This is a genomic window from Streptomyces sp. NPDC054872 (assembly GCF_053610705.1).
Window position 1 is genome coordinate 1 of the sequence record NZ_JBSGYY010000057.1, and the last position, 54,043, is coordinate 54,043.

Consider the following 54,043-nt stretch of genomic DNA (forward strand, 5'->3'; position numbering starts at 1 on the left):
CTCTCGGGCTTTCCTCCGGGCGCTTCCTTTCGGTGTTTCATTTTGTCTTGCTGTCTTGCGTTTCCGACTCTATCAGACTCTTTCGTGTCCGATTTTCCTCGGCGCCTTTCCGGTTCCCGCTCCGGCCTTTCGGCTTTCGCGTTTCCCTTTCCGGCGAGTCCAAACACTATCAGGACTTTCTCGACTCCCTGACCACTCATCTGCGAGCACGCAGAAGCTGACCCAGGGATTAGGATCCGACTTGATAGATGCCGCCGAGTCCGGACGCTGACCGCGTCGCTCGCCTCAGGCAGATGTCCGACTGTACATCGGCCGTTGGGGCGGGCGCAAATCGTTTGTGCAGTACCCCTAGTCAGTCATCCGGTACCTCTCGCGCGGAACCGGGACTTTTTATGACTTACCCTTCTGAACAGTGCGTCGTCCAGGACAGGTAGTGACGGCGGCTACGTATCTCCACCCCCTGGGAGGCTTGCCATGACCAGCGTGACGTCCCCGCTTGCCGGACGCGCCATTGGGCTGTCTGCAGTACCGGACCCCGTCTTCTCCGGCGCGATGGTCGGGCCCGGCACGGCCATCGATCCCGTGCGCGAGCCCTCCGAGGCTGTCGCGCCCGTCGACGGCATCGTCGTCTCGCTCCACCCCCACGCCTTCGTCGTCGTGGACGACCAAGGACACGGTGTGCTCACTCACCTGGGCATCGACACCGTCCAGCTGAACGGCGAGGGCTTCGAGCTGCTCGTCAACAAGGGTGACACCGTGCAGCGCGGTCAGTCCATCGTGCGCTGGGACCCCGCGGCCGTCGAGGCGGCCGGCAAGTCTCCGATCTGCCCGATCGTGGCGCTCGAGGCCACTGCAGAGTCCCTCTCCGGTCTCATGGAGGATGGCGACGTAAAGCCTGGGGACGTTCTCTTCAGCTGGAAGTGACGTCATCGCCGTCCCCGACGGCGGGCACGACATACACCGCGGCGGCTGGGCCCGTCGCTCTATCGGAGACGGTGAAATGGAGACAACGCTGCGAGGCGTCGGCGTGAGCCACGGTGTGGCGATCGGCGAGGTTCGGCACATGGGGACGGCGGTCCTTGAGCCGCCGGCCAAGCAGATTCCCGCGGAGGAAGCCGAGCGCGAACAGGGGCGCGCTCGCCAGGCGGTGGAAGCTGTGGCGGCCGACCTGAATGCGCGCGGCAACCTGGCCGGTGGTGAGGCGCAGGCGGTTCTCGAAGCGCAGGCCATGATCGCTCAGGACCCCGAGCTCATGGCGGACGTCGACCGGCGGGTGACCGTCGGCAGCTCTGCGGAGCGCGCCATCTACGACGCGTTCTCCCACTACCGTGAGCTGCTCGCGGGCGCCGGCGAGTACATGGCCGGTCGCGTCGCCGACCTCGACGATGTGCGGAATCGTATCGTCGCCCGTCTGCTGGGCGTTCCGATGCCCGGTGTCCCGGACAGCGACGAGCCCTACATCCTGATCGCGCGCGATCTCGCGCCGGCGGACACGGCGTTGCTCGACCCCACGCTGGTGCTCGGTTTCGTGACCGAGGAGGGCGGGCCGACCAGTCACAGCGCGATTCTGGCGCGTGCGCTCGGTGTGCCCGCGATCGTCGCGCTGCCGGGTGCGGGTGAGCTGGCCGAGGGCACGGTTGTGGCCGTGGACGGCAGCACCGGTGAGATCTTCGTCGAGCCGAGTGCGGAGAAGAGGGGGCAGCTCGAGGCTTCGGCCGCCGAGCGCAAGGCCGCTCTTGCCGCGTCGACCGGTCCCGGTGCGACGTCCGACGGGCACAAGGTTCCGCTGCTCGCCAACGTCGGCGGTCCCGCGGATGTGCCCGCGGCGGTGGAGGCAGGGGCCGAGGGTGTCGGTCTCTTCCGTACCGAGTTCCTCTTCCTCGACGACAGCACCAAGGCGCCGTCGGAGGAGAAGCAGGTCGAGGCGTACCGCAAGGTGCTCGAGGCCTTCCCCGAGGGTCGTGTCGTCGTGCGTGTGCTCGACGCCGGGGCCGACAAGCCGCTGGACTTCCTGACGCCCGCCGACGAGCCGAACCCGGCGCTGGGTGTGCGCGGGCTGCGGTCGCTGCTCGACCACCCGGACGTGCTGCGTACGCAGCTGACCGCGCTGGCCAAGGCCGTGGAGGGACTGCCGGTCTACCTCGAGGTCATGGCGCCGATGGTCGCCGACCGCATCGACGCCAAGGCGTTCGCCGACGCGTGCCGTGAGGCGGGGCTGCAGGCCAAGTTCGGTGCCATGGTGGAGATTCCGTCGGCCGCTCTGCGGGCGCGCTCGATTCTCCAGGAGGTCGAGTTCCTCTCCCTGGGCACCAACGACCTCGCGCAGTACGCCTTTGCCGCCGACCGTCAGGTGGGTGCCGTGTCCCGGCTCCAGGACCCGTGGCAGCCCGCGCTGCTCGACCTGGTCGCGCTGTCCGCCGAGGCGGCCAGGGCCGAGGGCAAGAGCTGTGGCGTGTGTGGCGAGGCGGCTTCCGACCCGCTGCTCGCGTGTGTGCTGACGGGTCTCGGTGTCACCTCCCTGTCGATGGGTGCGGCGTCGATTCCTTACGTGCGGGCGACGCTGGCCAAGTACACGCTGGCTCAGTGCGAGCGTGCGGCGGCTGCCGCGCGTGCCGCTGACAGTGCCGAGGACGCCCGGAAGGCCGTGCAGGCCGTACTGTCCGGGGAGTAGCCGGAACCAGGTGTGTGAGGGGCGCTCCATCCGTCATGGGTGGGGCGCCCCTCGGCGTTCAGTGGCGGTGTCTCCCGTCGGGCTCGGCGTCCCCGATGGTCGGTGCGGCGCAGTAGTCGACGCCGGATTCCGGGGCGACCAGGTCTCCTGACACCGCGTCGGTGCAGTAGGCGTCGAAGACTTCGGCGGCGGTGAGGGGTAGCAGTCGTTCCCCGTGCAGGCGCCAGCCCTGGACGCGGTCGCGTTCGCCGTCCGCGATGGTGCGCATCACCAGGCCCGCGGCGCTGTGGGTGGCGATGCCGACGGCGAGGACCGTGGTGAACTCCAGGGCTTCGGTCTCGTCCAGGTGCGTGCCGCCGTCGGTGTCCTCTGCCGTGTGCAGGGCGGCCAGGAGTGTTTCCGAGGCGGCGGGCACGCTGCAGACGAGGTGACGGATGCCGGGGCCGGGGGTCTCGAGCAGTTGGACGACGAGGTCCGATGCCCGGTTGAAGGCTTCGCGGCCGATGTCCTCGCGGCAGACCGTGCAGGCACCGAGGCGGGCCAGGAGCATCGTCGCGTACTCCCAGGTGGCCTTGCGGATCGCTTCGTCGACCAGGTCGGGGAGGAGATCGGCGAGGGGGCGGCCGTCGTACGGCACGGTGGGCCCTGCGGCGGCGAGTTCGGCGGTGAAGCGGGTGCGGCTGGCCGGGGCGTCGGGGTCGAGGCCGGTCTCGGCGCAGTACTCCGCGTACTCCTCGGGGTCGAAGAGCGCGATGGCTGTGTGTCCGCCGTCGGAGGCCAGTGATCTGAGGAGGCCTTCGGCCTGCCTGAGGTAGGTCGTGTGGTCGTCGAAGGTGAAGGTGCGGTAGCGGCGCATCGCCGCGAAGTCGTCCTCGTCGGCCAACAGGCCGATGGTGCCGGCGACTTCGCGGCGTAGCGCCCGCCGCATCGTGGTGTGCTGGGTGCGCGTCATGATTCCCCCTGGCGTTACGTCGATCAATGCTCACTCAGAGTAATTGCGGGCACTGACAACGGCGGCCTGGCGGGAGGTTCAGGAGCGCTTGCGGGCCAGTTGCTCGTAGAAGCGGAGCAGGTCGAGGTTGTCCACCGAGCCGGGGTTGACCGCCTTGTCCAGCGCGGTGCCCTGGAGCAGTCGCTTGACCGGGACCTCGATGCGCTTGCCGGTGAGGGTGTGGGGGATGCCGGGGACCTCGATGACCTCGTCCGGGACGTGGCGCGGGGAGAGCTGGGCGCGGATCGTCTGCTTGATGCGGTCGCGCAGTCCGTCGTCGAGGGTGGCGCCGGGGGCGAGGTGGATGAAGAGGGGCATCCAGTAGCCGCCGTCGGGCTGTTCGACGCCGATGACGAGGGATTCGCGGATCTCCGGCAGGCGTTCGACGGCTTCGTAGATGTCGGCCGATCCCATGCGTACGCCCTGGCGGTTGAGTGTGGAGTCGGAGCGGCCGTGGATGACGACCGAGCCGTGCGAGGTCACGGTGATCCAGTCGCCGTGGCGCCAGACGCCGGGATAGGTGTCGAAGTAGCTGTCGTGGTAGCGGCTGCCGTCCGGGTCGTTCCAGAAGTGGATCGGCATGGAGGGCATCGGGTTGGTGACCACGAGTTCGCCGACCTCGTCCACGAGGGGCTTGCCCTGGGGGTCCCAGGCCTGCAGGTCGGTGCCGAGGCCGGGGGCCTGGAGCTCGCCGATGTGGACGGGCAGGGTGGGGACGGCTCCGGCGAAGCAGGAGCAGACGTCCGTGCCGCCGCTGACCGAGGCCATCCACAGGCCGCCGGGGGTGTCCTCGAACTCGTCGTGCAGCCAGCGGAATCCGTCGGGCGGGAGCGGGGATCCGGTGGTGGCGACGCACTTGACGGTGGAGAGGTCGAAGTCGCGGGCGGGGTGCACGTCCGCCTTGCGGCAGGCCATGACGTACGCCGCCGATGTGCCGAAGAGCGTGGCCTTGGTGCGTTCGGCGATGCGCCACTGGGCGCCGGTGTCGGGATAGCCGGGGCTGCCGTCGTAGAGGACGATCGTGGTGCCGGTGAGGAGGCCGGAGACGAGGAAGTTCCACATCATCCATCCGGTGGACGTGTACCAGAAGAAGCGGTCGTCGGGGCCCAGGTCGCAGTGCAGGCCGAGCTGCTTGAGGTGTTCGACGAGGATGCCGCCCTGGGACTGGACGATGGCCTTGGGCAGGCCCGTGGTGCCGGAGGAGTAGAGCACCCACAGGGGGTGGTCGAACGGGACCGGTTCGAAGACGGGGGCGGTGTCCGACGCGGTGAGGGCGGCCCATTCCAGGGCGCCTTCGGGGGCCTCGGTGCCGAGCAGCGGGATGTGGACGACGGCGCGCAGGGTGGGAAGTTCGCGGCGCAGTTCGGCGACGGCGTCGCGGCGGTCGTGCTCCTTGCCGCCGTAGCGGTAGCCGTCGACGGTGAACAGGACGACCGGTTCGACCTGCTGGAAGCGGTCGAGGACGCTGCGTGCGCCGAAGTCCGGGGCGCAGGAGGTCCAGACGGCGCCGACGGCCGCGGTGGCCAGGAGGGCGACGACGGCCTGCGGGATGTTCGGGACGTATCCGCTGACGCGGTCTCCGGGGCGTACGCCGAGTGTGCGCAGTTCTGCCGCCAGGGAGCCGACCTGGCGGCGCAGCTCGCCCCAGGTGATGGCGGTCGGCTCGTGCGTCTCGTCCACATGGAGGAGAGCCGGGTCGCCCGCGCGCGCAGGATTCTCTGCGGCGCGCAGTGCGTGTTCGGCGTAGTTGAGCGTAGCTTCGGGGAACCATGTCGCGCCCGGCATCGAGCGGTCTCCGAGTACGCGCGCGTAGGGCGTCGAGAACCGCACGTCGAACCAGTCGGTGACCGCTTTCCAGAACGTGTCCAGTTCGTCCACGGACCAGCGGTGCAGGGCCGCGTAGCCGCCGTCGGCGGGTGCTCCGTGGCGTTCGGCGGCCCATGCCTGGAATCGCGTGATCTGCGCGGCGGCGATCCGTTCCTGGTCGGGCTGCCAGAGCGGTGAGGGGTTCGCTGAGGACATGGGTCGGCTCCCGGGCTCTACGCGTCGTATGCGTGTGTGGTGCGCGCGTGCTGGTTGTGCGCGCGACACGGCTGACAGGGACGATGCCACGTGATCGATTTCGACACCAGGGTGTGCCGCACACAGTCGGCGAGGCGACTATGTGCCGTCACCCCAGGTGAACGGCAGTTGAACGATCCACACGGGCGGCTTCTTCGGTGGCAGGGTGAGCAGCATGAACGGTCGTGACCTGGTGCGTTCGATGAAGACGGTCGGCTTGATCGGTACGGCGCAGGGGTTGCGTGCGGTGCGGTCCGCGTGGCGCAGGCAGCGGGCGGACGCCGCCGCGCTCGCCCCCCGGGGTGTCGAGCGCGCGCGGGTGCCCGGTCCGGTGACGGGGGTGGAGCCGGGGCCGGGGGGCGGGGTGGTGCGGTTCGCCCGTTCGGAGCTGCGAGTGCGGGTCACGACGGGCGGGGCGATCTTCTGGGGCTGGGACGGTGCGGAGCCCGACCCCTCGTACGCACTCGTCAGCGGGAGCCCCGACGCGGACCCGCGGGCCGTCCTCGAGCCGGACAAGGAGGGCGGCTGGCGGGTGGTGTCGGAGCGGGCGACCGTGATCGTCTCGCGGCTGGGCGCCGTGGAGCTGCGGACGCCCGGCGGTCTGATGCTGCGTCGTGATCTGCCGCCCCGCTGGTGGGAGTCGGACGGCGGTGCCACGCGCTGGCTGCAGCGCTCGCAGGTGGCGGCGGACGCGCGGTTCTTCGGTCTTGGGGGCCGGGCGCGGGGGCCGCGGCTGCGGAACGGGTCGTACCGGCTGTGGAACACCGATCCCGGGGGTTCGTTCGGGCCTGGCGACGGCCCTTTGTACATCACCATGCCCGTGCAGTTCGTCGTGGCCGACGCCGGCTGTCATCTGATGTTCCACGACAACACCTGGGACGGCACCGTGGCGGTGCGCGAGGGCGAGGAGGGTGCGGGGTCGGGACATGACAGGGCGGGTTCGACCGAGGTGCGCATGGACGGCGGTCCGCTGCGGTGCTGGGTCATGGTGGGCACCCCCGCGCGCGTGCTGCACGCCTGGGCCTCGCTCACCGGGCCGCCCGCGCTGCCTCCCGCGTGGGCGCTCGGGCACCATCACGCGCGGTGGGGCTTCGGCAGTGAGCGTGAGGTGCGGCGGATCGTCGCCGGTTACCGGGATCGGGGGCTGCCGCTGGATGCCGTACATCTGGACATCGATCACTACGAAGCGCATCAGGTGTTCACCGTCGACAAGGAGACGTATCCCCATTTGCCGCAGTTGGCCGATGACTTGCTCGAGGACGGCGTGCGGCTGGTGTCGATCGTCGATCCGGCGGTGAAGGCCGAGCCGAGCAACGAGGTCTACGACAGCGGCAGCGCGACCGACGCCTTTGTGCGGGATGCCGCGGGGCGGACGGTGCACGGGGTGGTCTGGCCGGGCCAGGCGGTGTATCCCGACTTCACGGACGCACGGGTGCGGGCGTGGTGGGGCGGTCTCTACAAGGAGCGGCTCGCCCAGGGCTTCGCGGGTTTCTGGCACGACATGAACGAGCCGGTGTCCTTCGCCGCCTTCGGGGAGCCGACGCTGCCCCGTTCGGCCCGGCACGCGCTGGAGGGCCGCGGCGGCGACCACCGTGAGGCGCACAACGTGTACGCCCTCGGCATGGCGCGCGCCGGGTACGAGGGGCTGTGCGAACTGCACCCCGAGGAGCGGCCGTTCTTGTTCTCGCGCTCCGGGTGGGCGGGGATGCAGCGCTACGGAGGGACGTGGTCCGGGGATGTGGCCACGGGGTGGCCAGGGCTGCGGGCGTCCTTGTCGCTGGTGCTCGGCCTGGGGTTGTGCGGTGTGCCGTACTCGGGCCCTGATGTGGGCGGGTTCGACGGCAGTCCGTCACCCGAGCTGTATCTGCGGTGGTTCCAGCTCGGCTCGTATCTGCCGCTGTTCCGTACGCATGCCGCGTTGCGGGCCGGGCGCAGGGAGCCCTGGGAGTTCGGTCCGGAGGTCCTTGAGCACGCGCGCGTGGCGCTCGGTGAACGCCGGCGGCTGCTGCCGTACTTCGTGACGCTGGCGCATCTGGCCCGGCGTACGGGTACGCCGTATGTGCGGCCCCTGTGGTGGGGCAGTCCGGAGGACCGGGGGCTGCGTGACTGCGAGGACGCGTTTTTGCTCGGGGACTGTCTGTTGGTGGCGCCGGTGTTCGAGCCGGGGGCCGTCCGCCGCGCGGTCCGGCTGCCGCCGGGCCGTTGGTACGACACGGCGACCGGCCAGGCATACGAGGGCCCGGCCCGGGTGATCCTGGAGGCTCCGCTGTCCCGTGTCCCCGTGCTCGCGCGGGCGGGCGCGGTGCTTCCGGTGCGGGGCGCCGACGGTGGACTCGAGCTGGAGGTGTGGGCTCCGGCGCCGGGGCGTACGGGAGGCGGCCTCGTGGTCAGGGACGCGGGTGACGGGTGGGAGGAGCCGGAGATCGAGCGGTTCGCCGCGCGGTGGGCGGGAGAGCAGGTGGTGGTCGAGCGGGACGGCGCGGAGGCGGGCGACGTGGGGCTCCCGGTGACGGTGCGGGGAGGCTCGCGGCGTCAGATGTAGCGGCCCGTGAACCAGGCGCGCACCGCCAGCGTGTGCAGGGGGAAGGCGAGTTCGGCCGGGCGGTGCAGCAGGTGCCAGCCTTCGGTCTCGGCCGTCGGTACGGGATCCGGCAGCTCGGCCGCCGGGCGCTCGGGCAGGAGGCCGAAGAGCAGCAGGTAGCCGTCGGGTGCGCTGAGGGCGTCCGCGAGGCGGACGTCACGGCTCCGCGCGTCGATGCCGGTCTCTTCCCGGAGTTCACGGACGACGGCGTCCCGCCAGTCCTCCCGGTCGTCGATGAACCCTCCGGGCAGGGCCACTCCCCCGCGCGCGGGGGCGATGGTGCGGGTCACGACGACGAGGGCGGTGCCTTTGGTGTCGTACACGGGCTGCAGGGCCACCGCTACGGGCAGCGGGTTGCGGTAGGCGGCCGTGCCGCAGGCGGCGCAGGTGCGGGGCCAGGCGGAACGCCGCTCCCCGTACGGGGCCCCGCAGCTCGAACAGTGGGAGCCCGGTGCGGGTGCGGCACGGTGCTGGGATGCGGACACGCCGCGGACTGTATCCGATCTCCCGTCCGATACTCCGGTGACGGTCTTTCGCTCCGGGACCGGATCCTGATAGATGCAGGGTTCATGACAGGAATCGCCCCCGCACTGCGGAAACTCGCCGTCACCGCCACCGCTCTCGTCGCCGTGGCCGCCGTCTCCGCGCCCGCCCATGCCAAGCCCGAACCCAAGGCGCCCGACGAGTTCGTGGCGTTGCGGGACGTCGATCCGACGATCATCCAGGAGATGCGGTACCTCACGCCGCACAACTTCGTGGGCGAGCCCATCGACGGCTACAGGAAGCCGATGTGCATCCTCACCGAGCCCGCGGCGAAGGCGCTGCACAAAGCCCAGCGCACGCTGCTGCGCAAGGGCTACTCCCTGAAGGTGTACGACTGTTACCGGCCGCAGCGGGCCGTCGACCAGTTCGTGCGGTGGGCCGAGGATCTCGGGGACGTACGCATGAAGGCGGAGTTCTATCCCCATGTCGACAAGTCGCGGTTGTTCGAGGACGGTTACATCGCGGCGAAGTCCGGGCACAGCCGTGGCTCGACGCTCGATCTGACCGTCGTGAAGCTGCCCGCCCCGCCCACGCGGCCGTACGTCCCCGGAGAGCCCCTCACGCCCTGCTTCGGGCCCAAGGACGAACGGTTCCCCGACAATTCCCTGGACATGGGGACGGGCTTCGACTGCTTCGACACCCTCTCCCACACGGACGATCCCCGGATCACCGGCAAGCAGCGCGCCAACCGCGATCTGCTGCGGGGCGCGCTGGCCAAGGTCGGTTTCGTGAACCTCCCCGAGGAGTGGTGGCACTTCACGTACAAGCCCGAGCTCTTCCCTGACACCTACTTCGACTTCCCCGTGGCGCGTCGTTCGCTGCAGGGGAAGTAGCGGGTGCCGCGCTACTGACGCGATCCGGTTGCCCGTGGCACACTTCTGACGTTCCGTCAGATCCAGTGTCGTGGAGGAGCCTTGACGCGTACGCGCACTCCCGTGGTGACCGGCTGGTTCGCCGGGGAGGGAGACAACTTCCGCCTTCTGGGCACGCGCTGCTCGGCCTGCGCCAGTGTCTTCTTCCCCCGCGAGGACGGCTTCTGCCGCAATCCCGGATGCCCGGGCGGCGACCTCGAAGAGGTGCCGCTCTCCCGCCGCGGGCGCGTCTGGTCGTACACGGACAGCCGCTACCGACCGCCCGCGCCCTATGTCTCCGACCCGGAACTTCCCTGGCAGCCCTACACGTTGATAGCTGTGGAACTGGAAGCGGAACGGATGGTGGTACTCGGCCAGGCGACTGTGGGAATCACCGTCGCCGATCTGGAGGTCGGCATGGAGGTGGAGGTCGTCCCCGGCGTGCTCGACGACGAGGCCGGGGCGGGCGACACCGACGAGGGCCCGGCGACGACGTGGCACTGGCGGCCGGTGGGGGTGGGCGCATGACCAGCGAGGTGGCGGTTCTCGGTGCGGGCATGCACCCGTGGGGCAAATGGGGCCGGAGCTTCGTCGAGTACGGCACGGCGGCGGCCCGCGCCGCGCTCGCCGACGCCGGAGTGGACTGGCGCGACGTGGGGTCCGTCGTCGGGGCCGACACGGTCCGCGGCGGCTATCCCGGGTATGTGGCGGGGGCGACGTTCGCGAAGGCGCTCGGCTGGCAGGGCGCGCGGGTCGCCAGCGTGTACGCGGCATGCGCGTCCGGGGCCCAGGCGATCAACACGGCGCGTGCGCAGATCCTCGCGGGCCTCGCCGACGTCGTCCTCGTGGTCGGGGCGGACGCCGCGCCCAAGGGGTTCTTCCGGCCCGCCGGAGGGGACCGGCAGGACGACCCGGACTGGCTGCGGTTCCGCCTCCTCGGTGCCACCAACCCCACCTACTTCGGCCTCTACGCACGCCGGAGGATGGCGGTGCACGGTGACACGCTGGAGGACTTCGCCCAGGTCAAGGTGAAGAACGCGGCGGCGGGGGCGCTCAACCCGAAAGCGCGCTACCGCAAGACCGTCACCGCCGACGAGGTGGCCGCCTCGGCCGTCGTCGCCGACCCCTTGCGGCTGCTCGACATCTGCGCGACCTCCGACGGAGCGGCGGCGCTCGTGCTCTCCAGCATGGAGTTCGCCCGGCGGCACGGCGCGACCAGCCCCGTGCGCATCCGGGCCGTGTCCACGGTGACGCCGACGTACCCGACCACCGTCCTGGACCTGCCGGACATCGCGACGGACTCCGCGGCCGCCGTGGCACCGGCCGACGGATCGTTCCGCGCCTCCATCGCGCACGCCGCGTACGAGGAGGCGGGCATCGGGCCCGACGAACTCTCCTTGGCGGAGGTCTACGACCTCTCCACGGCCCTCGAACTGCAGTGGTACGAGGACCTGGGGCTGTGCGGCGAGGGAGAGGGGGCCAAGCTGCTGCGGGAGGGGGCGACCGCTCCGGGCGGGCGCATACCGGTCAACCCCAGCGGTGGACTCGCTTCCTTCGGAGAGGCCGTTCCGGCGCAGGCCATCGCCCAAGTGTGCGAACTGACATGGCAGTTGAGGGGGACTGCGGGGGCGCGGCAGGTCGAGGGGGCGCGGGCGGGGATCACCGCGAATCAAGGGCTGTTCGGGCATGGCTCCGCGGTGGTCGCGGTGCACTGACCGCTGTCACCGGCCCTCCCGCACGCGTCGCGGGAAAGCTCACGGACGCCTCACAGAGGAAGGGCGTACGCCGGTTAACCGTTGCCGTCCGCGACCTTGACGCTCCATCACCACCGGTGAACACTTCCGGTGTCAGTCGGCATCGCCGCACTTCGGCTCCGCGCCATTCAGGGCCCCTGTACGCGTGAAAGGTCTGCCCGAAGGGCCTGTTCAGCGGGTCATCCCCCTCTGGGCGATTCGACTGCGACGGCACGCTCGCCATGGAAGCCGGGCGGGGCGCGGGACACCCCTGCCTTCGGCTGAAGTCACCGGGCAAAGCCAGGCAGTAGTCGTGGAACGCACCCAGCACGGAGTACCGGGGCCACCGCCCCGGGCGAGGGCCTAGGAGCCGCCATGTACTCGAATGGGGACATCTTCGTCGGTGAGATCATCGGCACCGCGATCCTGATTCTTTTGGGCGCCGGCGTATGTGCCGCCGTCACCTTGACCCACTCGAAGGCGAAAGCCTCCGGATGGGTCGTCATCGCCTTCGGATGGGGCTTCGGTGTGCTCGCGGGCGCGTACACCGCGGGGCCCCTCTCCGGTGGGCATCTCAACCCCGCTGTCACGCTCGGCATCGCGATCGACACCGAGGAGTGGGGAAAGGTCTGGATCTATCTGCTCGGGCAGATGGTCGGCGCGATGCTCGGCGCCGTTCTCGCGTATCTCGTGTACTACGCGCAGTTCAACGCCAACGTCTCCGGGAGCGTCAAGGACAAGGTGACGAGCGCGCACGAGCCGACGCCGACCCTCGGCATCTTCTCGACGATTCCGGAGATCCGGAACCCGGTCGCCAACCTCGTCACGGAGATCATCGCGACCATCGCCCTGGTGCTGCCCATCCTCGCGTTCGGTCTCACCAAGGGGCTCGGCGAATCCGGCACGCAGACGCTGATCGTGGCGTTCCTCGTCGTCGGCATCGGCCTCTCGCTCGGCGGGCCCACCGGCTACGCCATCAACCCGGCCCGTGACCTGGGCCCACGCATCGTGCACACGTTCCTGCCGATCCCGAACAAGGGCACGTCCGACTGGAGTTACGCCTGGGTCCCCGTGGCCGGGCCGCTGATCGGCGGAGCGCTCGCAGGTCTCATCTACAACGTAGCCTTCTGACGCTAGGGGTAGCCATGCCGGACAACTCCGAGAAGTTCGTCGCCGCCATCGACCAGGGCACCACCTCCAGCCGCTGCATCATCTTCAACCACGCGGGCGAGATCGTCGCCGTCGACCAGCGTGAACACCGCCAGATCTTTCCGAAGCCGGGGTGGGTCGAGCACGACGCCACCGAGATCTGGTCCAAGGTGCAGGCCGTGGTCGCGGGAGCGATCGCCAAGGCCGGGCTCCGTACCGACCAGATCAGCGCCCTCGGCATCACCAACCAGCGCGAGACGACGGTCCTGTGGGACCGCGCGACCGGGAAGCCCGTGCACAACGCGATCGTCTGGCAGGACACCCGGACGTCGGCCCTCTGCAACGAGCTGGGCGGCGCGGACGGCCAGGACCGGTTCCGGGAGCAGACAGGTCTGCCCCTCGCGAGCTATTTCTCCGGGCCAAAGGCCGCCTGGCTGCTCGACAACGTGCCGGGACTGCGGGCCCGCGCCGAGCGCGGCGAGATAGCGTTCGGCACCATCGATTCCTGGCTGATCTGGAATCTCACCGGCGGCACGGACGGCGGCGTGCACGTCACGGACGTCACCAACGCCGGGCGCACCATGCTGATGAACCTGGCCACCCTGCAGTGGGACCAGTCGATCCTGGCCGCGATGAACGTCCCCGAGGCGGTCCTGCCGGAGATCAGGTCATCGGCGGAGGTCTACGGCACGGCGGTCGGGCAGCTCTCCGGTGTGCCGGTCGCCTCCGCGCTCGGCGATCAGCAGGCGGCCATCTTCGGGCAGGCGTGCTACGACATGGGAACGGCGAAGAACACGTACGGGACCGGGAGCTTCCTGCTGCTCAACACCGGTAACCGGCCCGTCCCCTCGAAGAACGGGCTGCTCACCACGATGGGCTACAAGATCGGCTCCGACGCGCCCGTCTACTGCCTCGAAGGGGCGATCGCGATCACCGGCGCGCTGGTGCAGTGGTTCCGCGACCAACTCGGCATCATCCGCAGCGCGGACGAGATCGAGACGCTGGCCGCGAGCGTGGAGGACAACGGCGGCGCGTACATCGTGCCCGCGTTCTCCGGCCTCTTCGCGCCCTACTGGCGCTCCGACGCACGCGGTGTCGTCACCGGACTCACCCGTTACGTGACCAAGGCGCATCTGGCGCGCGCCGTCCTGGAGGCGACCAGCTGGCAGACCCGTGAGGTCGTCGATGCCATGTACCAGGACTCCGGGGTGCAGCTGCGGTCCCTGAAGGTGGACGGCGGCATGACCAAGAACAATCTGCTGATGCAGCACCAGGCGGACGTGCTCGGGGTGCCGGTGATCCGGCCGAAGGTCTCCGAGACGACGTGTCTGGGCGCCGCGTACGCCGCCGGTCTCGCGACCGGGGTGTGGAACGACCTCGACGAGCTGAAGGCGCACTGGCAGCAGGACGTGGAGTGGACGCCGGTCATGGACGCGGAGGCCCGCGAGCGCGAGTACCACAACTGGCACAAGGCGGTGGAGCGGAGCTTCGGCTGGCAGGACGACGGCGCGAGCTGAGCCGAGTGCCGAGCCGAGGGTGACCGCGGCCCGTACCCCGTTTCCATGGGGGTACGGGCCGCGGTTGTGCACGCACGCACACCGTCACGCGCTCAGGTAGTCACGCGCTCGGGTGGTCTCACACTCGGGTGGTCTCACGCTCACGTCGTCGCGGGCTCCCTGGCCGCGGCGGCGACCGCCATCGCGTGCTGGACCACTCCGATCAGGACTTCCTTGACGGACTGCCGCTCGCGCGCGTCGCACATCAGCACGGGAACACCCGGGTCGAGGTCGAGCGCCTGCCGTACGGCTTCGGCGGGGTAACGCGACGCGCCCTCGAAGCAGTTGACGCCCACCACGAAGGGTATGGAGCGGCGCTCGAAGTAGTCGACGGCCGCGAAGCAGTCCTCCAGGCGGCGGGTGTCCGCGAGGACCACGGCGCCAAGGGCACCGGTGGCCAGCTCGTCCCAGAGGAACCAGAAGCGGTCCTGGCCGGGGGTCCCGAAGACGTAGAGCACCAGGTCCTCGCGGAGCGTGATGCGCCCGAAGTCCATGGCGACGGTGGTGGTGTGCTTGTCCGAGACACCGCTGGTGTCGTCGACCGGGCGGCCCGCCTCGCTGAGCAGCTCCTCAGTGCGCAGCGGTTTGATCTCGCTTACGGCGCCGACGAGGGTCGTCTTGCCGACGCCGAAGCCGCCCGCCACCAGGATCTTCAGCGTCACCGGCTCGACGGGGGCCTTGCCGCGCTCAGCACGCTTGAAGATCATCGCTCGCTTCTCCTGGATCAGTGGTGTCGCGCGGGGCTGGTCCGTATCCGCCGCCGCCTGGGGTTTCGATCACGAGTACGTCGCCGGGGCCGGCGTCCGCGAAGTCGCTGCCTTCCAGCTCCTGGACGCCGCCGTCGGCCCGTTCCACACGGCCCGCGCCGAGCGCCCCGGGGTTGCCGCCCGCCATGCCGTACGGCGCCACCCTGCGGTGCTGCGAGAGCGTGGAGACCGTCATCGGTTCGCGGAAGCGGATGCGGCGCACGGCTCCGTCCCCGCCGTGCCACCTGCCGGTGCCGCCGCTCCCCCGGCGTACGGCGAACTCCTCCAGGAGCACGGGCAGGCGCCACTCAAGGACCTCGGGGTCGGTGAGCCGGGAGTTGGTCATGTGGGTCTGGACGACGGACGCCCCGTGGAAGCCGTCGCCCGCACCGGAACCTGAGGCCACCGTCTCGTAGTACTGGTGACGGTCGTTCCCGAAGGTGACGTTGTTCATCGTCCCGGAGCCCTCGGCCTGGACGCGCAGGGCTCCGTAGAGGGCGCCGGTGATCGCCTGTGACGTCTCGACGTTTCCGGCGACAACGGCCGCCGGCGGCTCGGGCGCGAGGAGGGACCCCGGCGGCACGACGATGCGCAGGGGGCGCAGACAGCCGTCGTTGAGCGGGATGTCCTCGGCCACCAGGGTGCGGAAGACGTACAGGACCGCCGCGTTGACCACCGCGAAGGGCGCGTTGAAGTTCGTCGCGAGCCGGCCGGACGTACCGGTGAAGTCGATGGTCGCCGAGCGGGCCTCGCGGTTCACGGAGACACGGACCTGGATGACGGCACCCGAGTCGGTGGGGTAGGCGAACTCGCCCTCTTCCAGTGTGTCGATGACCCGGCGTACCGCTTCCTCGGCGTTGTCCTGTACGTGCCGCATGTACGCCTGGACGACGTCGAGCCCGAAGTTCTCGATCATGCGTCCGACTTCGTCGACGCCCTTCTGGTTGGCGGCGATCTGGGCGCGCAGGTCGGCGAGGTTGGTGGCCGGGTTGCGGGAGGGGTACGGGGCCTCGGTGAGCAGGCTCAGGGTCTCGGCCTCGCGGAGGCGGCCGCCCTCCACGAGGAGCCAGTTGTCGAAGAGGATGCCCTCCTCCTCGATGGTGCGGCTGTTGGCCGGCATGGAACCGGGGGCGATGCCGCCGATCTCCGCGTGGTGCCCGCGCGACGCAACGTAGAAGAGGACCCGCTCCCTTGGGGTCTCCGGCTCTCCCGGGGTATCCGGCTCCCCCGGGGTGTCGAAGACGGGCGTGATGACGGTGACGTCGGGGAGGTGGGTGCCGCCGTGGTAGGGGTCGTTGACCGCGTAGGTGTCCCCGGGGCGCATGCCGCTGCCGCGGCGCTGGATCACCTCCTTCACGCTGGTGCCCATCGAACCCAGGTGGACCGGGATGTGCGGGGCGTTGGCGACCAGGTTGCCGTCCGGGTCGAAGAGCGCACAGGAGAAGTCGAGCCGCTCCTTGATGTTGACCGACTGGGCCGTGGACTCCAGGCGGGCGCCCATCTGTTCGGCGATCGACATGAAGAGGTTGTTGAAGACTTCCAGGAGGACGGGGTCGGCCTCGGTGCTCGTGGCGGAACCCTCGGGCACCGCCACACGTTCCATGACCAGGTGTCCCTCGCGTGACATGGCCGCCTGCCAGCCGTCGTCCACGACCGTCGTGGAGCCGGCCTCGGTGATGATCGCGGGGCCGTCGACGGTCTCGCCGGACGGCAGTTCCTCGCGGCGGTGCAGGGGTACGTCGCGCCAGATGCCGCCCGTGTGCAGGCTGACGGTCCGCGTAGCGCCTGGGCGCGTGTCCCCGGCGAGCACCGAGAGGTCGGGCTGCTCGGTCAGACCGGTGGCCTCCACGGAGAGCGCCTCGACGACGACGGGGCGATCAAGGGTGAAGGAATAGGTGGTGCGGTGGCGGTCCTCGAAGACACGGATCATGCTGTCCGGCTCGGCGAGCTCCACGGTGAGGGTGGTGTCGGTGCCGTCGTAGCGCAGTTGGGCGCGGCGGGTGACGCGGATGCGGTCCTCCGGCACGTCCTCGGCGAGGAGTTCGGCGCGGGCCGCTTCCTCCAGGTCGTCGGCGGTCTTCAGGACGCGCGGCATCGCCGACGGTTCGAGGCGGGCCTCCACGGACTGCTCGCGCATCGCGGTGGTGTCGGCGAGACCGATGCCGAGCGCGGAGAGCACTCCCGCCATGGGGGGTACGAGGACGGTGCGGATGCCCAGCGAGTCGGCGACCATGCAGGCGTGCTGGCCGCCCGCGCCACCGAATGTCGTCAGGGCGTAGCGGGTGACGTCGTGGCCCTTCTGGACCGAGATGCGCTTGACGGCGGCCGCGATGTTGGCGACGGCGATCTGCAGATATCCCTCGGCGACCTGCTCCGGAGTGCGGTCGTCACCGGTGTGTTCCCTGATGTCGCGGGCCAGCGCGGTGAAGCGGTCGCGCACGAGCGCCTCGTCGAGCGGCTGGTCGCCGCCTGGCCCGAACACCCGGGGGAAGTGGGCGGGTTGGACGCGCCCGAGGGCGACGTTGGCGTCGGTGACGGTGAGCGGACCGCCGTTCCGGTAGCTCGCCGGGCCCGGAGCCGCGCCCGCCGAGTCGGGGCCCACGCGGTAGCGGCTGCCGTCGAAGTGCAGCACGGAGCCGCCGCCCGCCGCGACGGTATGGATGTCCAGCATCGGCGCGCGCAGTCGTACGCCCGCGATCTGCGTGGTGAAGACCCGCTCGTACTCGCCCGCGTAGTGCGATACGTCGGTGGACGTGCCACCCATGTCGAAGCCGATGACGCGGTCGAAGCCCGCGCGGTGCGACATGCGGGCCATGCCCACGATGCCGCCCGCGGGCCCGGACAGGATCGCGTCCTTGCCTCGGAACTGGCCCGCTTCGGTGAGGCCGCCGTTCGACTGCATGAACATCAGCCGTACGCCGTCGAGTTCGCCGGCCACGTGCTGGACGTAGCGGTCGAGTACGGGGGACAGATAGGCGTCGACGACCGCCGTGTCACCGCGCGGGACCAGCTTCATCAGCGGGCTGACCTCGCTGGAGAGTGAGACCTGCGCGAAGCCCGTGCGGACGGCCAGTTCGGCGATGGCCCGCTCGTGGGCGGGGTACAGGTGGCTGTGCATGCAGACCACCGCGACGGCCCGGATGCCGTCCTCGTGGGCCTGGCGCAGCGGCCCGGCGAGCTGCTCCAGGTCGGGCGCCCGCAGCACCTCTCCCTCGGCGGTGACCCGCTCGTCGGCCTCGATGACCCGGGCGTACGGCAGTTCCGGGAGGACGATCTCGCGGGCGAAGATGTGGGGGCGGTTCTGGTAGGCGATGCGCAGGGCGTCGCCGAAGCCGCGGGTGATCACCAGGGCGGTGGGCTCGCCCTTGCGCTCCAGGAGTGCGTTGGTGGCGACGGTGGTGCCCATCCGGACGGCGTCGATGCGCACGTCCGCCGTTTCGGCGGGGACATCGGGGGCGGAAGCCAGTAACGCACGGATGCCGGCGACGGCCGCGTCGGCATAGCGGGACGGGTTGTCCGACAGGAGTTTGTGCGTGAGCAGCCGCCCGTCGGGCCTCCGCGCGACGATGTCCGTGAAGGTACCGCCCCTGTCGACCCAGAACTGCCAGCCAGTCACGTCCCACTCCCGCTTCCGCGCTGTTCAGAGCGCCCGGAGGCCGTTGATCACGTCGCGCAGAATACTCTCGTCCGGCAGTTCCGCCGGGGGTACGGGACGTGTCACGTGCACCAGTTCGTCATCGACGAGATCGCCGATGAGGACGCGGATCACGCCGATGGGAAGGTCCAGTTCGGCCGCCAGTTCGGCGACCGACTGAGGGCTGTCACGGCAGAGCCCGACGATGTCCACGTGCTCCGGAGACAGCCTCCTGTCCGCCTCCGGGTCACCGGCACGGGCCTCCGCGATGACGACCGCGATCAGATCGAGGCGATGCTGGGCCGGACTCGTGGTCCGGCCGCGCGTCATGGCGTACGGCCGCACCACGGGCCCGGCGTCGTCGTCGAACCAGCGAGGCGTCCCCTGTGTCCCTGTGCCGTCTTCGCTCATACCCTCCCGCTACCCTCCCGTGGGCAGGTCGGTGCGCGGCGCCGTACCCAGATGCACACCCACCCTCTTGACCAGCAGCGTCATCTCGTACGCCACCAGACCTACGTCGGAGTCCGCGTCCGCGAGGACGGCGAGGCAGCTGCCGTCGCCCGCGGCCGTGACGAAGAGGAACGCGTCGTCGAGCTCGACCACGGTCTGGCGTACCCGGCCCGCCTCGAAGTGGCGTCCGACGCCCTTGGCGAGGCTGTGGAAGCCGGAGGCGACAGCGGCGAGGTGCTCGCTGTCCTCCCTGGTCAGGTCCTGCGATACGCCGGTGGGCAGGCCGTCGCCGGAGAGCACGAGCGCCTTGCGGATGCTGGCGACCCGCTGCACCAGGTCGTCGAGGAGCCAATTCAGCTCCCTCGCCGCTCCGGGATTGGCGATGCGTGCGTCGGCCTTCGGTGCGGTCATCGACCGTCCCCCTCAGATGTCGTTCCTGGTGCTGTGCCGTCGGAGGCGTCTTCGCCCGCGGCGTTCTCTTCACGACCACGCTGCCAGCCGCGCTGGAGCGAAGCCATCCGGCTGCGAACCTCGTCGGCGTCGCGCTCCTCCGGCCTGGTCGTGGCCGGGGCCGGGTCGCGTTCCGTGCGGTGGTCCGGTCCGTCCTTCAATTGTGGGGCGAGGTTGGCCTGGCGCACGCGCCGGGGCAGTCCGCCGGGTGCGGTGGTGGGTGCCGGTGCCTGACCGACGCGGGACTCGACCTCCGTACGCGGGGCTTCCGTACGCGGGGACTCCGTGCGGCGGCTGCGCCTCGGGAGGTCCGGCGGCGCGTCGGCCGCGGTGACGTCGCGGTGCGGCGGTGAGAGGTCGGGCCAGGCGGACTGCGGCTCGGGGCGGCGCGGCAGGTCGATGGGCTCGTCCGCGGGACGGATGCCGCGGTCCCGGTCCACCGCACCGCCCTGGGGGCGTCCCACGGGTGCCTGTGTGCGCTCGGGGCGCTGCGGTGCCGCTTCGCCGCCCTCCGTCGCGCCACGGGGCCTGTTGTGCGTCACGGGGCGGCCGTGGGAGGAGACCAGCTTCGGGGTCCTGCGGCGGGGCCGCTGTACGGGGTCTCCGGGGGTCGCGTCCGTGTCGTCGTCGGGGACACCGAAGCCGTTGGCGTTGCCGCGTGCGGGCAGGGCGTCGGGGCGGGTGGGCTCGCGCTCGCCCGTCTCCCGCTCGTCCCGCGCCTGTTGGTGCTGCTCGTCGCCCTGCACCCCGGCCGCACGGCGGCGCGGGCGGAAGAGACCGCCGCGCTCGCTGTCGGCGTCCCCTAGGTCGCCGAGGTCGCCGAGCGCGCCCGGGAAGGGGTCGAGGTCCGCCATGCCGACCGGCGCCTCCAGCTCCACGGGCCCGTCGAGGACGGACGCGGGCAGGCCCGGCAGCTGTACGGGCACCTGGCCGAGCGCCGCCTGCTTGTCGCCCGCGGCGTCGCGGCCCAAGGCGTCCTTGGGCTGCGGCCGGTCGAGCCGGAACCCGACGCCGTTGGTGTCCGGCACGTCGTCGGTAAGCAGCGTCTCGGGGATGAACACGACGGCGGTGGTCCCGCCGTACGGGGAGGGCTGCAGGGAGACGCGTACGCGCTGGCGCTGGGCGAGGCGGCTGACCACGAAGAGGCCGAGCCGGTCGGTGTCGGAGAGCTCGAACTCCGGTGTCTCCGCGAGGCGGAGGTTGGCGTCCAGGAGCGCGTCGGCCGCCATGCCGAGGCCCCGGTCGTGGATCTCCAGGGTGAAGCCGTTCGCGACGTGCTCCCCGAGGACCTGCACCGCGGTGTGCGGGGGCGAGAACACCGTGGCGTTCTCCAGGAGTTCGGCCATCAGGTGGGTGAGGTCGGCGACCGCGGGCCCGGTGACGGCGATCCTCGGCAGTCGGCGCACCTCGATGCGTTCGTAGTCCTCGACCTCGGCGACGGCCGCGCGCACGACGTCCATGAGCTGGACGGGCTTGCGCCACTGCCGGGACGGGGCGGCGCCGGAGAGGATCACGAGGCCCTCCGCGTGCCGCCGCATGCGCGTGGTGAGGTGGTCGAGGCGGAAGAGGTCGGCGAGTTCGTCCGTGTCCTCGGTCCTGCGCTCCATGGTGTCGAGCAGGGTGAGCTGCTTGTGCAACAGCACCTGGCTGCGGCGGGCGAGGTTGACGAAGACCTCGGACACGCCGCGTCGCAGGTCGGCCTGTTTGACGGTGGCCTCGACCGCGGCGCGCTGCAGGGTGTTGAGGGCCTGGCCGACCTGGCCGACCTCGTCCTTCTCGTACGTCAGGCGCGGCGCCTCGGTCTCCACGTCGACCTGTTCGCCCGCCGCCAGGCGGCGCAGCACGCCGGGCAGCCGGACGCCGGAGGCCTCGTGGGCCTCCAGGCGCAGTCGGCGCAGGTCACGGATGAGGCTGCTGCCGATGCGCACGGACATGAAGACCGAGAACAGGAGGGCAAGCAGACCGAACACGCCCGCGACGACGACGCGCACGATCACGCCCACCGCCACTGGCTCGACGCGCTCCTGGTAGCGGTCGCCCGCCGCCTTGTCGCGCTCGGCGAGGTCCTTCAGCGCCTTGCCCGAAGCGGCGTCCCAGCGTGCCGAGGTGAGGGCGCGGGGGGTGCCGGGCGAGGATTCGATGACGGCCTTCTCGGCCGACCTGAGCTGGGTCGTCTCGGCGCCGTTCCAGTACCGCTCGTAGCCGGCGCGCTCGTCCTCGGGGAGCTGGGCGAGGTTGACCTCGTACAGCAGCGTGCGCTGGGCCCTGAGGTCGGAGATCTCCCGGATCTCGGCCTTGGTGAGCCTGCGCGCGACCAGCGCCGAACCGAGCAGCGCGTCCTCGCGGGACAGCAGCTCACGCGCGCGTGCCACCCCGACGAGCGCCCGGCCCTGTTGGTCCATCTTCACGTCGTCGAGGCCGTGCAGGGTCATCAGGAAGCCGTAGCAGGGGTCGATCAGCTTCGTGTACATCTTCAGCGCGCCGGCCCGGGTGATGGTGCCTTCCTCGACCGTGCGACGCAGCGAATCGATGCCCTCGAAGGAATCGAGGAGCGACGCGAGCCGGTCAGCCGACTGTCCGGTGACCTCGTCCCGCACGTCCGGGTGTTCGGCGTTGTCCACGACCTTGGTGATCATCTCGTCGGTGGCCGTCTGGCTGCGGCGCAGCGCGGCGAGCGCGTCCGAGGCACGGGGGTCGGCGAGATAGACGAGGGTCTGCCGGCGTTCCTGCTGGACGACTTGGGCAGCGTCCTCGATCGGGTAGCCGATCTTGTCGACGACGTTGGAGACGTCGATGAGGTCCTTGGCCGACTGACCGGTGAGGTAAGTGGCGAATCCCCACATCGCGGTCAGGGAAATGAGCGGCACCAGCAGCAATGCCACGATCTTCCGGCGGATGGACTTCCCGCGAAAGCGCATGGCCTCCCCCAGATCGACCCCCTGCGGCCGCGCTATGGCCAGGGGCACACATGTGCGTCAACAAACGGCGTGAGCCTACTACTGACGCAGGAGTAACTCGAAGGCACGTCCGGACGGATTTCAGCCGTGACGCAAAAGGGACGTCCCCAGTTGTCCCTCCAATTCGGGAGATTGCATCCCCCGTGTGGCACATGCCACTCGGCACAGTCACCCTTGCCGATCAACCCAGTTGGCCGGAACTCTTCGCTTTTCCGAACCGGGCGGGAATCTTCCCGACTTCTCGTTCGTCCTTGAGTAGGGGGATCGGGGACAGCGGCGCCAGGGGAGCGCATGCCGCCATCAGGCGGCGTAAAGCTGCGTATACCGGGCAGCCAGTGGAGAGTCGGGTCCGCCGACATCTCAGCGAACGGCCCGAGAGCATCGGGGGAGTGACGAGTTTGATGGCCACGGCAGAGCGCCAGAGGACGACCGGGGATGAGTACGAGGCATCCGGGCGCGGGGATCAGCACGAGGCGCCCAGGGACGAGTCCGGCGAGGACCGCAGGGAGTTGTGGGTCGAGGAACCGGCGCGCAGACGGCGCCTGCCCGATCCGGTGCGCACGGCCGCGGTGCGGGCCGTGATCATAGTGGCGCTGACCCTCATGCAGGCGATGACGGCGTTCCTGTGCACGATGGCCGGATCCTGGCTGTCCTTCCCGATGGTACTCAGCAGCGTGGCCAGCACCGTCGTCGCCACCTGGGGCGTCCTGGACGTGTGGGTGACACGCCAGGTGTGGAACCAGCGCAACGGCGTGGTGTCGGTGCCGAGCAGCACGGCACGTCAGCTGCGGCGCGAGCGGCGCCGGGCCCGCCGGCAGGCCCGCACGACGGCGCGCGGCGACGATCGCATACGCAGGCGCGGCGGAGCAGGGCAGTTGTCGCACTCCTAGGCCGCTCCCGGGCCGCCCTAGGCCGCGACGGGCAGCTCCGCGAGCAGACCGCGTCGCATGCGCGTGAACGGGCGCGGCCGGTCCACCGCGAGGACCGCGGAGGTCTTCCCCTCCCGCTCGTACGCAGCGAGGAAGCTGCCCTCCTCCGGCGCCCCTTCGAGGAGGCGCACGGTGTCATCGGCGCGCCGCCGCCCGGCGAACTGGATGCGGGAGCCGTACTGATCGGACCAGAAGTACGGCAGCGGACGCACGGTCTCGGCGGTGTGTCCGGCCAGCAAATTGCGTACGGCGACACGGGGTTGCTCCGTGGCACTCGTCCAGTGCTCGGCCCGCGTGCCGCCCACACGGGCGACGTCGCCCACCGCGACGACGTGCGGCAGCCCGGTGACGCAGCCGTCGTCGCAGAGCACTCCGTCGCCCACGGCGATGGTCGAGCCCGCGAGCCAGGCGGTGTTGGGGGCGGCCCCGATGCCCACGACGACCACGTCGGCGGGCAGCAGACAGCCGTCGGCCAATTCCACCGCGCGGACGGTCCTCTCGCCGTGCAGTGCGGCGACACCGGCGCCCGTCACCAGCTCCGCTCCCCCACGTGCGTGCAGTCCGGCGCAGAATGCCGCCATGTCCGCGCCCAGTTGAGGGAGAAGCGGCAGCGGGGCCGCCTCGACGACCGTCACCTCGTGGCCGAGCGCCACGCACGAGGACGCGGTCTCCGCGCCGATGAAGCCGCCGCCGATCACCACGACCCGCCGCGGGCCCGCGGTCAGTTGCGTACGCAGCGCGCGGGCGTCGTCCAGGGTGCGCAGCGTGTGCACCCCCGAAAGGGAGGGCCCCGGCAGACGGCGCGCGGAGGCGCCGGTCGCGATGACCACTCCGTCGCTCGCGATGGTCCTGCCGTCCTCCAGGAGCACGGTGCGGCCGCGTGGGTCGAGGCCCCGGGCGCGCACCCCGAGCAGCCACTCGGCGGCGAGTTCCGCGGCCTCCTCGGCGTCGGACAGCGCGAGTTGGGCCTCGTCGGCCCGGCCGGTGAGGAAGTCCTTGGAGAGCGGCGGCCTGTCGTACGGTTGATGCGGCTCGTCGCCGATGATCACGAGCCGTCCGTCGTATCCCTGGGCGCGCAGTTCGCGCGCCGCGTAGAGCCCGGCGAGCGAGGCGCCCACCACGGTGATGGTTCTCATGCGGCGGAACCCTCCTCGGCCACGAGGTGGACATGGATCGTGCCGTCGTCGACGCTCACCCGGTGGGTACGCACGGCACGGCGGGCCGGCAGACAGGTCGGCCGGCCCGTGCGGAGATCGAACGAGGCGGCGTGGAGCGGGCATTCGACCAGGCAGCCCTCGAGCCATCCCTCGGAAAGAGAGGCGTCCTGGTGGCTGCAGGTGTCGTCGATGGCGTAGATCTCGCCGTCGGCGTTGAACACCGCGACGGGAGGTGTGGTGTCGACGCGGACGGATTCGCCCGCGGGGAGGTCTTCTAGGCGGCAGACGGGAATCATGGGCCCCCCTCTTCATCTTTCTCGGCCGGCCCGGACACCTTCTCGGCCCAGGACCCTTCGGTAACATGATGTTTCGTATGGCGCACGAGGGAGCGCTATACGCAACAGACTCCGGCCGGGAAGCCCACCGCGTCAAGGGCTTCCCGCAGATGCGGCTTCAACGGGCCGCGAGGTGGTGAGAGTTGAGATATGACCGGCACGCCGAAGCAGCCTGATCAGACCGAGGAGCCGCACGAGGAGCGCCCCGACAACCGGCCCGGTTCCCCCGGGAAGCAACCGCCCGGGTCCCCCGAGAAGCAGCCGAAGGCCGCGCCGGCATCCGTCCAGTCCGTGGACCGCGCGGTCAGCGTCCTGGAGATACTCGCCCGGCTCGGCGAGGCCGGGGTCACGGAGATCGCCGACGAGCTGGGGGTGCACAAGTCGACGGCCTTCCGGCTGCTCGGCGTCCTGGAGAACCGTGGTCTCGTGGGCCAGGCCAAGGACCGTGGGAAGTACTTCCTGGGGGCCGGCGTGCTCCGCCTCGCGGGGGCGGCGGCAGTGCGTCTGGACATCTCCCAGGAGGGCGGGCCGGTCTGCCGCGACCTCGCCGACGAGCTGGGCGAGACGGTCAACATCGCGATCCTGGACGACGACGCCGCGGTCAACATCATGCAGGCCCGCGGCCCCGCGTCCGTGACCGCGCAGAACTGGCTGGGCAGGCGCACGCCCCTGCACGCCACCTCCAGCGGCAAGATCCTCCTCGCCCATCTGCCGACGACGCTGCGCGAGGGGCTGATCGCGCGGACGCTGCCGCGCCTGACCGAGCACACGGTGACCGGGACGGTGGCGCTGCGCGGGGAGCTCGAGGCCGTCGTCGACCAGGGGTTCGCCATTGCCGTGGAGGAGCTCGAGGTGGGTCTGGCGGCCGTCGCCGCACCGGTGCGCGCGCACGACGGCAAGGTGATCGGGGCGCTCAGCGCGTCCGGGCCCGTGTACCGCCTGACCGAGGACCGGCTGACCGAGTTGGCCAAGCGCACGGTCGCCGCGGCCGTGGAGCTGTCGCGACGCATGGGCTACGGCTTCTGAGCGGCGGTCACCACAAGCCCCGGGCGCGGGCGATGAACTAGGGCCGAGAACGAGGCCGAGAGAGAAGGCCGAGAACGAGGGCGGAACCGGTATATCCGGTTCCGCCCTCGCTTTGTGTCGGCGGCGTTTCGCTGTGCGCAGCTGATTTGCCGAGGGTTAACTCCCACCCCTTGACGGCCTCTTGATGGCGTTCCCACTATGTCTCTCATAGCGCAACCCGTCGTGCAGTGCGCAACAGCAGAGGAGTCTGGTCGTGCCACACGAGGTCCGTGCCGTCGTCGCCATGAAGAAGGGCGCACCCGTCGAGGTGCAGACGATCGTCGTGCCAGATCCCGGACCGGGAGAGGTACTTGTCTCCGTCCAGGCCTGCGGGGTCTGCCACACGGATCTGCACTACCGGGAAGGCGCGATCAACGACGACTTCCCCTTCCTGCTCGGCCATGAGGCGGCAGGCACCATCGAGGCGATCGGCGCCGATGTCACCGATCTGGCCCCCGGCGACTACGTGGTGCTCGCCTGGCGGGCCCCCTGCGGAGCCTGCCGCTCCTGTGTGCGCGGCCGTCCCTGGTACTGCTTCGACTCACGCAACGCCGCCCACCCCATGACCCTTTTGGACGGCACTCCCCTGAGCCCCGCCCTGGGCATCGGCGCCTTCGCCGAGAAGACCCTCGTCGCCGCCGGGCAGGCGGTGAAGGTCGACCCGGCGGCCCGCCCCGAGGCCGCCGGGCTCATCGGCTGCGGGGTGATGGCGGGCTACGGGGCCGCCGTGAACACCGGCCGGGTGGGCCGCGGCGACACCGTGGCCGTGATCGGCTGCGGCGGCGTCGGCAACGCCGCCATCGCCGGTGCCTCGCTGGCGGGCGCGCGCCGCGTCATCGCCGTCGACATCGACGAGGCCAAGCTCGACGGGGCGACCCGGTTCGGTGCCACGCACACCGTCAACTCGCGTGGCACGGACCCGGTCGACGCGGTCCGCGAACTCACCGGCGGCTTCGGGGTCGACGTCGCGATCGACGCGGTCGGCACCCCGTCGACGTACAAGCAGGCCTTCTACATGCGCGATCACGCCGGTGTCCTCGTGCAGGTCGGGGTGCCCGACCCGGAGATGCGGATCGATCTGCCGCTGATCGACCTGTTCTCCCGCGGCGGCGCCCTCAAGTCCTCGTGGTACGGCGACTGTCTGCCGACCCGGGACTTCCCGATCCTCGTCGACCAGTACCTCAGCCGCCGCCTCGACCTCGGCGGCTTCGTCTCGGAGACCGTCACGCTCGACCAGGTCGAGGAGGCGTTCGGCAGGATGCAACGCGGTGAGGTGCTGCGTTCGGTGGTCGTCCTGTGAGCGGCCGTTCCGCGACACCGTGCGTCGTCGTCATCGGCGCGGGCATCGTCGGGTGTTCGCTCGCCGACGAGCTGACCGCCCGCGGCTGGACCGACGTGACGGTCCTCGAACAGGGCCCGCTGCCCGCCCCCGGCGGCTCGACCTCGCATGCGCCCGGCCTCGTCTTCCAGACAGGTCCGTCCAAGACCCTGTCCGCCTTCGCGACGTACACGGTCGAGAAGTTCGGGGCCCTGGAGGTGGACGGGCTGCCCTGTTTCAACCCGGTCGGCGGCCTGGAACTCGCCACCACGCCCGAGCGCTGGTCCGACCTGCACCGCAAGGCCGGATACGCCGCCTCCTGGGGCATCCGCGCGCAGCTGGTCGGTCCGGCCCGGTGCAAGGAGATGTGGCCGCTCATCGACGAGAGCAAGGTCCTCGGCGGGCTGCACACCCCTGACGACGGGCTCGCCCGAGCCGTGCTCGCCTGCCGCGCGCAGATCGAGCGGGCACGCGCGCGTGGCGCGCGTTTCCTCGACCGGCACACCGTGACCGGCGTGGAGCAGGAGGCAGGCCACGTCACCGCCGTCGTGACCGACCAGGGAACCTTCCCCGCCGATCACGTCGTGTCGGCGGCGGGTTTCTGGGGTCCGGTGATCGGGCGGATGGCCGGCGTCGACATACCTCTCCTGCCCCTCGCCCATCAGTATGCGAAGACCGCACCACTCCCCGAGCTCGCGGGCGTCAACGACCCGCGCACGGAGGCATCGAAGCCGATCCTCCGCTTCCAGGACCGCGATCTGTACTTCCGTGAGCACACCGACCGCATCGGCATCGGTTCCTACGCCCATCGGCCACTGCCCGTGGACGCCTTCACCGTCCCGGCGTACGACGACGCGGCGGACATGCCGTCCTCGTTCCCCTTCACCGAGGAGGATTTCGCGCCGAGTTGGGAGGACTGCGGATGGCTGCTGCCTTCGCTGCGCGGCACCGACGTCGCGGAGGGCTTCAACGGCGTCTTCTCCTTCACCCCGGACGGGATGCCGGTCCTCGGTGAGTCTCGTGCGCTGCACGGATTCTGGCTGGCCGAGGCGGTGTGGGTGACGCACTCCGCGGGCGTGGCCAAGGCGGTCGCCGAGTGGATGATCGACGGGCGGCCCTCCGTCGACGTACACGACTGCGACCTCACCCGCTTCGAGGACGCCCAGCGCTCCCCCGCGTACGTCACCGACCGCGGTGCACAGCAGTTCGCCGAGGTCTACGACGTCCTCCACCCGCTGCAGCCCATGGACCGGCCGAGGCCGCTGCGGGTGAGCCCCTTCCACGCCCGGCAGCAGGAGCTGGGCGCCGTCTTCCTGGAGGGCGGCGGCTGGGAACGCCCGCACTGGTACGAGGCGAACGCCCCGCTTCTCGCCGGCGTCGAGGTCCCCGAGCGTGACGCCTGGTCGGCCCGCCACTGGTCGCCGATCGCGGCCGCGGAGGCGCGGGCGACCCGAGAGAAGGTCGCCCTCTACGACATGACTCCCCTGCGCCGTCTGGAGGTCTCGGGCCGCGGTGCGCTCGCCTTCCTGCAGCGCATGACCTCGAACAACCTGGCCAAGAAGCCCGGCGCGGTGACGTACACCCTCCTCCTGGACGAGGCGGGCGGCATCCGCTCCGATCTCACGGTGGCCCGGCTCGCCCCGGATCGCTTCCAGGTCGGCGCCAACAGTCCGGCCGATCTCGACTGGCTCCTGCGTCATGCCCCCGACGACGTCCACCTGCGGGACATCACGTCGGGCACCTGCTGCATCGGGGTCTGGGGCCCGCTCGCCCGCGACCTCGTCCAGCCGCTCACCCGCGACGACTTCTCACACGAGGCGTTCCGCTATTTCCGGGCCAAGGAGACGTACATCGGGCACGTCCCGGTGACGGCGATGCGTCTGTCGTACGTCGGTGAGCTGGGCTGGGAGCTCTACACGAGCGCCGACACGGGGCTGCGCCTCTGGGACACCCTGTGGGAGGCGGGACAGGAGCACGGTGTGATCGCGGCCGGCCGCTCGGCGTTCAACAGCCTGCGCCTGGAGAAGGGGTACCGCGCCTGGGGCCATGACATGACCACCGAACACAATCCGTACGAGGCGGGTGTCGGCTTCGCCGTCCGCATGGACCGCGGCGACTTCGTGGGCCGGACCGCGCTCGAACAACTCGGCGCCCCCGCGCGCAAGCTGACCGCTCTCCTGCTCGACGATCCGGCCGCCGTGGTCCTCGGCAAGGAGCCGGTGCACGTCGGCGGGACACCGGCCGGGTACGTCACCAGCGCCTCGTACGGCTACACGCTGGGCCGCTGCGTCGCCTACGCGTGGCTGCCGCCGCTGGAGGCGGGCACGGGCGTGCACGTCGAGTACTTCGGCGAGAAGGTGCCCGCGACGGTCGCCGAAGAGCCGCTGTTCGACCCGAAGATGACCCGCATCCGCCGGTAGCGGCCCCACCGCCACAGACCCATCGGCTGTTCTGGAGGAAGCACTGTGTCCCCCACCTATGACGTGATCGTGATCGGCCTCGGCGGCATGGGCAGCGCCGCCGCCCACCACCTGTCCGCGCGCGGCGCCCGCGTCCTCGGCCTCGAGAAGTTCGGTCCCGTCCACAACCGAGGCTCCAGCCACGGCGGTTCCCGCATCACCCGGCAATCCTACTTCGAGGACCCCGCGTACGTACCGCTGCTCCTTCGCTCGTACGAGCTGTACGCACGCCTTGAGCGCGACACCGGCCGCGAGATCGCCACCCTGTGCGGAGGCGTGATGATCGGCCGCCCCGAGAGCCGCGCCGTCTCCGGTTCGCTGCTCTCCGCGCGGCAGTGGGACCTGCCCCACGAGATGCTCGACGCCCCCGAGATACGCCGCCGCTTCCCCACCCTCAGCCCGCGCGACGACGAAGTGGCGCTCTACGAAGCGCGAGCCGGGCTCGTCCGCCCCGAGAACACCGTCGCCGCCCATCTGCAGCTCGCCACGCAGCGGGGCGCCGACCTGCACTTCGAGGAGCCGATGACGCGCTGGGAGCCGTATCGGGGCGGCGTCCGCGTGCACACTCCCGAAGGCACCTACACCGCGGGGCAGTTGGTCATCTGCCCGGGGGCCTGGGCGCCGCGGCTCCTGACCGACATCGGAGTGCCCTTCACCATCGAGCGGCAGGTCATGTACTGGTTCCAGCCGACGGGCGGTGTGCGGCCCTTCCTGCCGCAGAACCACCCGATCTACATCTGGGAGGACGCGGACGACGTGCAGGTCTACGGCTTCCCGGCCATCGACGGGCCCGACCTCGGCGCCAAGGTCGCCTTCTTCCGCAAGGGCACGCCCTGCACACCCGAGAACATCGAGCGCACGGTCCACGAGCACGAGGTCGCCGCGATGGCGGAACACATGGCGGGCCACATCCCCTCCCTGCCGGGGCGGTTCCTCAAGGCCGCGACCTGCATGTACTCCAACTCGCCCGACGAACACTTCGTCATCGCCCGCCACCCGGCCCACCCGGAATCGGTCACCGTGGCCGCCGGGTTCTCCGGTCACGGCTTCAAGTTCGTGCCGGTCGTCGGCGAGATCGTCGCCGATCTGGCGCTGCGGGGCACCACCGATCACCCCATCGAGCTCTTCGACCCCAGCCGCCTGGCCGCCGCGCCCGCTTGAGGAGTACGCCACCGTGACGACGACCCCCGAGGCCCCGTCCGCCGCCAGCCTGATGACCACGCTGCCGGGCCACTTCTACACCGACCCCGAGATCTTCCGGCAGGAGCAGGAACGCGTCTTCGAAGCGCTCTGGTTCTGTGCGGTACGCGCCGCCGACCTCGACAAACCCGGCGCCTTTCGCACCGTCCAGGCAGGCCGCGAGAGCGTACTGATCACCCGCTCCCGTTCCGGGGAGCTGCGGGCCTTCCTCAACATCTGCCGGCACCGCGGGGCCCGGCTCTGCACCCAGGAGGCGGGCGAGGTACGCCGCGCGCTCCAATGCCCGTACCACGCGTGGACGTACGACCTCGACGGCAAGCTGATCGCCGCGCCGAACCTGGTGAAGATGCCCGACGTCGACCGCACCGCGTACGGCCTGGTCAAGGTCGCGCTGCGGGAGTGGCTCGGCTACGCCTGGGTGTGCCTGGCCGATGAACCGCCGTCCTTCGAGGAGACCGTCATCGGCGCGGCCGTGGAACGCCTGGGCGACGCGGCGTCCATAGAGCGCTACGGGATGGAATCGCTGGCCCTCGGACATCGCGTCACGTACGACGTGCGGGCCAACTGGAAGCTGATCGTCGAGAACTTCATGGAGTGCTATCACTGCGCGACCATCCACCCGGAACTCACCGATGTCCTGCCGGAGTTCGCGGACGGATTCGCCGCCCAGTACTACATCGGGCACGGTGCCTCCTTCGGCGAGGAGGTCAGCGGGTTCACCGTCGACGGCGGCCCGGGCTTCGACCGGCTCCCCGAGGTCGCCGAGGACCAGGACCGCCGCTACTACGCGATCACGATCAAGCCGACGGTCTTCATCAACCTCGTCCCCGACCATGTGATCCTGCACCGGATGTTCCCGCTGGCCGAGGACCGCACGGTCGTCGAGTGCGACTGGCTGTACGCACACGAGGTCGTCGCGTCCGGCGTCGACCTCACCAGGTCGGTGGAGCTCTTCCACCGGGTCAACGAACAGGACTTCGAGGCCTGCGAGCGCACCCAGCCCGCGATGGCGTCACGCGCCTACCGCGGGGGTGGGGTGCTCGTGCCGACCGAGCACCACATCGGCCTCTTCCACGAGTGGCTGGCCGACCGGCTGGCCTAGGGAGCCGGTCAGCTGGCCCAGGGGCCCGGTCAGGGGGTGGGCGCCGGACGCTTGTACATGCGCGTCGCCGTGATCTCCCCGTGCACGGTCTCCTCGGCCGGGTCCTGCTGCGGCAGACCCGGCCGCAGGTGCTCCTCGACGCTGATGTACTTCAGGCCCGCGCGCAGGTCCGCGTCGTTCCGCAAGCGGATGACCAGCGGGAACTCCGCGAGCGCCGTCGTGTCGAACAGGCCGGTGGTGTAGAGCAGCTGCACTCCGAGCGCGTCCGAAACGGCCCGCTGGAGTTCCAGGAGGTACGTGGCGTTGGCGCGGCCGATGGGGTTGTCGAGGAAGAGTGTGCCGGCGTGCCGGTGCTTGTCGCGGCCCCGGTCGTTGCTGCGCAGGGCGGCCATCGTGCAGTACAGGGCGATGGCCGCGGTGAGCAGCTGCCCGCCGGAGAAGACGTCGCCCATCTGGCCGACCGGCACCCGCTCGGCGCGCAGCACGGCGTCCGGCTTGAGGATCTCGACGGCGATGCCGCGCGGCTCAAGGGCGGCCTGAACTCCGCGAAGGAGCAAGGACATGCCGTCCCGTCGCAGGTCGGAGTTCTTCTTGACCGCGGCCCGTGTCGCCTCGTCGATGACCTCACCGAGGCGCTCGGTCAGCGTCGCCTGGTCGGGCTCCTCGAAGCGGACGCGCAGGAACTCCTGGCCGGACCACTCCCCCAAGCCCTCGGGCAGCTGGGAGAGGCGCTGCGCGGAGCGGAGCGTGGCGAGCGAGGACTCCACGAGGCCGCGCAGGCGGTCCACGATGCTGTCGCGGTTGCGCTCCAGCTGCTCCAGCTCGTCGGTGAGCACACGCAGCCTGGGCGCGAAGGCGTCGGCCCACTTCTTGGCGTGCTCCGGCAGCGCGGAGGCGGGCAGTTCGCGGATCTGCTGGCGGGCGGGGGTGCGCACCTGCTCGTAGCGGGTGGAGTTCGCGTGCCGTACGAGGATGTCGCTGGCCTCGCGGACGGCGGCCTCGGCAGTGGAGAGGTCGGCGGCGCAGCCGCGCAAGGAGCGCCGGGCCTCGGACGCGGCCTTGCGGGCCTCTTCGAGGGTGCCGGGGTAGGGATCGGGCTCTTCGGCGGCCGCGGCGCCCTCGGTGTCCTGGTGCTGCTCGCGCAGGAGGTCCCGCAGGAGGGCCGCGGTCTCGTCGAAGCCGCCGGCCGCGTCCTCGGTGGCGCGGTGGGCGTGCAGCAGGGTGGCGTGCGCGTCCTTGGCCTGGCTCAACGCATCGGTGTGAGCGGCCAGTTCGGCGGTGGCGGTGCGCAGGAGGGCCTGCGCCTGCTCGGCGTCGGCGGGGACCAGCTCTTCGGGAAGCTCGGTGTGCGCTTCGGCGTCGTCCTGCGGGGCGAGCCGCTCGGCCTCGCCGCGCAGCCTGCCGAGCTGCTCGCTCGCGGCGGAGGCGCGGGTCTCGATGAGCTGGACCTGGGCCTCGGCGCGCGCGGACGCGGCCTGCCGGGAGGGGCCGTCGGAGCCGTCCGTGCCTTCCAGGAGCAGGGCGGCGCGGGTGCGGACCTTGTTGCTGAGCCGGTCGAGTTCGGCGAGGGCGCCGCTCTCGTCGCTCTCGGCGCGAGCCTGTTCGGCGCGCAGGTCGGCGCCGACGCCGACCTTCTCGTAAAGCTGGGAGGCGGCGCGGTAGGCCTCGCGGAGGGCGGGCAGCGACGACTTGGGGGCTGCGGTGTCCTGGTCCTCGGGCACGTCCTCCGGGGCGCCCGCGATCTCGGCGCGCTCGGCGCGCAGGGCGCGGGCGGTGCGGCGGGCGTCGTCGGCGGCGCGCTGGGCGGCGCGCCGGTCCTCGTCGGCGGCGCGGGCACGGTCCAGGCAGGTCTGGGCGCGGGCCTCCGACTCGACGGCGTCATCGGCCAGTTCGCGCAGCTTCGTCTGCCAGCCCGCACGCTCGCGCAGGCGGAACGCGAGACCGGCGAGTGCGTCGGCGACGCGCCGCGCGCGCTGGGCGGCCTCCTGTCGCTCGTCACGCGCGCGTGCCGCTTCGGCTGCCGCCTCGTCGGCCTCGGCCCGGACCGTGCGGGCCTCGGCGAGTTCGGCCTCGGCCTCTTCGGCGAAGGCGCGGGCGCTGCGTGCGGCGGCGGCGAGCTCTTCGATGCGTCCGGCGGGGCAGCCGCCGCGCCAGGAGGCGAGCCGTGCGGCGAGCTCGCGGTCCTTGGTGAGGCGCGCGGCGAGCGTCCGGATCTCCTCGTCGCGCCGCGTCGCCCGGGTGCGGAGTGCCTGCCGCTCCTCGTCGGCGGCGTGTTCGTCGTGCATGGCGGGGTTCGGCGGCACGAGGAAGACGCTGCCGTCGGCGCCGCCGCCGGCGTCCTCGCCCGGTGTCGGGGCGAGGAGGGCGGCCGCGGTGCCCACGGCCACGGCGGAGCGGGGCAGCAGGGCGGCGCCGGCGAGCGCCTCGCGGGCTCGTGCGTGGGTGGCGGGGTCGGTGATGACGACGCCGTCGACCAGTTCGGGCCTGGCGGCGAGCACGCGCGCGTGGTCGGTGGGGTCGACGGCCTGCGCGAGGTAGCGCCAGCCGGGCAGCGCGGGGATGCCGTGCTCGCCGAGGAACTCGACGGTGGCCAGGACGTCGGGCCCCGGCGGGAGAAGGCCGCCGTCACCGAGTGCGCCCAGGATGCGGGAGTCGTCGGCGGCGGCGGTCCGCAGTTCGAAGAGCTGCCGCTCGGCGGATGCGACCCCGTCCTCCAGGAGGGTGCGGAGGTCGTCGGCGCTGCGGTCGAGCTCGGTGAGGGAGAGCGCGCCGTCGATCAGGGTGCGGGTGCCGGAGGCGGCGGCCTCGTCCTCCCGCTCGCCGCTGCCGCCCGTCTCCGCGGCCCCCCGACGAGGCTGCGGCACCCCGCCCTGGGGGCTCGCCCCGGGAAGGCCGAGCAGCTCGGCGAGGCGCTCGTCCCCGGCGATCGACTCGGCCGCCCGGCGCTCGGCGTCGTACGCGTGCTCGGCCGCGTCCGCGGCGTCCGACGCGCGGGCCGCGGTGAGTTCGGCGCGGGCCTCGGCCGCGGCTGCCTCCTTGGCGTGCTCGGTGGCGCGCAGGGAAGTCTCGCGGGCAGTGTCCCAGGCGGCGGCCGCGCTCTTCTCGGCGTCGCTGGCGGCCAGCGCGGCGCGCGCGGGGTCGGCGTCCGGCGCGGTGTCGTCGAGCCAGCCCGCGCGGACGGCCTCCGCGGTCTCCTGCTCGACTTCCGAGAGGCGCTGACGGAGGTGCCCGGCCTCGCTGCGGGCGCGCTGCGCCTCGGTCGCGGCGACGGTGGCGTCGCGGTGGGCGGCCTCGCCGGTCTCCTGGAGCGCGGCCGAGCGCTCCTCCTCCTCGTTCGCGAGCGACTCGGCGCCCTCGGCGGCGGTGTGCAGCACACGGACGAGATCGGCCGCCGCCTTGGCGCGGGCGGCAAGGGCGGGCGCCGCGTCCCGCTCGGCCTCCAGGATCGCGGAGGCCACGCGCGCGGAGCGGTCGGCGGCCGCACGGTGGCGCAGAACGGCCTCGGCCGCCTGCCAGGCGGAGTGCAGCTGACGCGCGTCGGCCAGCTCGCGGCGTTGGGCGGCAGCGGCCTTCTCCGCGACGGTGAGCGCCAAGGAGGCGTGCCGGAAGGCGAGTTCGGCGGAGATCAGGGCGGACCTGCCGCGTGCCTCCTCCGCCGTGGTGACGGTCTGCGCGGCGGCGGTGACCCGCTCGGCGAGTTCTCCCGCGCGGCTCCGCTCGGCGACAGCGCGGGCGGAGAGGCGGCGGGCGAGCGTGCGGGTGCGCCGCTCGGCTCCCGCGTGCACGTCACGCGCACGCTCGCGGGTGTCGGCGGCGTCGACGATGCGGCCGAGCAGGTCGACGGAGCCCGCGGTGAAGTCCCGCTCGGCGATGAGTTCGGAGCGGCGGCCCAGCTTGTTGCCGAAGCCGTGCACGAGGTCGGCGAGGCCGTCCGTGTCGCGGGTGTCCGTGACGGCGCGCAGCAGCAGGTCGGTGAAGTCGGAGTCCTTCTTGACCGCGAAGAGACCCGCGGCCTCGCCCTCGTCGGCGTTCATCTCGCGCTGGTAGCGGAAGAGTTCGGGGTCGAGGCCCAGGTCGCCGAGGTGTTCGTTCCAGCGGTCGTGGATCTCCTCCCAGTGCACTTCGAGGTGGGGGTACGCCTTGCCCGCCTCGGTCAGCGCGTCACGGAAGCCCTTCATGGTGCGCCGCCGCCCCTGGGCGCCCGAAGCGCCTTCCACGGAGGGGCGTACGGCGGTGGACTCGGCGACCGGCAGCGAGTCCAGGCTCATGCCCGGTCCCGGCCGGAAGGAGTACCACGCCTCGGCGAACTTCCGCGGGTCGTTCGAGACCTGCCGCCCGCGCCACTCGCTGACCTTGCCGACGACGACGCACTCGCCTGTCAGGGTGTGCTGCCATTCCAGGGCGACGTGCCCGCAGTCGTCGGCGAGCAGGAACTTGCGCAGCACTCCGGAGCTGGCGCCGCCCAGGGTGTTCCGGTGGCCGGGCAGCATCACCGAGAAGATCAGCTTGAGCAGGACGGACTTGCCGCCGCCGTTCTCCAGGAAGAGCACGCCCGCGGGTGCGGGGCGGCGCGGGGGGCCGACCGGCTCGTCCTCGAAGAACTCCGCCTGGGCGGGCGCCGGGTCGGGCACTTCCGCGCCGACGCCGCGCAGGTCAAGCACGGTGTCGGCGTAGCGTGCACCGGCTGGGCCGATGGAGTAGAGGCGGACCCTGGACAGCTCGTACATGGCGGCGGACTCTCGTCGTAAGTCGTGGGGGACGGCGGGAAGGTGGGGGGCGGGGCGAGAGACGTCAGGAGTGGAAGGGCAGCCCCGCGTCGGCGGCCAGCTCCAGATCGTCGGTCTCTTCGGGGGGCAGCAGGGTCGCGGACCCGTCCGTGACGGGCACGATGCCGAGTTCCAGGAGTTCGGCCATGGCGGCGCCGCCCGCCATGTCGCGCACCTGCAGCTGATAGCGGGCCGTGGTGCGGTACGTGCCCCCGGAGTCGTCGCCCGTGCGCTGCAGGAACCCGGAGTCGGTGAGGAACGCGACGGCCTTGCCGATGATCCCGGTGGTCGATCCGGCGAGGCGTCGGGCGTCCTTGGTGGCGCCCGTCGAGCTGCGCCGTGCCCAAATCCGCCAGGCCGCCTCCAGACCGGGGGTGTCGGTGGCCGGGTCGGAGTTCTCGCCCTGCTCCTCGGCGCGCTCCTCCAGGCGGTGGCAGGCCTGTCGTACGAAGGCGTCGACGCCGTTGACCGTGACGCGTCCGATGTAGCCGTCGTCGGCGAGGTCCTCGGGGCGCGGGAACGCCAGGGCGGCGACGGCGAGATGGGCCAGTCCGTGCAGGAAGCGGTCGGTGGAGTCGGCGGCCGTCCGGCGTGCGTAGTCGCCCATGCGGACGGCGAACACGGAGTCCTCGGCAGCCGTCACGGCCATTCCCGCGCGCGGGGACACCTCCAGGACGACGAGCCCGAGCCCGGCGGCGACGGCGTCGGCGAGCCGCGCGAAGGGCGGGTCCTCGCGGTACCTGCGCAGCAGTTCGGCGTACTCCTGGTCGCGTGCCGGCTGGAGTTTGGGCTGGAGTCCGAAGGCGACGAGGCGTGCCGCGTCGGCGGCGTCGGCCGGGGTGATGGGGGCGGTCGCCGCGGGCGCCGCCGTCGCGTCCGGCTCGCCCCACGCGGCGTGCTCTGCGGGGTGCTCGGTCACGGCTTGTGCTCCTTGCGGCGGTTGAACGGAAGAGGGTGGCGGGGGTCGGGGGTGCTCACGAGCGTCTCGGGAGTGCTCACGCGCCCTCCGTCCGGCCGGCCGCCATGCCGGCGGCGTCGAGCAGCGCCGTGCCCACGATGAGGTCGGCGCCGCCGAACTCAGGGTCGTCGAGCTGGGCGCCGTCGTCCACGGCGAACAGGAGCTTCTCCTCGCCCTGGCGGTAGGCGGTGCCGACCGGCGGGCTGGCCGCGTGGACGGCGAGGAGGGCGACCAGATAGGGCAGTTCGGTGTCACGTCGGCGCGCGTCGGCGAGCAGTCCGGAGAGGCGCCTCGGCGCGTCCGCCGGCAGGTCGAGCAGCTCCATGGCGTCGGCGAGCTGTTCCTCGCTGAAGCGGCTGTCGTCGGGGGTGGCGATGAGGTCGGGCTCGGGCATCTCCATGCCCAGGTGCTCCCGCTCCTGCGGCGGCGTGAGCAGTATGTCCACCAGGTCACCGACGCGGACGGACACGGGTGTGCGCAGCCCCGTCCCGCGCGCGAAGAACGCGCCCGTCACACGGCTCGCCTGCTCGACCGGAAGGGGCAGGAGGGGAGCGACGAGCTGGCCGTACAGATCGAGGCCGGTGCGTGCGGTGGGGGCCGCGAAGGCCTGGCGGTCCTGCTCGGCGCGGAACAGCGGGCCCGCTTCGAGGAGCCGGGACTGGAGTTGTGTGTGGCGGCGGATGCAGTCCTTGACGATGTCGACGAGCTCGGCGGCGCGGCGCTTGTGCTCGGGGTCCTCTGACTCGTCGCGCGCCTTGCGGATGTTCGTCAGGATCGCGTTCTCGTGCCGATAACGGTCGGCGACGTGGTCGAGCGCCTCCGCGATCATGTCGGGGACGGCCCGGAGCCAGTCGACCGCGCGGACGTTGCGCCGGGTGGCGTCCAGGGCTCTGCGGAGCGTCTCCGAGTACTGCACCGTCCGATAGCGCGCCTGCTCGGCGGCGAGCTGGGCGTCGGCGAGGCGTCCGCGGCTGATGAGCACCTCGAGCTTCACCTCGGCGGCGATCTGGGCGCTGGTGACGTCGGTGTCGAGGGCGCCCACGAGGACGTTGACCGCCTCGTCCGTCGTACGGAGGTAGACACCGCCCCCGTACCCGGGCACCTCTTCGATGAGCTTGAAGTCGTAGTCCCTGCGCACATAGGTGCCGTCGGGCGCGAAGGTGCCGTACACCGCGCGGAAGCCGCGGTCGACACTGCCGACGTTGATCAGGTTCTCCAGGACCCAGCGGGCGACGCGCTCGTGCTCGGCCACGGGGCGGCGGGGCGCCTGGGCCCCGACGCGCGGCAGCAGCCTGGCCACTATCTGCTCGTGATCGGCGCCGGTGTCGAAGTCCATGTTGAGGGTGACGAGGTCGATGGCGGAGAGGGCCACCTCCGCCATCGCGTACACCGAGTACTCGCCCGCGAGGTTGGCCTTGCGCACGTCCAGGTCGTGCAGCGGCGCCGTGCAGGCGAGCGCGCGGAGCCGCCGCGCCAGGCCCTCGTCGGCGGCCGGGCCCAGAGCGGGCCTCGGCCCCGCGCTGAGCTGGGGCGGAGCGGTGTCCGTAACGGCAGGCGAAGTCACGCTGCACAGACTAGATCCTCGGTCTGACAACGGTCGAAACGGCGCAGATCTGGCAGCGCCCTTCGCCGGTCCGTCCGGGGGTCAGCCGCCCGCCCGCTCGCCCTGCGCCACGCGGCTGCCGTAGACCTCGACGAGGCCGCGCAGCGAGTCGTCCAGGTAGACCGCGAGGAGCCGCTCGGCCTCCGTGGCGTCGCCCTCCTGGAGGGTCTGCAGTATCTGCCGGTTGCGCGCGAGGTAGGGCTCATGCAGGCGGCGCGGATCGTCCACCACATGGAAGGCCAGGCGGAGTTCGGCGAAGACGCTGCGCATCACCTCGTCGGTGCGGGCGCTTCCGGCGAGCGCGACCAGCTCCCGGTGGAAGTGGATGTTGGCGGTGGAGACGCCCTTCCACTTGCGCTCACGGGCCGCCTTCGTGCCGTCGGCGACGGCGCTCGCGAGGCCGTCGAGGACGAAGGGCGGATCGCCGAGACCGCGGACGACCGCGCATTCCACCAGACGTCGGGTGCGGTAAATGTCCTCGACGTCCCCAATCGTGAGAACTCGGACAAATACCCCGCGGTTGAGCTGGTGGACCAACAGGCGCTCGTGCGTGAGGAGGCGGAAGGCCTCGCGCAGCGTATTGCGCGAGACGCCGAGCGCGCCGCCGATGCTGTCCTCCGACAGGCGCACTCCCGGCGGGAAGTACCCCTCGGCGATGCGGCTCCGGAGGATGTCCGACACCCGCTCCGCGGTACTGGTGCGCCCCAGGAGCGCACGGTCGTCGGCCAGTCCGCTCGGGTCAGCCATTCCCTCAGCCATGCCCGGATTCAATCGCAGATACAAGAACGAGACAACATGGGTATTGAGGGATCGTTCAACGATCCCCTACCTTGGCGGGCACGGCACAGTCCCCCCTCCTGCGAGGTGCCCATGAGCACACCCCCACCGCCACAGACCCTGTCGACCGACACCCGCCCCACGGACGGCGAACCCGCCGACGGCGGTGGCGCGTTCGGCTGGCTGCGCGCCCTCGGCCCGCGCGGCCGCCGCGCCTTCGCGGGCGCCTTCGGCGGCTACGCCCTCGACTCCTACGACTACTTCACGCTGCCGCTGAGCATGGTCGCGATCGCCGCGTACTTCGGCCTGGACAGCGGACAGACGGGCCTGCTCACCACGGTCACCCTGGTCGTCTCCGCCATCGGCGGCGCGATCGCCGGGGTGGTCGCGGACCGGATCGGCCGCGTCAAGGCGCTGATGATCACGGTCATCACGTACGCCGTCTTCACCGTCGCCTGCGGCTTCGCGCCCAACTACGAGACGCTGCTGGTCTTCCGCGCCCTCCAGGGCCTCGGTTTCGGCGGCGAGTGGGCGGTCGGGGCGATCCTGGTCGCCGAGTACGCCACCGCCAAGAACCGCGGCCGCACGCTCGGCGCGATCCAGAGCTCCTGGGCGATCGGCTGGGCGCTCGCGGTGATCGTCTACACCCTGGTGTTCCAGTTCCTCGACGAGGACATCGCCTGGCGTGTGATGTTCTGGACCGGCGCACTGCCCGCCCTCCTCGTCGTCTACGTACGCCGCAACGTCCACGACGCCCCGGAGGCGGCCGAGGAGCGCAAGAAGAGCGCGCACAAGGGGTCGTTCACCGCGATCTTCAAGCCCGGTCTCCTGCGCATCACCCTCTTCGCGGTCCTGCTCTCCACCGGCGTGCAGGGCGGCTACTACACGCTCGCGACCTGGGTGCCCACGTACCTGAAGACCGAGCGCGGACTCACGGTGGTCGGCACCGGCGGATACCTCGCGTTCCTGATCTCCGGTGCCTTCATCGGTTATCTGGCCGGCGGCTATCTCACCGATGTACTCGGTCGCAAACGCAACATCACGCTCTTCGCGTTCCTCTCCGCGGCCAGCATCCTGGCCTACACGAACATCCCGGACGGGGCCAACGGCCTTCTCCTTGTGCTCGGTTTCCCGCTCGGCTTCTGTATGTCGGCCATTTTCAGCGGCTTCGGTTCTTTCCTCAGCGAGCTCTACCCGGCAGCCGTGCGCGGCACGGGGCAGGGCTTCACGTACAACACCGGACGCGCCGTGGGCGCCGTGTTCCCCACCATGGTCGGTTTCATGGCCGACAGCTGGGGCGTGGGCGGTGCGCTGGTCTTCGGCGCGCTGGGCTACGGCATCGCCGTGCTCGCGCTGTTCGGACTGCCCGAGACGCGCGGGAAGGAGCTGACATGAGCCCCTCGGTCACTGCCTCGCACAGCCCCGCGGAGGCCCGCGCGCTCTTCCGCGCGGGCACGAGCGGCCCGACAGCGGGCTGGGCGGCCGGCCACACCCAGGCCAATCTGATCGCCGTGCCCGCAGACTGGGCGTACGACATGCTCCTGTTCTGCCAGCGCAACCCGAAGCCCTGCCCGGTGCTCGACGTGACGGACGCGGGCTCCTGGACCACGCCCCTCGCACCGGACGCCGATCTGCGGACGGATCTGCCGCGCTACCGGGTGTGGCGGGACGGCGAGTTGGCCGACGAGCCCACGGACGTGGTCGAGCACTGGCGGGACGACCTGGTGTCGTTCCTCATCGGCTGCAGCTTCACCTTCGAGTGGGCGCTGACGGAGTCCGGCGTCCCGATGCGCCATGTCGAGCAGGGCCGCAACGTCTCCATGTACGTGACCGCGCGCCCCTGCCGCCCGGCGGGCCGCCTGCACGGACCCATGGTGGTGTCGATGCGCCACGTTCCGCCCGAGCACCTCTCGGCGGCGATCAGAGAGACCTCGCTGCTGCCCGCGGTGCACGGCGGGCCGGTGCACTGCGGGGACCCCGCGGGGCTCGGCATCGACGACCTGACCCGGCCCGACTTCGGTGATCCGGTGGCCGCCGAGCCCGGTGACATACCGGTGTTCTGGGCGTGCGGGGTTACACCCCAGGCGGCGGTGATGGCCTCGCGGCCGCCGTTCGCGATCACGCACGCGCCGGGCCAGATGTTCGTCACCGACGCCCGCGACGAGCAGTACCGGGTGGCCTGAGCGGCCGCCGAACGGAAACAGGAGATCTACGGAGATGACGCAAGCCTCGATCGACGCCGTGATCGATCTCAACGCCGACCTCGGTGAGGGCTTCGGCCGCTGGCGCCTGACCGACGACGAAGAGCTGCTCTCCGTCGTCACCAGCGCCAATGTGGCCTGCGGCTTCCACGCCGGGGACGCCGTCACCATGCGCCGCGTGTGTGAACAGGCCGCCGCGCGCGGCGTACGCGTCGGCGCCCAGGTCTCCTACCGCGACCTGGCGGGCTTCGGGCGCCGCTCCATGGACGTGCCCTCCGACGAACTGGCGGCCGAAGTGGCCTACCAGATCGGCGCCCTGGAGGTCTTCGCGCGGGCGGCGGGCACGCGCGTGTCGTACGTGAAGCCGCACGGCGCGCTCTACAACCGCGTCGTCCACGACGAGGACCAGGCACGCGCCGTCGTCGACGGGGTCCTGCTCGCGGATGACACGCTGCCCGTCCTCGGGCTGCCGGGATCGCGCTTCCTCGAGGTGGCAGACAAGGCCGGACTGCCGGTCGTCACCGAGGCGTTCGCGGACCGCGCGTACACCCCGGAGGGCACCCTCGTGCCGCGCGGCAGCGAGGGTGCCGTCATCACGGAGGCGGACGTCGTCGTCGAACGCTCCGTGGGCATGGCCCGGTCGGGATCCGTCACCGCTCTGGACGGCCGGCGGATCGGCGTCCGCGCGCGCTCGCTGTGCCTGCACGGCGACACCCCGGGTGCGGTGGCGCTGGCCCGGCAGGTCCGGGCGCGCCTCGAGGGCGCGGGCGTGCGGGTGGAGGCCTTCACGTGAGGGTGCTTCCGGTCGGCGATCTGGCGCTGCTCGTGGAACTCGCCGACGGCGACGAGGCGCAGGCGCTCCACGCCGAGTTGCTGCGCCGCAGGGCCGCGGGCCTGATCCGCGTACGGGAGATCGTGCCCGCTGCCCGCACGGTGCTCCTGGACGGCCTTGACGACCCCGGCCGCGTCGGCGCGGAGCTCGCCGCCCTGGAGATACCGCCGCTGTCGGCGCGCGCCGAGGAAGTACGGGAGATCCCGGTCCGCTACGACGGGCCCGATCTGGCCGATGTGGCAGCGCACTGGGGGGTGCCGGTGACGGAGGTGGCGCGGATCCACGCGGCGGCCGAATTCCGGGTCGCCTTCTGCGGGTTCGCGCCCGGCTTCGGCTATCTCACCGGGCTGCCGGAGCGCTATCACGTGCCTCGCCGGGCCACCCCACGTACGAGCGTCCCGGCCGGCAGCGTCGCCCTCGCGGGGCCGTACACGGGGATGTACCCGCGCTCGTCGCCGGGCGGCTGGCAGTTGATCGGTACGACCGATGCCGTGCTGTGGGACCACGCGCGCGTGCCCGCCGCGCTGCTCACCCCCGGCGTCCGGGTGCGCTTCGTGCCCGTTCCCTGCACGCCGGGCTCGCACGTACCCGGCCCGGAGACACGATGACCTCGGAGACACGATGACCGACCGTGCTTTCGCCGTCGTCCGGGCCGGTGCGCTGACCACCGTGCAGGATCAGGGCCGTCCCGGGCACGCGCACCTCGGAGTGCCGCGCTCCGGGGCTCTCGATCCGGCCGCGGCCCGCCTCGCCAACCGCCTCGTCGGCAACCCGTCCGACGCCGCCGTCCTGGAGACCACGCTCAACGGCTGCTCCGTGCGGCCGCGTTGCGCGGTGACGGTGGCGGTCGTGGGGGCGCCCTGCCCGGTGACGGTCGACGGCCGCCCGGTGGCATGGGGCGCGCCCGTGCGGGTACCGGCCGGTGCGCTGCTCGATGTCTCCGCGGCGGTCTCCGGAGTACGTTGCTATGTCGCGTTCAGTGGCGGGGTGGCCGCCGACCCGGTCCTCGCCAGCCGCTCCACCGACCTGCTCTCGGGACTCGGCCCTCCCCCGCTCGCGGACGGGACCGTCATCCCCCTGGGGGAGGCCGCCGGACCCCACGCGCGCGTGGACACCGTCCCGCACCCCGCGCCGCCCCGCGAGCTGATCCTGCGGGTGACGCCGGGTCCGCGCGCCGACTGGTTCACTCCCGCGGCCCTGCGCACGCTGACCACGCGCGCGTACCGGGTGTCCTCGGCGAGCAACCGCATCGGCCTGCGCACCGAAGGACCTTCTCTGGAGCGGGCGTTCACCGGTGAACTCCCCAGCGAGGGCATGGTCCTGGGTGCCATCCAGGTGCCGCCCGACGGCCGGCCCGTGGTGTTCCTCGCCGACCACCCGACGACCGGGGGCTATCCGGTGATCGCGGTGGTCAGGGAGTCCGATCTGGCCGGCGCGGCGCAGGCGGTACCGGGGACGCCGGTGCGCTTCGTCCCGGCGGCACGACGCTGAGGGCCGGGGCGCGCCGGTCACACCTCGGCGGCGTCGGGATCGATCCTGCTCCGTACCGCGGTCTGCACCTCGTCCTCCTCGGCGGGGTCCGCGGCGAGCCTTCTGAGCTGGGTGACCACGCGGGCGTCGCCGGTCTCGGCGTGCCGGGCGGCGACCTCGCGGGTGGACTCCTCGCAGTCCCACAGGCACTCGACGGCGAATCCGGCGGCGAAGGAGGGGTCAGTGGCGGCGAGCGCGCGGGCCGCGCGGCCGCGCAGGTGGGAGGAGGCGGTCTCGCGGTAGACGTGGCGAAGGACGGGGGCCGCGCAGGCGATGCCGAGCCGTCCCGCGCCGTCGACGAGTGTCCAGAGGGTCGGCGCGTCCGGGCCTTCGCCGCGGACGGCCTCGCGGAGGGCGGCGAGCACGAGCTTGCTGTCCTGGGCGCCGCCTCTGCAGGCGAGCACCCGTCCGGCGGCGGCGCCGAGGGCGTCGGGCCGCTGGGCCCAGCGGCGGGCCCGCTCCACGGCGGCGACGCTGCGCATCCGTTCGAAGGCCTCCGCCGCGGCGTCCACGACGGCCCGTGACGGGCTCTGGACCGCGAACTCGATGAGGTCGAACACGTCGGGGTCATGGGCGTCGGCGAGGTAGCGCAGGGCCGTGCCGCGCGCTCCGTCGGAGCCGTTGCGGGCGGCTTCGAGGATCTCGGCACGATCCTCGGGCCCGGCGACCGCGCTCAGGCAGCGGGCCGCGGGCACATGCAGGACGGCGCCGCGTTCGAGCCCTTCCTGCGCCCAGTCGAAGACGGCCTGGACGCTCCAGCCGGGGCGCGGCCCCGAGGGGCGCATCTGGCGCTGCCAGCGGTCGAAGGAGCCCTGTTCCCGTGCGGCGCGCACGCGGGCGCCGACGGCCTCCCGGGGGTCCTCCTCCCACAGCCGCCAGGGCCGGGGCTCATAGGCGTCGCGCACGACGGCCGCCAGTTCGGCCTCGCCCTCCGTGTCCGAGGGGAATCTGGCCAGCACGGGCACGGCGAGGGCGCGCAGGCCCGCGTCGTCGTCACGCAGCGCCAGTTCGTCCAGGGCCCAGGCCCAGTTGGTGCCGAAGGCCGCGTACCGGCGCAGCAGTTCGAGGGCGTCATGCCTGCCGTACGAGGCGAGGTGCCCCAGGACGGCGAGCGCGAGGCCGGTGCGTGAGTCGTCCGTGTTCAGGACGTCCTCGGGGTCGAAGAGATGCCGCTCGATCTCCTCGATCCCGCCACGGAGATCGAGGTAGAGCCTGGCGTAGTAGAGGGAGCGGTTCTCGACCTGCCAGTCGTGGCGTGGGTCGTGGAGCACGCAGGTCTCCAGGGCGGCGAGCGCCTCGGATCGGGGTGCGGTGAGTGCGTGCAGGGTGCCGTCGCCGCGGCCCCGCTGCAGCAGGCCGAGCAGCGTACCGCTGGGCGCTATGACCGGATCGAACATGGGAAACAGCCTCACATCAAGCGTCGACGCAACCGGGAATCGTGAATTACCTGGCCGTGCGCCAACACGTCGGGCCGCCCGCCGTCTCTTGCTTGCTGTAGACCATCTTCCTCTGCCTCTCGTCGGTGGCCCGCGGGGATTCCGGACGGAAGGTCCGGGGGCGGGCCGCTCACGGTCCGCGCGGTGCGGCAACTCCTGCCCCACCGTCGCGTCCGTGAATCACGTCGTCATGATGACCCAGCGGTTCAGCCCGCCGCGACCACATTTCCAGCGCCCCCGTTGTTGCTGGTCAGGTACCCCGCTCAGGCCGCCCCGAACAGGCCGAGCAGCTCCGTCTTGGCGAACATCCGGGCGGTGTCCACCGCCGACGGTGTGCCCGCTGTCGGATCCGCTCCTCCGTCGAGCAGCGCCCGGATCACCGCGTCCTCGCCCTTGAAGACGGCGCCGGCGAGCGGCGTCTGCCCCCGGTCGTTGGCACGGTTGGCGTCACCGCCCCGCTCCAGGAGCGCCCGGACCGCGTCCGCGTGGCCGTGGTAGGCGGCGAGCATCACGAGCGAGTCGCCGCTGTCGTTGGTGAGGTTCGCCGGAACGCCTGCGTCCACATACGCGGCGAGGGCCGCGGTGTCGCCCTGGCGCGCCAGATCGAAGATCTTGGTCGCCAGCTCCACGACTTCCGGGTCGGGGGCTTCGCTCATGGACCAGACCGCCTTTCGACTGCGGGGTGACTCAGAGGGTGCGTACGGCGCCCAGTGCAGCCGTACGAGTGAATCGACAGGGTACTGCCCGTCCGGGCACATGACGGGGCGCGCCCGCGGCAAAGATCACGAAGGCACCCGGACGACTCCCGAAGGCGCACGCGGGAGGCCCATCAGGCCTCCGCCATTCGAGGGAAATCCGTGAAAATTCCCCCATTTGCACCTTTTATCGTATGGATACATGCTGTGAACCTGGAACAACTCATGGTGACTGTCCCCACCAACCAGGAGAACCGTCATGATCCTTTCCATCTCGGGCGTCGTACTGCTCGGCATCATCGTCTTCCTGTTCTTCCGCAAGGACGGGCTCAAGGCGTCCCACGCCGTGGTCTGCGCGCTCTTCGGCTTCTTCATGGCGGGCACCGCCATCGCCCCGAGCATCAAGGCCGGCAGCGCGAGCCTGGCGAGCCTCCTCGGCGGGATCAAGTTCTGACGCCTCCTGCCCCCTGCAGCACTTCGTTCGCACCATCTGGAGACTGACGTGGCCCGGCGCCCCCTCCCCCGCATCCTGAGCAACGGCACCGCCTCGATCGCCCGCAGCCGGGAGTTCGCGAGGTCGGCCGCCGACAGCGCCACCGATGTCCTCCACCCGCTGATCACGATCACTCGTGGACTGCGCCGGCTGGCAGGGGCCGGGCGGCGCAAGTGGGCCGACACCCCCAAGGACCGGCGCGGCCCGCTGCTGTTCCTCGTGGCCTCCGTGATCCTGGTCGTGACCCTCATGCCGTACGGCCCGCTGCTCGCCGCCATCTGCCTGATGGCGGCCGCCGCGTGGACCGGCCGGGAACGCACGGAGCCGGCCCCCACCGGCCCCGACGAGGCGCAGACCCAGCGGCTGCAGTCCCTCTACGAAGCGCTCGTGCCGTACTTCTCGGTCCCCGAGGACCCGGCGCCTCTCTTCGCGCACGGCGGAGAGTGGGACAAGGCCCTCACGTCGTACGAGTTCGACGACGACGGACGCGTCTCCCATCTGGTGGTGCGCTACCCCGCGTACTTCACGGACGGCGAGGCCGAGTCCCGCACCCGCATCGAGCAGCTGCTGCACGCCAAGGCGGGCCGTGGCCGCGAGTACCACTTCGAGTGGGACGAGGAGGGCAACCAGCTCACGGTGAACGTGCTGCCCCCGCTGCCCACCGACATCGCCGCCCAGCGGTTCGTCACGGCCCCCGGCGAGACCGTGCTCGGCTTCACCGACCCCACCGGGGTCCAGCGCACCCTCCCCGTGGCGGACGGCGACACACAGCGCGACGTACCCCCCGTCGTCTGGCGCACCGGCCCCCGCTCCACCGAGCCGCACCTCCTGGTGATCGGCGAACCCGGCAGCGGCACCACCACCCTGCTCCGCTCCGTCGCCCTGCAGGCCCTGCAGCACGGCGACGTCCTGATCGTCGAAGGCAGCGGCATCGGCGACTACGCCTGCCTGACCGGGCGTGACGGCGTCCTGGCCATCGAGTGCGGGCTCGCCGGCGCCCTGGCGAGCCTGGAGTGGGCGGCGCACGAGACGGAGCGGCGTCTCATCTCCGCCAACCGGGCGCGCCAGGCGGGCCACCCCGCCCCCGAGGACACCAAGCGCCCCCTGTGGATCCTCATGGACCGCCCCAGCGTGCTCGGTCACCTCGCGGCGGCCGACGGCCGCGAGGACCCGCAGTCCCTGCTCCAGGTGCCCCTGCGGCACGGCAGGGCGGCCAACGTCACGGTCGTCGTGGCCGACCAGTTCGACAGCATCGACGCCCTGAGCGACCCGGTGCGCCAGCACACACGCGCGCGCGTGGTCCTCGGCCCCACGACGCTCGACCAGGTCGAGGACATCCTCGGGGTGCCGCCGCGCACGACGCCCACCTCCGACGTCCCGCCCGGCCGGGGGTACGCCCGGCTCGGCACGGGTCAGGTACACCGGCTCCAGGTGCCCGCGACGCCCGATCCGTACGACGACGCGACGAGCGAGGCCCACCGGCAGGCGGTGACAGATCTGCTGCCCGCGCTGAGCACACCCGCCGACGCCGGGACCGACACGGCCGGGACGCGGACGGTCGAGACGGGCACGGCCGAGACAGGTACCGAGGTCGCCGCCGACGCCGATGCCGACACGGCGGCGGCGAGGCCGGGCGTCCAACCGGAGCCCGTGCCCGCCGAAGGCTGACGCCTCCCCGCGGCCCGGGGGCTCAGGCCACGAAGGCCCGCGACGCCTCCACGCCCCCGCCTGCCCCCGTCTCCACCAGACGCGCGGCCGCGGCCAGCCGCACCGCCGCCTCCTCGGCCACCGCGCCTCCCACGGTGAACGGCAGCCGCACATACCCTTCGAAGGCTCCGTCCACCCCGAAGCGTGGCCCTGACGGGACCCTGACCCCGACCCGCTCGCCCACTTCGGCGATGCGGGAGCCGGAGAGGCCGCCGGAGCGCGCCCACAGGGTGAGGCCGCCCGCCGGGACGGCGAACTCCCATTCGGGCAGTTCACGGCGGACGGCGGCCACCAGGGCGTCGCGGTTCTCACGGGCCTGGGCCCTGCGCACCTGCACGGCCGACTCCCAGCCACCGGTGCTCAGGAGCCAGTTCACCGCCAGCTGTTCCAGGACCGGGGTCCCCATGTCGGCGTACGCGCGTGCCGAGATGAGGCTGCGGATCACGTCGGGGGCGGCCCGCACCCAGCCGATGCGCATGCCCGCCCAGAAGGCCTTGCTGGCCGAGCCGACGGTGATGACGGTGGAGCCCGCCGGGTCGAAGCCGCAGACGGGGCGCGGCATGGCCAGGTCGTCGTCGAGCTGCAGCTCGATCATGGTCTCGTCGACCACGAGGACGGTGCCCGCGGAGCGCGCGGCGTCGACGAGCTTGCGCCGCTGGTCCTCGGAGGCGAGGGCGCCCGTGGGGTTGTGGAAGTCCGCGACCACGTAGGCGAGCCGGGGCGCCGCGTCCCGCAGCACCTGGCGCCAGCGGTCCATGTCCCAGCCCTCAAGACCCTCGGACATGGCGACGGGAACGAGCCGGGCGCCCGTCTCGCGCATCAGCTGAAGGATGTTGGCGTACGACGGGGACTCGACGGCGATGCGTTCACCGCGGGGGGCGAACAGATGGCAGATCGCGTCGATGGCACCCATCGCGCCGGTGGTGACCATGATCTGTTCGGGCATGGTCGGGATGCCCCGCGCGGTGTAGCGCTCGGCGAGCATCTGGCGCAGCGCCGGCAGACCGGCCGGGAAGTCGCCGTGCGTGTGCGCGTACGGAGGGAGTTCCTCCAGGGCGCCCTGCACGGCACGGGTGAGCCAGGGCTCCGGCGCGGGCAGCGCGGCGCAGCCCAGGTCGATCATGGAGCCGAGCGCCTCGGGCGGGAGAGGTTCCAGGCCGCGCGCGGGCAGCGGGTTGCCGGCCGGGACCGCGGTCCAACTGCCCGCTCCCCTGCGGGATTCCAGGAAGCCTTCGGTGCGCAGCGCCTCGTACGCGGCCGCGACCGTGGTCCGGCTGACGGCGAGCGACACGGCTAGTTCGCGCTCGGCGGGCAGCCGCGCGGCGACCGGGACACGCCCTTCGAGGACGAGCATGCGGACGCCGTCGGCCAGGGCGCGGTAGGCGGGCGGCCGGCGCGAGCCGGGGCCCGCGGGGCGCGTCTGCTGAGAGGTGAGGAGCCGGGCGAGCTGCGTGGCGCCCACCGCCGAAGTCCACTGAGCCATGATTCCCAGTCCACCTTCCTGGAATTGGCCATGGTTGCCATCCCTTTACGAGCCACAGAGTGTCATGCGTCAGGCCACCACCACCAGTAGGGGGGCACCTCTTGTCCACGACGAAGCCACACCTCGCACGCCGGCTCATCCAGCTGTACGTCGGCCTGGCGCTCTACGGTGCGAGCTCCGGCCTCCTGGTGGTGGCCGGACTCGGCCTCGAACCGTGGAACGTGCTGCATCAGGGCCTCGCCGAGCTGACGGGGATGTCCATCGGTGTCGTCTCGATCTTCATCGGCGCGGCAGTGCTGATCCTGTGGATTCCGCTGCGCCAGCGCCCCGGGCTCGGCACGGTCTCCAACGTCTTCGTCGTCGGGCTCGCCATGGACGGCACCCTCGCGCTGATGCCGGACGCGCACACGCTCGGCGCACGCATTCCGCTGCTCGTGGCGGGGATCGTCCTGAACGGCGTGGCGACCGGGCTCTACATCGCCGCGAATTTCGGGCCCGGCCCCCGGGACGGCCTGATGACGGGCCTGCATCAGCGCACGGGCCGCTCGATCCGCCTGATGCGGACGCTGGTCGAGGTGGCCGTGGTCGCCACCGGTTTCGCCTTCGGGGGCACGGTGGGCATCGGCACGGTGCTCTACGCACTGGCGATCGGTCCGCTGGCCCAGTTCTTCCTGCGCGTCTTCGCCGCCCCCGCGCCATCCCGGGGAGCCGTAGTGGCTGCCGGCGGGCAACCGGAGCAGGCAATACTGCAGCGGTGACCACGCGCGTACGCCATCCCTATCTCGACCATCCCGGCCCGCTCGCCTTCGCCCACCGGGGCGGGGCGGCGGACGGCCTGGAGAACACCATGGCCGCGTTCCGGCGCGCGGTCGACCTGGGGTACCGCTACATCGAGACGGATGTGCACGCCACGTCGGACGGCCGCCTCGTGGCCTTCCACGACGCGACGCTCGACCGGGTGACGGACACGGCCGGGCGGATCGCCGATCTGCCGTGGAGCACCGTGCGCCACGCGCGCGTGGCGGGCAGCGAGCCGGTGCCCCTCTTCGAAGAGCTCCTGGAGTCCTTTCCCGACGTCCGCTGGAACGTGGACGTCAAGGCCGAGCCCGCCCTGTTCCCGCTCCTCGACCTGCTGGGCCGCACCGGTGCCTGGGACCGCGTGTGCGTCGGGTCGTTCTCCGAGGCGCGCGTGGCCCGTGCCCAGCGGCTCGCGGGTCCGCGCCTGGCCACCTCGTTCGGCACCCGGGGCGTGGCGGCCCTGCGGCTGAGCTCGTTCGGGGTCTCGGCCGGCGTGCGCCGCTCCGCGGTGTGCGCGCAGGTGCCCGAGACGCACGGCGGGATCCGGGTGGTGGACCACCGCTTCGTTCGCGCGGCCCACGCGCGCGGGCTGCAGGTGCATGTCTGGACGGTGAACGACGCCGGACGCATGGCCGCTCTTCTCGATCTCGGTGTAGATGGCATCATCTCTGATCACATCGAGACGCTGCGCGACGTGCTGAAGGACCGGGGAGCCTGGGCCTGACCGCCTCCGGGGCGGCAGCGGACCACGGGGACCAGCGAGGGGGCACGGGTGGGCACCGACACCGTGCGGGCAACGCCACCGGCCGACGAGAGCGCCGCCGAACGGCGGCGTGAGCAGCGCGGCTGGTACGTCTACGACTGGGCGTGCTCGGTCTACTCGACGAGCGTCCTGACCGTGTTCCTCGGCCCGTATCTGACGGAGATCGCCAAATCGGCAGCGGACGGCGACGGATACGTCCACCCGCTGGGTATCCCGGTCAGCGCCGGGTCCTTCTTCGCGTACGCGGTGTCGGCGTCGGTGATTCTGTCCGTCCTGGTGATGCCGATGGCGGGCGCGGCCGCCGACCGTACGGGCCGCAAGAAGCCGCTGCTCGCGGTGGCCGCCTACCTGGGGGCCGCGGCGACGGCGGGCATGTTCTTCCTGGACGGCGACCGCTATCTCCTCGGCGGCTTCCTGCTGATCGTCGCCAACGCCTCGCTCGCCGTCTCGATGGTGCTCTACAACTCCTACCTGCCGCAGATCGCGCCTCCCCAGGAGCGGGACGCGGTCTCCTCGCGCGGCTGGGCGTTCGGTTACGCGGCGGGGGCGCTCGTCCTGGTGGCGAATCTGGTCCTGTTCCTGGCCCACGACACCTTCGGCGTCTCGGAGTCGACGGCCGTGCGCATCTGCCTGGCCTCGGCGGGCGTGTGGTGGGGCGCCTTCACGCTCGTACCGCTGCGGCGGCTGCGTGACCGCGACGTGGCGCCCTCCACGGCGTCGGCACGCGGCTGGCGGCAGCTCGCGTCGACCGTGCGCGACATGCGCCGCCACCCGCACACCCTGTCCTTCCTGCTCGCCTATCTCGTCTACAACGACGGCGTGCAGACGGTGATCTCCCAGGCGTCCGTCTACGGTGCCGAAGAACTCGGTCTAGGCCAGTCCACGCTCATCGTGGCGGTACTCCTCGTTCAGGTGCTCGCGGTGGCCGGAGCGCTCGCCATGGGACGCCTCGCGCGGACGTACGGCGCCAAACGGGTCATCCTCGGTTCGCTCGTCGCGTGGACGGCGACGATCGGGGCGGGGTTCTTCCTGCCCGCGGGCGCGCCGGTGTGGTTCTTCGTGCTCGCGGCGGGGATCGGGCTGGTGCTCGGGGGTTCGCAGGCGCTCTCGCGGTCCCTGTTCTCGCACCTGGTGCCCGTGGGCAAGGAGGCCGAGTACTTCTCCGCGTACGAGATGAGCGATCGCGGGATGGCCTGGCTCGGGCCGCTGATCTTCGGCCTGACCTATCAACTCACCGGGAGCTACCGGGACGCGATCGTCTCGCTCGTGGCCTTCTTCGTGATCGGTTTCGTCCTGCTCGCGCGGGTACCCGTACGGCGCGCGATCCGCGACGCGGGAAATCCCGTACCCGACAGGATTTAGCAACTGAAGCCAAAGGGCGGTAGTGTACGCGTTTGGCTTACCAGGCGGACCGTTACTGCGCGCTCAAGATGGAGAAACGCAGGGTGACATCCTCTGTCAGATGTGACATACCGGGCGCTGGTGGGTACAACAAGGGGCGGCATACGACGGCGACGCATGACCCTTAACGGGAATCTTTACCGCCGACCGGACGTTGACCGGATGACGACGACAGCGACACCTGTCCTGTGGGCGACAAGCCCGGGAGGCACGATTCATGAGTGAGCGAGCTCTTCGCGGCACGCGCCTCGTGGTGACAAGCTACGAGACCGACCGCGGCATCGACCTGGCTCCGCGCCAGGCCGTGGAGTACGCATGCCAGAACGGACATCGTTTCGAGATGCCGTTCTCGGTCGAGGCGGAGATCCCGCCGGAGTGGGAGTGCAAGGTCTGCGGGGCCCAGGCACTCCTCGTAGACGGCGACGGACCTGAAGAGAAGAAGGGGAAGCCTGCGCGTACGCACTGGGACATGCTCATGGAGCGCCGTACTCGAGAGGAACTCGAGGAGGTCCTGGAGGAGCGCCTCGCGGTTCTCCGGTCAGGAGCCATGAACATCGCGGTGCATCCGCGGGACAGCCGCAAGTCCGCCTGACGGCGAACTGATCATCACGGCGAACTGAACAACACCGCACACGAAGGCCGGGGCCACTGCTCAGCAGTGG

At 71.5% G+C, this 54,043-nt stretch carries 42 protein-coding genes; 25 read left to right on the top strand and 17 right to left on the bottom strand.

The window, feature by feature from the left end; translation table 11 throughout:
• Positions 1-474 precede the first annotated feature (474 nt).
• Both ACWGIH_RS40660 and ptsP read left to right on the top strand, forming a co-directional pair.
• Positions 475-924 carry a PTS sugar transporter subunit IIA gene (locus tag ACWGIH_RS40660; protein ID WP_453451306.1) on the top strand — a complete coding sequence of 150 codons (450 nt, stop codon included), beginning with the start codon at positions 475-477 and terminating at the stop codon, positions 922-924.
• Between the two features lie 76 nt (positions 925-1,000).
• On the top strand, positions 1,001-2,671 hold the full coding sequence (ptsP, locus tag ACWGIH_RS40665; protein ID WP_453451307.1) for a phosphoenolpyruvate--protein phosphotransferase: 1,671 nt from the start codon (positions 1,001-1,003) through the stop codon (positions 2,669-2,671).
• Positions 2,672-2,729: 58 nt separating this feature from the next.
• Here ptsP and ACWGIH_RS40670 read toward each other — a convergent pair whose 3' ends face one another.
• Together ACWGIH_RS40670 and ACWGIH_RS40675 are read right to left on the bottom strand one after the other, a co-directional pair.
• The gene (locus tag ACWGIH_RS40670; RefSeq protein ID WP_453451308.1) at positions 2,730-3,623 is read right to left on the bottom strand and encodes a hypothetical protein; all 894 of its coding nucleotides are present in this window, start codon (positions 3,621-3,623) and stop codon (positions 2,730-2,732) included.
• Between the two features lie 78 nt (positions 3,624-3,701).
• On the bottom strand, positions 3,702-5,684 hold the full coding sequence (locus tag ACWGIH_RS40675; protein WP_453451309.1) for an acetoacetate--CoA ligase: 1,983 nt from the start codon (positions 5,682-5,684) through the stop codon (positions 3,702-3,704).
• A 214-nt stretch (positions 5,685-5,898) separates the two neighbouring features.
• Here ACWGIH_RS40675 and ACWGIH_RS40680 point away from each other — a divergent pair, with 214 nt between their 5' ends.
• On the top strand, positions 5,899-8,265 hold the full coding sequence (locus ACWGIH_RS40680; protein WP_453451310.1) for a glycoside hydrolase family 31 protein: 2,367 nt from the start codon (positions 5,899-5,901) through the stop codon (positions 8,263-8,265).
• Here the strand turns inward: ACWGIH_RS40680 and ACWGIH_RS40685 are convergent.
• On the bottom strand, positions 8,256-8,789 hold the full coding sequence (locus ACWGIH_RS40685; RefSeq protein WP_453451311.1) for an NUDIX domain-containing protein: 534 nt from the start codon (positions 8,787-8,789) through the stop codon (positions 8,256-8,258). The genes ACWGIH_RS40680 and ACWGIH_RS40685 overlap by 10 nt on opposite strands.
• 84 nt (positions 8,790-8,873) lie before the next feature.
• Here ACWGIH_RS40685 and ACWGIH_RS40690 point away from each other — a divergent pair, with 84 nt between their 5' ends.
• The 5 genes from ACWGIH_RS40690 to glpK all read left to right on the top strand — a co-directional run bounded on the left by ACWGIH_RS40690 (position 8,874) and on the right by glpK (position 14,097).
• A complete protein-coding gene (locus tag ACWGIH_RS40690; RefSeq protein WP_453451312.1) occupies positions 8,874-9,680 on the top strand; it encodes a M15 family metallopeptidase in 807 nt (268 codons plus the stop codon).
• Between the two features lie 102 nt (positions 9,681-9,782).
• The gene (locus ACWGIH_RS40695; RefSeq protein ID WP_453451341.1) at positions 9,783-10,226 is read left to right on the top strand and encodes a Zn-ribbon domain-containing OB-fold protein; all 444 of its coding nucleotides are present in this window, start codon (positions 9,783-9,785) and stop codon (positions 10,224-10,226) included.
• A complete protein-coding gene (locus ACWGIH_RS40700; RefSeq protein ID WP_453451313.1) occupies positions 10,223-11,413 on the top strand; it encodes a lipid-transfer protein in 1,191 nt (396 codons plus the stop codon). The genes ACWGIH_RS40695 and ACWGIH_RS40700 overlap by 4 nt, the downstream gene beginning before the upstream one ends.
• Before the next feature lie 393 nt (positions 11,414-11,806).
• A complete protein-coding gene (locus ACWGIH_RS40705; RefSeq protein ID WP_453451314.1) occupies positions 11,807-12,562 on the top strand; it encodes an MIP/aquaporin family protein in 756 nt (251 codons plus the stop codon).
• A gap of 14 nt (positions 12,563-12,576) precedes the next feature.
• Complete coding sequence (gene glpK, locus ACWGIH_RS40710) at positions 12,577-14,097, top strand: glycerol kinase GlpK (protein WP_453451315.1); 1,521 nt, start codon at positions 12,577-12,579, stop codon at positions 14,095-14,097.
• Between the two features lie 140 nt (positions 14,098-14,237).
• On the opposite strand, the gene ACWGIH_RS40715 is transcribed toward glpK, so the two are convergent.
• Genes ACWGIH_RS40715 through ACWGIH_RS40735 form a run of 5 tightly spaced genes read right to left on the bottom strand, consistent with a single transcriptional unit; the run spans position 14,238 to position 22,334 of the window.
• Positions 14,238-14,843, bottom strand: coding sequence for a GTP-binding protein (locus ACWGIH_RS40715; protein ID WP_365821112.1), 606 nt, complete (start codon positions 14,841-14,843; stop codon positions 14,238-14,240).
• Complete coding sequence (locus ACWGIH_RS40720) at positions 14,824-18,498, bottom strand: hydantoinase B/oxoprolinase family protein (RefSeq protein WP_453451316.1); 3,675 nt, start codon at positions 18,496-18,498, stop codon at positions 14,824-14,826. The genes ACWGIH_RS40715 and ACWGIH_RS40720 overlap by 20 nt, the downstream gene beginning before the upstream one ends.
• A gap of 24 nt (positions 18,499-18,522) precedes the next feature.
• Positions 18,523-18,927: a DUF742 domain-containing protein gene (locus ACWGIH_RS40725; RefSeq protein ID WP_363211112.1), complete on the bottom strand. Its 405-nt coding sequence runs from the start codon at positions 18,925-18,927 to the stop codon at positions 18,523-18,525.
• A 9-nt stretch (positions 18,928-18,936) separates the two neighbouring features.
• A complete protein-coding gene (locus ACWGIH_RS40730; protein WP_363211111.1) occupies positions 18,937-19,377 on the bottom strand; it encodes a roadblock/LC7 domain-containing protein in 441 nt (146 codons plus the stop codon).
• Complete coding sequence (locus ACWGIH_RS40735; protein ID WP_453451317.1) at positions 19,374-22,334, bottom strand: nitrate- and nitrite sensing domain-containing protein; 2,961 nt, start codon at positions 22,332-22,334, stop codon at positions 19,374-19,376. The genes ACWGIH_RS40730 and ACWGIH_RS40735 overlap by 4 nt, the downstream gene beginning before the upstream one ends.
• A gap of 440 nt (positions 22,335-22,774) precedes the next feature.
• On the opposite strand from ACWGIH_RS40735, the gene ACWGIH_RS40740 reads away from it, so the two are divergent.
• Positions 22,775-23,263 carry a hypothetical protein gene (locus tag ACWGIH_RS40740; RefSeq protein ID WP_453451319.1) on the top strand — a complete coding sequence of 163 codons (489 nt, stop codon included), beginning with the start codon at positions 22,775-22,777 and terminating at the stop codon, positions 23,261-23,263.
• Between the two features lie 17 nt (positions 23,264-23,280).
• On the opposite strand, the gene ACWGIH_RS40745 is transcribed toward ACWGIH_RS40740, so the two are convergent.
• Both ACWGIH_RS40745 and ACWGIH_RS40750 read right to left on the bottom strand, forming a co-directional pair.
• Positions 23,281-24,438, bottom strand: coding sequence for an NAD(P)/FAD-dependent oxidoreductase (locus ACWGIH_RS40745; protein WP_453451320.1), 1,158 nt, complete (start codon positions 24,436-24,438; stop codon positions 23,281-23,283).
• Positions 24,435-24,755, bottom strand: a complete 321-nt coding sequence (locus ACWGIH_RS40750) for a bifunctional 3-phenylpropionate/cinnamic acid dioxygenase ferredoxin subunit (protein WP_363211107.1) — start codon at positions 24,753-24,755, stop codon at positions 24,435-24,437. Before ACWGIH_RS40750 ends, ACWGIH_RS40745 begins: the two co-directional genes overlap by 4 nt.
• Positions 24,756-24,944: 189 nt before the next feature.
• On the opposite strand from ACWGIH_RS40750, the gene ACWGIH_RS40755 reads away from it, so the two are divergent.
• The 5 genes from ACWGIH_RS40755 (at position 24,945) to ACWGIH_RS40775 (ending at position 31,938) form a co-directional block, all read left to right on the top strand.
• On the top strand, positions 24,945-25,820 hold the full coding sequence (locus tag ACWGIH_RS40755) for an IclR family transcriptional regulator (protein ID WP_453451321.1): 876 nt from the start codon (positions 24,945-24,947) through the stop codon (positions 25,818-25,820).
• 253 nt (positions 25,821-26,073) lie between these two features.
• Positions 26,074-27,159 (top strand): S-(hydroxymethyl)mycothiol dehydrogenase, encoded by a 1,086-nt coding sequence (locus ACWGIH_RS40760; protein ID WP_453451322.1) that lies wholly within the window; start codon positions 26,074-26,076, stop codon positions 27,157-27,159.
• On the top strand, positions 27,156-29,597 hold the full coding sequence (locus tag ACWGIH_RS40765; protein ID WP_453451323.1) for a GcvT family protein: 2,442 nt from the start codon (positions 27,156-27,158) through the stop codon (positions 29,595-29,597). The genes ACWGIH_RS40760 and ACWGIH_RS40765 overlap by 4 nt, the downstream gene beginning before the upstream one ends.
• A gap of 45 nt (positions 29,598-29,642) precedes the next feature.
• Positions 29,643-30,797, top strand: coding sequence for an N-methyl-L-tryptophan oxidase (gene solA, locus ACWGIH_RS40770; RefSeq protein WP_453451324.1), 1,155 nt, complete (start codon positions 29,643-29,645; stop codon positions 30,795-30,797).
• Positions 30,798-30,810: 13 nt separating this feature from the next.
• Entirely contained in the window at positions 30,811-31,938 is a 1,128-nt protein-coding gene (locus ACWGIH_RS40775) for an aromatic ring-hydroxylating oxygenase subunit alpha (protein WP_453451325.1), read from the top strand.
• Between the two features lie 29 nt (positions 31,939-31,967).
• Here the strand turns inward: ACWGIH_RS40775 and ACWGIH_RS40780 are convergent, their stop codons facing one another.
• The 4 genes from ACWGIH_RS40780 to ACWGIH_RS40795 form a co-directional block, all read right to left on the bottom strand.
• Positions 31,968-36,665: a hypothetical protein gene (locus ACWGIH_RS40780; protein WP_453451326.1), complete on the bottom strand. Its 4,698-nt coding sequence runs from the start codon at positions 36,663-36,665 to the stop codon at positions 31,968-31,970.
• Between the two features lie 64 nt (positions 36,666-36,729).
• Positions 36,730-37,623, bottom strand: coding sequence for a hypothetical protein (locus ACWGIH_RS40785; protein WP_453451327.1), 894 nt, complete (start codon positions 37,621-37,623; stop codon positions 36,730-36,732).
• A gap of 76 nt (positions 37,624-37,699) precedes the next feature.
• Positions 37,700-39,226 (bottom strand): hypothetical protein, encoded by a 1,527-nt coding sequence (locus ACWGIH_RS40790; protein ID WP_453451328.1) that lies wholly within the window; start codon positions 39,224-39,226, stop codon positions 37,700-37,702.
• Between the two features lie 81 nt (positions 39,227-39,307).
• Positions 39,308-40,012 carry a GntR family transcriptional regulator gene (locus ACWGIH_RS40795; protein ID WP_453451342.1) on the bottom strand — a complete coding sequence of 235 codons (705 nt, stop codon included), beginning with the start codon at positions 40,010-40,012 and terminating at the stop codon, positions 39,308-39,310.
• Positions 40,013-40,135: 123 nt separating this feature from the next.
• Between ACWGIH_RS40795 and ACWGIH_RS40800 the strand changes: the two genes are divergently transcribed.
• From ACWGIH_RS40800 to ACWGIH_RS40820, 5 genes are read left to right on the top strand one after another with little or no spacing between them, the layout of a single operon-like run.
• Positions 40,136-41,437, top strand: coding sequence for an MFS transporter (locus ACWGIH_RS40800; RefSeq protein WP_453451329.1), 1,302 nt, complete (start codon positions 40,136-40,138; stop codon positions 41,435-41,437).
• On the top strand, positions 41,434-42,225 hold the full coding sequence (locus ACWGIH_RS40805; protein WP_453451330.1) for a putative hydro-lyase: 792 nt from the start codon (positions 41,434-41,436) through the stop codon (positions 42,223-42,225). The genes ACWGIH_RS40800 and ACWGIH_RS40805 overlap by 4 nt, the downstream gene beginning before the upstream one ends.
• A gap of 34 nt (positions 42,226-42,259) precedes the next feature.
• Positions 42,260-43,036: a LamB/YcsF family protein gene (locus ACWGIH_RS40810; RefSeq protein ID WP_453451331.1), complete on the top strand. Its 777-nt coding sequence runs from the start codon at positions 42,260-42,262 to the stop codon at positions 43,034-43,036.
• A complete protein-coding gene (locus ACWGIH_RS40815; protein ID WP_453451332.1) occupies positions 43,033-43,683 on the top strand; it encodes a 5-oxoprolinase subunit B family protein in 651 nt (216 codons plus the stop codon). Before ACWGIH_RS40810 ends, ACWGIH_RS40815 begins: the two co-directional genes overlap by 4 nt.
• A 13-nt stretch (positions 43,684-43,696) precedes the next feature.
• Positions 43,697-44,566, top strand: coding sequence for a 5-oxoprolinase subunit C family protein (locus tag ACWGIH_RS40820; RefSeq protein WP_453451333.1), 870 nt, complete (start codon positions 43,697-43,699; stop codon positions 44,564-44,566).
• Between the two features lie 17 nt (positions 44,567-44,583).
• Here ACWGIH_RS40820 and ACWGIH_RS40825 read toward each other — a convergent pair whose 3' ends face one another.
• Entirely contained in the window at positions 44,584-46,002 is a 1,419-nt protein-coding gene (locus ACWGIH_RS40825; RefSeq protein WP_453510459.1) for a HEAT repeat domain-containing protein, read from the bottom strand.
• 302 nt (positions 46,003-46,304) lie between these two features.
• A complete protein-coding gene (locus ACWGIH_RS40830; protein WP_453451335.1) occupies positions 46,305-46,697 on the bottom strand; it encodes an ankyrin repeat domain-containing protein in 393 nt (130 codons plus the stop codon).
• A 298-nt stretch (positions 46,698-46,995) separates the two neighbouring features.
• On the opposite strand from ACWGIH_RS40830, the gene ACWGIH_RS40835 reads away from it, so the two are divergent.
• Both ACWGIH_RS40835 and ACWGIH_RS40840 read left to right on the top strand, forming a co-directional pair.
• Complete coding sequence (locus ACWGIH_RS40835) at positions 46,996-47,190, top strand: hypothetical protein (RefSeq protein ID WP_160503705.1); 195 nt, start codon at positions 46,996-46,998, stop codon at positions 47,188-47,190.
• 48 nt (positions 47,191-47,238) lie between these two features.
• Positions 47,239-48,897, top strand: coding sequence for a hypothetical protein (locus tag ACWGIH_RS40840; protein ID WP_453451336.1), 1,659 nt, complete (start codon positions 47,239-47,241; stop codon positions 48,895-48,897).
• A 22-nt stretch (positions 48,898-48,919) separates the two neighbouring features.
• On the opposite strand, the gene ACWGIH_RS40845 is transcribed toward ACWGIH_RS40840, so the two are convergent.
• Entirely contained in the window at positions 48,920-50,419 is a 1,500-nt protein-coding gene (locus tag ACWGIH_RS40845) for an SCO1417 family MocR-like transcription factor (protein ID WP_453451337.1), read from the bottom strand.
• 101 nt (positions 50,420-50,520) lie between these two features.
• On the opposite strand from ACWGIH_RS40845, the gene yczE reads away from it, so the two are divergent.
• The 4 genes from yczE to ACWGIH_RS40865 all read left to right on the top strand — a co-directional run bounded on the left by yczE (position 50,521) and on the right by ACWGIH_RS40865 (position 53,973).
• A complete protein-coding gene (gene yczE / locus ACWGIH_RS40850) occupies positions 50,521-51,177 on the top strand; it encodes a membrane protein YczE (RefSeq protein ID WP_453451338.1) in 657 nt (218 codons plus the stop codon).
• Complete coding sequence (locus ACWGIH_RS40855; RefSeq protein WP_453451339.1) at positions 51,174-51,941, top strand: glycerophosphodiester phosphodiesterase; 768 nt, start codon at positions 51,174-51,176, stop codon at positions 51,939-51,941. The genes yczE and ACWGIH_RS40855 overlap by 4 nt, the downstream gene beginning before the upstream one ends.
• Positions 51,942-51,989: 48 nt before the next feature.
• Positions 51,990-53,342 (top strand): MFS transporter, encoded by a 1,353-nt coding sequence (locus ACWGIH_RS40860; RefSeq protein ID WP_453451340.1) that lies wholly within the window; start codon positions 51,990-51,992, stop codon positions 53,340-53,342.
• A 256-nt stretch (positions 53,343-53,598) separates the two neighbouring features.
• A complete protein-coding gene (locus tag ACWGIH_RS40865) occupies positions 53,599-53,973 on the top strand; it encodes an RNA polymerase-binding protein RbpA (RefSeq protein ID WP_030360404.1) in 375 nt (124 codons plus the stop codon).
• Positions 53,974-54,043: the final 70 nt, after the last annotated feature.

What these genes read in the sequence shown, in the direction of transcription:
- ACWGIH_RS40865 (WP_030360404.1), top strand. Translation starts at nt 53,599, where the DNA reads ATGAGTGAGCGAGCTCTTCGCGGCACGCGCCTCGTGGTGACAAGCTAC.
- ACWGIH_RS40820 (WP_453451333.1), top strand. Translation starts at nt 43,697, where the DNA reads ATGACCGACCGTGCTTTCGCCGTCGTCCGGGCCGGTGCGCTGACCACC.
- ACWGIH_RS40670 (WP_453451308.1), bottom strand. Translation starts at nt 3,623, where the DNA reads ATGACGCGCACCCAGCACACCACGATGCGGCGGGCGCTACGCCGCGAA.
- ACWGIH_RS40680 (WP_453451310.1), top strand. Translation starts at nt 5,899, where the DNA reads ATGAACGGTCGTGACCTGGTGCGTTCGATGAAGACGGTCGGCTTGATC.
- ACWGIH_RS40795 (WP_453451342.1), bottom strand. Translation starts at nt 40,012, where the DNA reads ATGGCTGACCCGAGCGGACTGGCCGACGACCGTGCGCTCCTGGGGCGC.
- ACWGIH_RS40725 (WP_363211112.1), bottom strand. Translation starts at nt 18,927, where the DNA reads ATGAGCGAAGACGGCACAGGGACACAGGGGACGCCTCGCTGGTTCGAC.
- ACWGIH_RS40740 (WP_453451319.1), top strand. Translation starts at nt 22,775, where the DNA reads ATGGCCACGGCAGAGCGCCAGAGGACGACCGGGGATGAGTACGAGGCA.
- ACWGIH_RS40700 (WP_453451313.1), top strand. Translation starts at nt 10,223, where the DNA reads ATGACCAGCGAGGTGGCGGTTCTCGGTGCGGGCATGCACCCGTGGGGC.
- glpK (WP_453451315.1), top strand. Translation starts at nt 12,577, where the DNA reads ATGCCGGACAACTCCGAGAAGTTCGTCGCCGCCATCGACCAGGGCACC.
- ACWGIH_RS40705 (WP_453451314.1), top strand. Translation starts at nt 11,807, where the DNA reads ATGTACTCGAATGGGGACATCTTCGTCGGTGAGATCATCGGCACCGCG.
- ACWGIH_RS40800 (WP_453451329.1), top strand. Translation starts at nt 40,136, where the DNA reads ATGAGCACACCCCCACCGCCACAGACCCTGTCGACCGACACCCGCCCC.
- ptsP (WP_453451307.1), top strand. Translation starts at nt 1,001, where the DNA reads ATGGAGACAACGCTGCGAGGCGTCGGCGTGAGCCACGGTGTGGCGATC.
- ACWGIH_RS40660 (WP_453451306.1), top strand. Translation starts at nt 475, where the DNA reads ATGACCAGCGTGACGTCCCCGCTTGCCGGACGCGCCATTGGGCTGTCT.
- ACWGIH_RS40750 (WP_363211107.1), bottom strand. Translation starts at nt 24,755, where the DNA reads ATGATTCCCGTCTGCCGCCTAGAAGACCTCCCCGCGGGCGAATCCGTC.
- ACWGIH_RS40830 (WP_453451335.1), bottom strand. Translation starts at nt 46,697, where the DNA reads ATGAGCGAAGCCCCCGACCCGGAAGTCGTGGAGCTGGCGACCAAGATC.
- ACWGIH_RS40845 (WP_453451337.1), bottom strand. Translation starts at nt 50,419, where the DNA reads ATGGCTCAGTGGACTTCGGCGGTGGGCGCCACGCAGCTCGCCCGGCTC.
- ACWGIH_RS40835 (WP_160503705.1), top strand. Translation starts at nt 46,996, where the DNA reads ATGATCCTTTCCATCTCGGGCGTCGTACTGCTCGGCATCATCGTCTTC.
- ACWGIH_RS40805 (WP_453451330.1), top strand. Translation starts at nt 41,434, where the DNA reads ATGAGCCCCTCGGTCACTGCCTCGCACAGCCCCGCGGAGGCCCGCGCG.
- ACWGIH_RS40780 (WP_453451326.1), bottom strand. Translation starts at nt 36,665, where the DNA reads ATGTACGAGCTGTCCAGGGTCCGCCTCTACTCCATCGGCCCAGCCGGT.
- ACWGIH_RS40745 (WP_453451320.1), bottom strand. Translation starts at nt 24,438, where the DNA reads ATGAGAACCATCACCGTGGTGGGCGCCTCGCTCGCCGGGCTCTACGCG.
- ACWGIH_RS40690 (WP_453451312.1), top strand. Translation starts at nt 8,874, where the DNA reads ATGACAGGAATCGCCCCCGCACTGCGGAAACTCGCCGTCACCGCCACC.
- ACWGIH_RS40810 (WP_453451331.1), top strand. Translation starts at nt 42,260, where the DNA reads ATGACGCAAGCCTCGATCGACGCCGTGATCGATCTCAACGCCGACCTC.
- ACWGIH_RS40730 (WP_363211111.1), bottom strand. Translation starts at nt 19,377, where the DNA reads ATGACCGCACCGAAGGCCGACGCACGCATCGCCAATCCCGGAGCGGCG.
- ACWGIH_RS40755 (WP_453451321.1), top strand. Translation starts at nt 24,945, where the DNA reads ATGACCGGCACGCCGAAGCAGCCTGATCAGACCGAGGAGCCGCACGAG.
- ACWGIH_RS40825 (WP_453510459.1), bottom strand. Translation starts at nt 46,002, where the DNA reads ATGTTCGATCCGGTCATAGCGCCCAGCGGTACGCTGCTCGGCCTGCTG.
- ACWGIH_RS40675 (WP_453451309.1), bottom strand. Translation starts at nt 5,684, where the DNA reads ATGTCCTCAGCGAACCCCTCACCGCTCTGGCAGCCCGACCAGGAACGG.
- ACWGIH_RS40735 (WP_453451317.1), bottom strand. Translation starts at nt 22,334, where the DNA reads ATGCGCTTTCGCGGGAAGTCCATCCGCCGGAAGATCGTGGCATTGCTG.
- ACWGIH_RS40715 (WP_365821112.1), bottom strand. Translation starts at nt 14,843, where the DNA reads ATGATCTTCAAGCGTGCTGAGCGCGGCAAGGCCCCCGTCGAGCCGGTG.